We start from the raw sequence: 42,160 nt of genomic DNA on the forward strand, positions 1-42,160 counted from the left end.
CAAGTACATGAACGTGCCCGGGAACGATGCGGTCACGGTGACATTACCGTATCCTCCTGCCAAAGAAACGAGGCCTGAACCGGAGTTGATCGTAGCTACCCCTGAAATGGAAAAGGTGGGTGTAGTGCCGGCATCCGTACTCCACGAGATGGCGAACGGTTGGGAATCCACCGGCTTTGAACCGGGATTCTGGAGCACAACAGTCTGATCCAGTTTCGCCAGGAATAATGCCGTCACGGAACGACTACCTGTCACAAGAAATGTGATACCCGGGGACGGGTTTGCCGCGGTTGCGCCGGGACCGTTCTGATCACCGGAAAAGCCGGCAAAATAGCTATCACTCCCCGCTTGCGGTGTAAGCGTGCAATAAGTGCCTTCGGCATAGGTTCCACCACCGGCTACCGAGCCATTCCCGACGATCGTCACGCTGACCGAATACAAAGTTGGCGGCGGTTCGTTGACAGTGATGGTCGCGGTCGCAGTGTTCGAGACGGCGTAGCCATTGCCTGCGGGACTCATCACCGTCACCTGGTAGGTTCCGGCCGAGTTGAATGTGACTGTCTTCGTCGTTCCGTTCCCCCCTGCCAGACCGCCCCAAGTGTAATCGTTCTTCCCGCCCGATGCGGTAAACGTCACGGAATCGCCCGCCGTAACAGTCCTCGATGCCGGACTGATCGTAACAGTTTGCGCGACAGGAACCGGTACGGTAACGGAGACGATAGCTGTGGCGGTATTCGATGCGGCGTAGCCGTTGCCGGCGGGACTCATCACCGTCACCTGGTAGGTGCCAGCGGAACCGAATGTGACCGATTTTGTGTTCCCGCTCCCGCTCGCCGATCCGCCCCATGTATATCCGTTTTGCCCTCCGGAAGCAGTAAATACTACGGAGGTTCCAACCGCGACAGAATTGGATGCGGGCGAAATTGTGACAGTAGGGTGGACCACCGTTCCGGCATACACTGACACACGGTATCTGTACCATCGCACAGACGGCCGCCCGTTCATGCCCGTGTAAGTGCTACGTGTTATGACATAGTAGAATCTATTATTATATTTAACTAGATGATAACGGTATACATGATCCGACATGCCGCCAGCATCACCTCGGCCTAGTGAGACCGTGAACCCAGCATCGGTGGTTACGGTATAAGTATAGTTGTCTTTCACCGCCCCCGAATCCAAGACTTGGATCTCGGTATATACACCCGAGGCCTCGGGAAACCCCACGCTGGCAAGACTGGTACTGGATCCCTCAACGACAAACCCCGAGGAGGAACGGTATGCCTCACCCTCAACACTGATTGCGTGAACTGCCGTTATGAGCCATGCCCATGCAGCGACAAAACACACAGACCGAATACCTTTATTCATATCACCTCCATTCTTTGTTATTCCTTGTCCATTCTTTGAATTTTCAAGAATTAGAACCCCTGTCTAAACCAATGACAAGTCAATCTCCCGGTAGTCGCAAAGGTCTGCGGCCAGTCGCAAGTGCCTTCTGACCCGAGGGGAGAGGGATGGAATTCCCCGCCTCCCCGTCCACGTCGATCGCTGCGGATTCGACTGAATCGACAGGGGAACTGTCAGGAAGCGAGGCGTCGTTGATAACTTCGAAGTTACCCGGCACCGCCTTCTCCGGCGAAACCGTCCTGTGCCTGCCCAGAACAAAATCCACCGCTGCGAGTATCGACTGCGAAACGGTACCCTGGATTGCCTGCTCCGCCGAGGAAGCTTGCAACGCATCGCCGACCCGCGTGGCAGCAGAAAACTTGCTCCTCCGCCGCGGCGTCCGGATCTTGTCGGCAGCAGCTCGTGCCTCGGCCCATGCGATGTCCGGATCAACAGCCTCGCAGGGTTTCATGCCCTCGATGCTGATCCGCTCCGCAAACTCGCAGGCCTTCTCCTCGATCTCGCGAAGTGCGTCGGCAATAGCTGCGCGAACTTCTGCCCACTCATTTCGGTCTGTGTTGCTTTCCCGGTTTCCATCATTCATTGTAATGTATCTCATTTTCAGTTACGTTTGTCGGCCAGTGTCGGCGGATTGGCTGCGACTCCACGGACACTTCCCAAGGCCAGCATGGTCAGTCCCGATCCTCCGCCGGATACCCCTCCCGCCGCTCCTGCCGCCGGGGTTGCACTACCGCCGGCACTGGCTGCGGGCGCAATCTTGCTGATTGCGGAAAGCGCCGCCGGAGCCGCGGCGACAGTGGCTGCGCCAACCAGCAGCTTGCCGGCGGTGCCAACAGTGGTCTGCACGCCTTTGCCCATGAAGGCGGCAGCGAACTCCGCCCCGGTCGTCAGCGTTTTCGCAATCAGCAGTGGTGCAACAAATGCCACCAGCAAGATCCAGAGAAACAGACCCAGCAAACCCAGCGCCAGGCAGGAGGACTGAAGGAAGGACATCGAGGCATACGTCCCGAGGTTTGCCAGCCCTTCCCCATTCTCGATGGAATTATTGATCACCGCCATCGACGACTCTCCTGTCGCAACACGCAGCCACAGATCGAAAAGCTCGATGGTGATAGCATGCCCGAGAGCCCACCCGATTGGCCACGCGCATATGCCGATCAGGGTCAGGATGTAGTTCCATCCTGCTGACCGCATATGTTCCGTGGAGAGGAACCCGATGAAGAGGGGGAGGAGGCAGGCTCCGACCACGAGCGCCAAATACCTGAATGCCTCCATGCACCAGATGATGAACATCGACGCGATGATTCCGAGCAGCAGGACACCGATAACGAGAACCGCCAGACCCAGACGCGCGATAGCCATGAACAGCCGGGACAGAAACTGGCCGAGCCTGTAAAACCAGTCCGATAGCGACCAGAACGACAGTTCCTCGGCTTCGTCTGCGGTTTCCCTGACGGTATCGCCCGATGTGGCGGCCTTGATCGACCCCTCCAGCGTGCTGGCATCCTTTCCGGCATCCTTGCCCTCCGGTTTCGAAAAGACTTCCATCGGGTCCGGAAACTGCCTGGCGCGCTCCCAGAGCTGAGTGATGAGCGACCCGGAGGAAACCGGCGCGTCGATTTCGGCGGGAACATTGGCAAAAACGCTGGCGAGAATTCCAAGAATCTGACCCCCGGCGAAAATGAGGATACAGAGAACGAGCGTTCTCACGATCTCCCCCGTCGCTTCCATGCCCCTTTTACCGACCTCGGCCATCCTTTGGGAATGCCCGAGGAGAAGGAAAGCTCCGCCGGCAAACTGCATCAGGTGGCGGAATCCCTCAAGCACTCCGGGATGGCGCGTCATCAGGCCATCGAAGAGGGCTTGAGGCTGCATATCGAGGAGAACTCTGTACGTCTCTGTCATGACCTACCTGATACGTGAATAATCGACTCCAAACGGATCACCCTGAACTTTCTGGTTCCAAGTTTCGGTTTTTGCACTGGCTTCTTCGGCGGACTTCCTAGCAGCTTTTTCCAGATTGGCGGCATCAGCCTGCCGCTGCGCATACCGGACCACCGCCGACTCCCTTGCCTTGCGCTCCTCGTCTGCTTTTTCCATCTGGTGCTCAATGATGAGGGCCTGCTGCTGCGCGGCTATGGCTTCGGTCTGGGCCTGCACGGCCGCTATCTGCGCCGCAGCCGCCTGCTTTTCACTTTCTGTTTGAGCATCGAGAAGAGCCTTGTGGGCAGCCGCCAGTTCCTTCGCCGCTTCGGCGCGGGCCTCGTTCTGCTTTTTGATCTCTGTCCGTACCCCCCGCGAGATGCCCTCCGCGGCGTCAAGAGCCCGGTAGAGGTCAACATTCCCGCGATAAGTTTTCCCATAAGAGTCAATCTGTCTCTGCAAACGCTGAGACTCTGTCCACACCCGCTCCCACGCCTTTACCGCATAATCGGCGTCGTCCATCGTTTTGTAGACTTCACCCTTTACCCCGGAATAACTGGCATCGTTGCCGAGAATCCGGTCGATGGATTGAGAAATCCTTTTCAGGTCCGATATGCTTTTGATGGCAACCTTCGGATTGCCGGCAAAGTCGAGAAGTGTCTGCGCATTCCGGACCATTTCGGTGGCCCGGGAAAGCGTGGCGGCGGTACTGGCGGCGGTTTTGGCCGTATCGGCCAGAATCATCGGGTCGGCCACCTTGGTCACCACCACGGAAAATGCAAAGGCGGGATTTGCTAATAAAACAAGAATGCCAAGACAGGCAGGGCATCGCATCGGGAGTCCGGTTTTTGTATACATTTATTGATTACGGTTGGCGAACAGGTTCGTAGATCGGCACGGCAACCGTTTCCGGGGCCAGTTTGCGCCCGTCGGCGGTTGTCCCCTCCTCCTCCCAGGAATAGTATCGAAGTACGCCTTCGCTTTGCCCGGTTGGCTTTTCGAGGGCCTGCTTGGACCAGTAGAGACGTTTAACCGCGTCACTCGATCCAAGGATATAGCCCTCATCCAAGCCTCGCCGGTAAACCTCCCCGTCCTCGCCGAGGACAAGCATGGAACCAAGCGCGCCGGCACCGGCGCCGATCAATGTACCGGCCGCGCGGTGCTTCTCGCCTCCGATCGCATAACCGGCACCGGCACCCGCCAATGTCGACCCTGTGACAATGGCACTTCTTTTGTGGGTGCTTGAACATCCCGCCCCGGCAAGAATGACAAAGACGAGGACAGTCACTGTTTTGAATATGCAGTTCATAGGTGAGCAGGCCGGGTTGCCGGCCGTATTTCAGGCAGAGGTGTAACGTTCGCACATCCGGTTGCGACCGACGCCTCGAATTTTCTGATAGCAGCTAGGAGATCGCTATCACGACTCCTGTCAGCGCAGCTACTCTGAATGAACGAGCGAACGGTTTGCCGAAGGCTCTGCGAGTCGACGAATACATCCAGACCGAACTGTTGGACCAGATCGTCAGCCTGTCGGGCAGCGACATCGGTATCCGGATTGTTTATACAAATTTCGATCAGTCGGCTGTAAAGTTGATTTCCACGGGACTGAATGCCTTCAGCGACGGCTGCCTGGCGTAATTCTTCGGTGAGAAGACGAAGGCCGTCTTGCCGCTCATGTTCATAACCGGCCCTGCGCTCCCAATCCGCTTCACCCACGAGGGCATTGTTGTGATTGTCACGGATACAAACAGACTCACCTGGATACATCGGCAACCAGGCTTCAAGCTCCCGAACCGCCTCCGATGCACTCCGACAAAGGATGCTGTCGTTTTTTTCGACCAATGTCTGGGGAAGGACAGAATATCGGGGTGTTTCGGCGAGATACTGCGTTCTCCACCTGTCCGAGTCTGCGACCAGCTCTACGGGATCGGCCGATGCGAACAACAATTTCGGATCACCGAGGGCATTCCGATGCAGATCAAAACCGGACCATGATTGGTAAACACAATTTCCTTCAAGGTCATACCCGATTCCGTAAGAAATAAATCGATCATCAACGACCCACTTGCATTTGTCCAAATACCGGCGGCCGTCCAACGCCACAACGGAACAAAGAACCGGATCAAGACCTGAATCTATAAAAGACACCGGTTCGATCCGGGACATGGAATCAAATTCTGCCCTCAATCTTGCGACAGTTTCTTGTGACGAAAGATTATTGTTTTCAGGCATGTTTTCGAGTCTTGCTTCTGCGGATACGAGATTACCGGTGATAAGCCGCCCCGTGGGCGTTTGCGGATGCCGTCGGCAGCGGCTTGCGGTTGCCGTCCTCTTCTCCCGGGACGGCAACCCGCCCCGGTAATTCATGACATCCCGCCAGCGCCTTCTCCACTTCTCCGAAACTGTCCACAACTAGCGAAAATGCCTTGTAGTATTTCTCGGCAATTTCGTTATTTTCTTCGGAACCGAAGAGATAATCGTCAGTAACCAGATCTCGCGAGGATTTCGCAAGAGCCTGCATGCTCTCATTGAGCTGTTCCAGCATGAGCGCGTTGCGACGCAACAGCATAAACCTGCCCTCGTCGCCGGAAGTCGTCAGGGTGTGAGTCACGGTCGCTTGGCCATAACCCCTTGCGCCGGCAACGTAGCGGACAACCAGCGATTCGGTTTCAGGCAAAGCTGTCAAGGCCTGGCAGGCACGTTCGGCATCAGGTTGAAAGCTTCTGGCAAATTTCAGCGCCGTTAGGCATTCATCCAACGTAAAAATCCCCTCCCGGCCATCCGGGCCAAGAGGGAACTGCCTGTTCCAGGCATCTTCCTCCCTGCCGTATTTCCTGCCCACGTCGCGGATGGTGTTTATGTGAGTCTGCACGATGGATATTATCGTATTATTCATGACATTATGGATTCCAGTGGGGTGCGCTGCTGCGGGTTTAGTACATAGTAATCAAGGGGCGAATACCGGACGATGCGCCGGCTATCCTTTGCAGGATCAACCTCAACTATGCACAAGGTTCCTCCGGTCTTGCCTTTCACCTTGTCAAAAAGGCGCTGCGCCATTCTGCGCGCCGCTTGGATCGACTTCCGTCGATGGTATACCTTCTGACCGATGCAAACAGTATAATGCAACGATTCCTTCAATGATGCCCGGGACATGTCCTTTGCGGGAGAGAGAAAAACCTGTGACAAACTCATGCGGCCTTCTCCTTTTGCCCAGTCGACTCGACAGCGGCATAAACTCCATCAACCGGGTCCTTGTATCCAGCGAGCTGGTTTTTTTTCTGGTCGAAGATCTCGCCGTTCGACGAGACCACGTACAGCGACGGGGCGTCGACCTCGAAGCGAACGGTTCCGCATGTCGCGTTCCCGTTCCCCTCGTTGGAAAAGAGCGTGCAATAGCTCGCACGTACTCCCCGCTTCTGGTGCTCCAGCAGGGGGTGCGAAAGAACAGCCCGCTGGGCCGCTTCCGGCAGGCCGATTGCCTTCGCAAGTTTCCGGACCTCGTTCAGCTCGTTCTGGCGGAATATAAGATGCTGCTTGCATTGTCCCATCAGGACAGCCGCTAGGGCAGGGTTTATCTCCTCGATCTGGCTGATGGTCTGGAATGCCCCTACAAAACAGGCCCGGTATTTGCGAAGCTGGGCCAGCATCTCCATCATGTGCTCGACCGCGCCGGGGATCAGCGCGAGCCGGCGCAGTTCATCCAGCATCATCACCTTGTAGGCAGCTCGCGGCATCGTCATGATGTGCTTGCGGGCCATTTCCGGGAACAGGAACCCGGCGACCTCTTTCAGCATTCCGTCCGACAGGTAAGACGTATCCAAGTGCAGTCCCTTGCCGAACAGTGGTACGTTGGTAACTCCGTCGATCAGGCCGCCTATCTGGCCCCCGAAGCGAAGCCCCTGCCCGAGTGACGTGGAAAGCATGGTCAGAATCTCAGCCACGTTGCCCCTCTTGTGGACAGAGAGCCGTCCGGATTTCATCATGTCGCAGAGACCGGCCCATTGCGGGTATTCATCCGGCGCAAGCTGCGAAAATACCATTGAAAATACGTGGTCCCTGGACTTGGGCGATGTCTGGTACTCGATCAGTTCCGCCTCGGAAAACGAGGCCAGCAACGCCTTTGCCTCGTCCTGTCCGGATTCCTGCAAGGCACGGAATTTCAAATAACCGTCGATCGCGTCGTCCTGGGGAGCGCGTGACCTTTCGCAAGCCATCGCCAGCCTCGTAATGTTCATCCATCGATCCTCGTCCCTGTCCTTGAAGTCCTCGGCCGTCTCCCGAAACAGCAACGCGGTATATTGTCCGATCAGGTTTTCGCGGTCCTTGTTCTTGTCCTCATCGGAGGACAGGCCGACCAGTTTCATGGCAGTCTTCGACACGGTGGCAATGTTGCCGCTAGTAAGCGGCAGCCCGAATGTGTCGAAGGGGTTGAGCGTATAGTCAGCCGACTCGCGCATCGCGAGGCTCGGAATCCCGCGGATGAGAGCATAGGTGGCGAAAGCCATCCCTTCTTCCTGGATGTAGGTATAATCCAGCATGTGCTCGACCTGCGAAAGGCAGTCGATCATCGCCGCAGTTTTTCCCGCACCGTTCACTCCGGTAACAGTCGTGGATTGGGGAACATGGCCGGTACCGGCAAAGAGTCGCAGCCCGACGACGCCTCCACCCGGCGAGTCATAGAGCGCTTGGGCTTCTTCCAAGTGCCCGGTGAAAGTTGCGGAAACGGGGGTGAAATCGGCAAGATTCAGGTTCTCGCAATATTTGTCCCAGCCCCGGTAATCGCCGGCAAGGTGGCCGGGCAGGGTTTCCAGAAAGAGATGCCGGGCACGAACCGGGTCATTGACTTCGTGATACCCGAGACCGCTCAGCCTCCCCAAGGCTCCCTTCGTAGCCAGCGCCTGGGCTGACAATTTTTCGAGTGAATCCGCCCACACTCTCACGACAGTCAGAACCTTGAAAGGGATGACCGCGGATGAAACGAGGGAGTTGATCCGGGCAAGTAGAAGCCTGCCCTGTTCATCAAGGCCTGCCGACTTCGCCATCGTAAGAGACTTCTGGATCTCATCCAGCTCCTTCCTCAGCCGTTCGATTTCTACATCAACCGGCAACGGGAAGATATTCTGTGTTATTGAACAGTTGCGGTCATTCGCATCGAGGAGGTCCAGCATCATTCCAGGCCGCGTCTGTGAAGGAAGTCGGGTGACGACGAACATGGCATGGTAGTGCCCATCGAACAGCAATCCGGTGCCCCGTGATTCACCGTAACCGTAGGGAAAGGGCATGACATCAGATCGAAGGCAGTTTTCCCGAACAGAGCGGGTCCGGTCCAGTTCACCGAACACGTCCCCGGAGGCGATGGCATGAACTTGGGAGGGATTCAGGAATCTGCGAAGATGCCCCGCATGCCCGGCGTCATCCATCATCGTCCAGCGAGCGATGGGGAACGACATCTCCATTTGTCGCATTCTGGTTTCAAGACCGCGCAAGGCGCTGCGCAGATAGCTTTCGCGCGCGGCGCGCGAGTGCATCGAAACCCCGCGAAGATCCGCGCATCGGTGGGCAAGATAAAGATACACCCTTTCGCGCCGAAGTCCCCCTCGTTTTATCATCTCCCGATAGAAATCCACGCGGTTGTTCCTACGGTCCCTGCACCATCGTGTCATTTTCGCGCTTGTCTCCGTCTCCTTCTCAAAGGCGTCGAAGTCTGCATGATAGTCATCCTCGACCGACCACTGGATCTGCATGGCGCTCTGCGCCGTCAGCCCCGACAGCAGGCCCAGAATCTGGTAACGAAGCGCAAGCAGGGTCCGTGTGTCAGCGGTTCGCATATCCGGAACCTCGATACGGGCCCCCTTGCTGAAAACGGTATTCGCGTTCAGGTCATCGCCCCACCAGAGGGCGTCGCTGTCAATCCAGCCGGAGGGAAAACCGCTAAGGAGTGGCATGGTTATCGGTCTGGTTGTTTTTTCGTTTTGTTCCCGAAGTACCCGCGAGGGCCTCAAGGCGTTCCTGCAACCGCAGCATCGGATGGATACTGCCGGCATATGGCTCCGGGTCCGCCGCAAGGGTCAGTCGCGGGCGAAGGCTCGGCACGAATGGCAACCAACGCACCGGAGGCCGGTCGAAATCCGGCGCAAGGGCAAGCACACGCGCAAAGAAATCCCGCTGCGTATCAGGCAGCGCATTCTCAACGAACATTTTTATGTAGATGTGAGCCGCGACGAGGGGAGCAAGCACGAGGATCAGCGCCGCCGACCAGTGCAGAAAATCCAGCAGACGCATCGAAAACGCTATCCCCATAAGTGCAGTCCCGAAAAGCCCGAACCAGAGAGGCTTCAGATCGTAGAAGGGAACGTTGTAGCCAAAGTTGTTCATCGCCGGCTTCCGGCCCTCGTTTGTAGGAGTCACCGGCAAAGTCGGCTCGCTGTTCTCTTCGGCAGACACCGGCTTCCCTCCTAGAAGTTGTTAAGGCTTGAGGTTATTTCCGTGAAGGAGATGAACCCGAGTCTCTCGAAAAGGATCGTCATACAAACACTGCTACCGAGGACAACCCAGGCCATCTTCAGCTTTTCGTTTCGCTGTTCCGCATCACGATCATTCGCGGCGTCGCGATTGAGGCTGAGGCAGCGCCACAGGCCCAGAATGAGGGCAAGGCCGATCACCCATCCAACGACAGTCTTTGTGCTTACAGAATAGCCACCCACATCAAAGGCGGCAAACATGAGGGGAATGAATGTATTAGGCATGGTAGGTTATGGTTCCGGGAATGTACTGTTACAATGTTATGACTTGTCCATTTTCTGAATTTACGGCAAGTGCAAAGCTCCTCAACGATTCATGGCTCTCGCCCCGACGCGAACCGCCTCCGCTACCTGCGGTTCGACGGCCTTCGGTCCTCCGGTCAAGTCCGGTTGGTAACTCTTCACCGGCATGTCACGATTCTCGCGCCTGCTGCCCCTGACGTAGGGATGCTCGACCATATCTTTCTCCAGAGCTTCCAGTTCCGCTTCCAAGGATTTCAGGCGTTCATCGGAGGGTATCGTCACCTTGGCAAATTCGGCTTTGGTGACTTCCAGGTCGGCTTCCAGGGATTTCAGCTTCATATGGGCAGATGCCAGCCTTTCCTCCACGAGACGGGGAATGTTGGTGACTGTCCGGAGCAACATTCCCGCGCTGGCAAACTGTGTAAGGGAAACCAGCAGATTGCCCTCCCCTCTTACCGGGTTTGCAACGCTCATCAACAGGGATTCGGCCTCCCGTCCGGACGACTTGAAGGTAACGAGCGCATAGGTCAGCCGAACCCTGAATCCGTTCACGGTCAGACTTCCCAATGGATGCTCAACCTGGCCGTCCAGTTTCGTCTGCCGAAGTGCATCCACCAGTCCGGAGAGCTCCTTTTCAACCTCCGTTGACGATCCGGTGATTATCGTCGGTTTTTTCGCTTTGGCCCTTTCGGCAAACCATTCAATTGTCGAACCGCGTTCGACCGTTCGCAGGTCCGAAATATCCACGGTCAACTTGGACTCAAACGGCGTCGTGTTTTGTGCAATCCAGTTCTTCTCTTTCAAGGCGTGAACGATCTCGACTGTCTGGATGGAATCCACCCATTGCTCAAGGCTCCGTATCTGACTCTTGAGCGAACCTTTTCTGGACCGGACCACCTCGATCGCCAGTCTCTCGTCCTTGATGTTCCCCTTGAGTTCAGCGACCTTCAACTGGCGCTTGTCGGCCACAAGCGCCGCCTTGAATTCCTCAAGCTGGATTTCCCCGACATCATCAATTTCGTCCTCGCCTCCGGATTCTGAAAGACCCTGCCGGATAAACCGCCGCTTGGTCTGGATGCGGTTCCAGATCGCTACGGTGCAGGTATCCTGCATCCCGTAAAGAAACACGCGGACCTTCTCATTGGTGTTGCCACTTCGGACAATGCGGCCGTCACGCTGCTCTTGCTGGTCTGGGGTCATGTTCCGGGGAGGGTCAAAATTATGAGCCGCGTAAAGCAGGTCCTGAAAATTCGCGCCTATACCCAGCTTGTCGGACGAACCCAGCACAACGAGTATCTCCCCCCGGCAAACGCGCTCGAATATTTCTGCGCGCTCCCTGGCATCCTTGGCCTCACCGATGATCGCGATCTCCTCTGGTCTGAACTCGCCGGAGGCCACCAGTTTCGACCTGATTTCGATGTAGAGATTGATGCCTGCCGTGCCTATCCTGAAATCGGCTTTCTCGTCCGTAACAGCCTCACCGGCATCCTGCGAGTCCGGATCATCGGATGCAACGGGTTCCGGTGTATCGTCGATCTCGATACTGACGGACTTCATGCCCTTGGCCCTGAGCTGGTCCAAGACCGACGTGTTCATTGTCCGATACCGGTCCAGGAAGATGACCTGAGTTTTCCTGCCGGTCGGGGCTGTCTCCCGCCGGATGTTCACCACATTCCTCACGATCGTGTTCAACAGCGATCCCGGTTCATCCGGGGCAGACGGATTCACAAGCCGGGGATCGATCGAGGCTGCCATTCCCATGCCCATGAGCGTCAACGGAACAAACGACATCTCGCGTTTCTCTTCCCCGGACAATTTCTCGTACTGATCGTAAATCTCGGAGAGCTTTTCCATCTCTTCCAGGACGGAATCGGTGATGGGCACCACGGCATGTTCGACTCCACCGGATTCGTGTTCGGGCAAGGTGAGATTCAGCTTTTCCGGATCAAGCTGTATATCGCAACCGGTCCGGACAAACTGAGCGAGCACCCGTGCGTTTACGAATTTCGACATTCGCTCAATGTAGCGATAACGCCCGTTTGCCTCGTTCATCTCCAGACGGGTCTCCGTCTCACAGAATGATGTCTTGAAATCGTCAAAATAGGGGACCCCGAAATCCTGCAAGGCATTCGGATCGAAAAGCCGGTTCATGTTCCAGAACTCCGCCATCGTGTTGGTGGCAGGAGTACCGGACAGGCCGATCACACCCATGCCCTTTCGCCGACTCTGGATGATATCACCCTTCATCAACAAATCCCGGCCCCGGTTCGACGTGTTTGAGTCGATTCCCTTGATATCCGTGAAGGCGGTCGCGAAGCCTGTCTTCTTGTGCCGGTGGCATTCATCGACAATCAGGAGGTCCACTCCAAGCTGCTCCCAGGTGAGGCCAATATCCGATCGCTTGGCCTGCTCGTTCATGAACGCGTTCAGGGCTTCTGCCTTTTTCTCTATTTTCTTCTCAATCTTCCGTTGGTTTTTTTTGTCGTTTAATCCGGATACAACATCGAGTGAATAACGGAGGTCTGAAAGCTCCTCTGCCATCCACCTTTCCTGCGTCTCGGTTGAAACCGGGATACGCTCGAACTGCGTTCTCGACATGAGAATGCAATGCCAGTCGCCATAGGCGACAAGGGCCTTGAAATTCTCCCGCTCTTTGGGAGAAAAATTGGCGTCATCGGCAACGAGGATGTTGTCCTGTGGATAGACTTGCCGGTATCCAGCGACAAACTGGGCGTAGTTTGCCGAGTCACACACCATAAGCGGCTTCTTTGCGCTGCCGATACGACGGTGCTCGTGGGCAATCAGAATGGCCGTCAATGTTTTCCCGTACCCGGTTCCATGCGCAACCACACCGGCCGGTTTCGCCAAAAAGCGGGCGACGGCATTCCGCTGGTAGAAGCGGGGGACAAGAGCCCCGGGCCCGGTCGCGATTCCGGGAAAGGTCAGGTGTTCCCCTTCATGCCTTGGCGGGACCACGCGATTGAAGCGGGCGTTGAACTCATCGGTCAGGATTTTTTTGGTGTCCTCGCGCCTGCCAACCCATGCGGTCCACTCGCTGTTCAGTGACTCGACACGAGCCCGAAGTATTGCTGTCTCCTTCGGGTTGAAGACCTGCCCACCCCCTTCGATCCGGTCCATTACCTTGCCGGGATCTTGCGAAAGAGCATTCTGCACAACCTTGTCCCAGGAGACTCGCGAAGTACCGAAACGGGATGATGCTGTCTGCGAATAATGACCCGAGAGGCCTGGCCAAAACCAGATATGAGAGCGCGGGTCATAGACGGGAGAACTTTTCAGGTTTACGCCGGCCACCTCGTTTATGAATTCCTGATAGAGATACCCCGGCACCCACGTCGCACCAAATGGAGCACGCACCCGTTCAAACGGAACCGGTTGCGGTGAGACCGCCTCAAGTGCAGCAACGTTCATCCCAAATCTCGGATCGAGAATCGCCGCCTTACGCGCCTTTTCCAGCTCGGTCAGGACATCGCCCGACAGGTAGGCTGTCCGGTGAAGGAACGAATCCGGGTCTCCGATAACGCGAAATGCCTGCCCGCTCTCTGCAATCTCGTTCGCCAGTGCTTCGGTGTCGTCGCGCCCCAAAAGATCAGCGATGTAGGCCACATCAACCGTTCCCGTCTGGTTCAGGCTCGCGAGGATGCCTTCCTCCAGCGTCCCGACGCTAAGGAGCGCAGCCTGCTCCGGCGGGTAAAGGGTTCGCACCGACAGGATGCCGGCTGGAATAACCTGCTTTCGCTTGCGGCCGTCATCTCCTGCGACCTCGCGCACCTGTTCGAGAGCAAAAACGCTGGTCAACGTGGTGTCTTGCGGAGCCAGTCCGCGCAGTTTCCGGAACACGTCATTGAGCCTGCCGTGATCCTTCACGAAGGATTCATAGGCTCGATTCAGTGTGCCCCGGTGGGCCGCACTCACTTCGTCCGTCGTGAGGATGTTTAGATCCATCGCGATCTGCTCCATGAGCAGTTCGCGAATGTTGACATAATCCCGGGCCATTTTTTCCGCACTCTCCAGCTTGCGAAACCCGGCGGGAAGGTCGCCCGAGAGTTTCCATTCGGGTGCAACCAGCTCGCGGTCGGATCGGACAACATACACGTCATGTCCCCGGACAACGAGGCTTCCAGGCCGTTCGTCCATAGTCGCCATCAGGCTGGCGGGATCACTGACGACGGATATTTTTCCCCCGATTCTTTCCGAGCTGTTCGGAACATGAGGTATCTTTTCAGTAACTACGGAAAGACGGTCGACCAGTGGCGGCGCGCCTTCCGGGGATGTTACCGTATATTGCCCGCGCTGTTTGTCTTTCCCGTACATCTTCCCTCGAAGGCTATGGTAGCCCAGGACCATTTCCGGGTGGCGAATATAATATTCGTTCACCGAAGCAACGCCGACCTCGAATTCCTCACCATGCTGGATGCCGGTAAATTTCCCTTCGTCCGGTAGTTCAACGGGCATCAGTTGTGTCCAGTTCTCCGCCTCGGGATAATACTGGCCATCGGGCTTACGCAATAACAGTACATCCGTCACAACCTCCGTGCCGGCATTATGGACAAAGGCATCACCGGGAAGCCGAACCGATCCCCACAACTCAGCCACCTTGGCCAGTTCGGCCCGCTGGTCGTCATTATTCTGCAAGGTGGATGCGGAGGTAATGATAACGGCAATACCGGATGGCTTCAGCTTGCGCATGGCTTCCGCGATAAAATAATTATGCAGGTTGAAAGGCACGGGCCCCAACCCTTCCTGCACGCCTGGCCCAATCTCGCTGAATGGCACGTTTGCGATGACAAGATCGGCGCTTCCCATCGGAATCATCGCCTCCTCGAAACCGCAGGCATGAACTTTCGCCTGGGGGAAGAGTTTGGCTGTAATCCGGGCGGCAACGGAATCGACCTCGACCGCCTCGACCGCGCTCCTTGCCCGTAAATCGGGCGGCATCGCGCCCAGAATTCGCCCGCTCCCCGCCGCCGGCTCGATTACGCGGCCGCCCGCAAAACCGGCCTTCCGTGCGATCTTCCAGAGCCAGTGACAAACCGATTCCTCGGTATAGTGGGAGTTGAGAATGCTGGCGCTCGCGGCATTCCACTCGGCCTCCGTCATCAGCTCCCTCAACTCCTTTTGCAGATCACCATATTCCGCCTCCCAATTCAGGTAACTCAGCTCCGGCGAATACCGCCCCGTCTCCGCACCCCAAAGCTCTTTGTCACGTTCAGCCTTCGCGCGAACCTCGGCCATGAAGTCGCCGCCCCCATACCCGTAGCCTCGCTGGAAAGTTTCCACGATCGCATCGTTGTTCTGGAACAACTCCTTCGTTCCTCCCCACCCGTTGAACTTCGCAAGGATGGACTTTTCAGCGTCCGTTGCCAGCCTGTCCTCGGCCTCCAGCTTCTTCATGGTGCGGATTGCCTCGATGTTCGCCCGGATTCTGGTCTTCTTTCCCGCCGGTGTGACTGTTTCATGCTCCTCGTAATGGAAATCCCTCTCCTCCTGAGAAAGCACGGCACCGGGGGCTTCCTCCTGTATCACTTTCTCGCTGTTCCGCGAGACACGCTCGCGCAGGAAGCTAATCCAAGCGTCCTCATTTACCCATTTGCGCAAGGTGTCACGCAACATCCTCCCCTCGGGAAGTACCGACTGCAACGACTCCCCGCGGTTCAGTGCATGTTTCTCAAAATAATGCCATCCTTCCTCGGCAATGGCGAGACCGATGGCCGGCGAAAGACCGTTCACTTCCACCCGTTCCAGAACCGCCATGATTACCCCCACCCTTTGCATTCGCACGAGTTGTGACCATCGGCGTGCAAAGAAGGGGGCGATTCTGGTCACCGTGCTGTATTCGTCAGGTGAAACCCTCCCGGAAAACCGCCCCAGAATCCGTCTGGCAAGATCGCTCTCCGCTTCCTCCATCGCTATTTCCCTCTGAGATCCGGCAGGAGGCGTGACAATATCGACAATATCCTCGGCCCATGCCGATGCGAAGGCCTCGGCCGGTTTCCGGTCTCCTCCTTCTGTATCCGATATTAAATGACTTTCAGTCATCGCCCCGCCGGCTCCTCCCGACTCCGGCCGGCCGGTATCCCTGCTGACTGCCGGGCGGGGAACCTTCGGCCGCCCGGTGACGTTCCTTTCACCCGGAACGCGTCCCCCGGTCGGGTCCGGTTCTGTGGGCCTCTGTACAGGCTGACGTTGTAGGGGAGGAGGCTTTATCGCGGTAGGAGGCCGCTGCCGCTGCGACGACTCAACGGACGGGCCTTCCGCGAAGGCCTCGGGCCTTTTCGATGAACCGAATATTTCGGCGTGCCTGCGCCTCACATAGGAAATTTCGATTGCGGATTGTACCTCGTAAAACTGTGGCTGCTTCCGTCTGTTCAGTCGGTTCGGCGCAATTATCCGGAGGCGGGCGGGAGCGCGGCCCCACTTCATGGTCTGAAGCTCCGTGAATCCTCGCGACAGCAAATCCTCGATCCACTGCTGCCGGGTCACCATGCGGGGCTTCATCGTCCCCTTTCTGGTATATTCCATCAACCGACCCAGCGCAGCCTTTTCTGCCGGAGTCAGGTCAATCCCGTCCGGAACCGCGGCGAGGGGGTTTTCGGCATCGTCCTCGACGATGACAGTTGGAGTTGTGGTCGCGATAGAGACCTGCTCGAAGTCCAGCTCATCTTGGTGCATGGTAAATTCAGGACCACGGCCGGCACCTGAATTCCGGCACCAGCCCGGATTATCCGATCAGGAAGTTGATCGACAGAAGTGCGATCAACCCTCCGCAAAGATGCGGAATAATCCTGACAGGTTCCCGATACCACACGTATTCGGTTATCCCATACACCAGTACTGCGACGCCTGCTATCGTAGCCAGCAGGAGAATAACTCCCAAGGGTGAGAACCTGTCCGTAGATTCGATGACAAGCCGCAGGTACCCGGAGCAGACCTCCGTAAAGGCTTCCAGCCATATTCCTGCATTTATTGTCATATACCATCTACCTCACTTTCGATCGGCCCACCCAGGCATCCGGTAAAGGGACATTTGTCCCACTTTTTCTGCCTGACAGCATGGCAAATACCCGTGCAGGTGCGCGGCGCAGCTCCCTCGGACAGAACCGGGCTCTCATTGCTGCATCCGCCGGCACGGAAACAAACTGCCGCCCTGCACCGGGATCTCCCTGCACCGGCCTGATCAGCCCGAGCGTCTCGACCCGGGCAATGAATGTTGCAGCCGAGTTCCAAGCCACGCCGGCCTTGTCCGCCAACTCTCCAACATTCATCGGTCCGCGGACCTGTGCGAATACAGGAACGAGGTCTAACGTAGCCTTGGAGGAGCCAAGCCGGGCGAACATTGCCCTTTCCTGCTCCATCGACTCGCCCACCACCTCGATTGCTGCTGCACCGCTGTTTTCCATGAGCGATGCCATGTTGCCAAACAACGTCCCTGATGTGGCTCCAAGACCGGGCACAAGCGATGAACCGGCTGGCAGAACCCCGTACAGGTGCAACTCGCCGGCAGAGACCACAGCCTCCGCCACTCTGATCGTTTCCGGCCCGAACCCGGCACCCCCGAGGGTCTCATCGACCGAACGACCGATCTCGCCTACGCTGGCAAACACCCTGTCGCTGTGGATGTCACGGTTGAATCCCTCCAGTGGGCCAGTCCCGCCCGGAAGGTTCAGGGCCTGTGAAATGCTGTTCGCCAGTTTTCCAACCACGTCGGCCTGAACGAAACGAAGCCCATCGAGGTACTCTGAAACCCAATCGTGGTAATGCTCCGACACGACGCCCAATTTTTCCGCACCGTCCTTTCCGAGAAGATCCCGGACTCCCTCCTCAAATATGGATGAGCGCAGATTCTCGGTAAGGGCTGGTTCCAGCATCGCCCATTGAGCCATAACGGCCGTTGCCGAATTCTCGGACGACTTGGGGCGAACGGATATTTCAGGTTCATGGACCATTTCATTTCAAAAATGGGATGTTTTTGAAACAGTCAATTCTTTTACCTTGGAATAAGAATAAATTTTTGCGCCTATCCATCCCCAAAAAATATGCCCGCCAGAACGGGCATGCCGTTGCCTGGCCCAAGAGGAGGAATCGTGTGCGGAGCGCGCGGCCTTCGAAGACTGGATCAGCGTTTGCGGTTTCGCGTGCGGATCACCTTCTTCTCCACCATGTATAGAACTGCCATCCGGGTCGCTTGTACCTATCAGCGCGCACCCGTCAGCCTTCCGGTTGGCCTTATCGTGTTCGCCTCCAGAAAATCGTCATTCTGTAGCCGATCGGTGAATACAACAATATTTATTCCTGAATCCGTCCGCTGCGAAGGGTACCTGATCGCGACGAAATCCCCAACCCCCTCTGCCACCAGTTTCCCCAAGGTCTGTAGCCGCGTCATCGATGCCGTGAAGCGCCAGTCCTCACTGATTGCAGCAAGATCAATTCCGATTACGTTTCTTGTCTGTTCGTCGCAGATATCCAGAATCCTTCCGAGTTTTACCCGGACAGCAAACTCGTGGGCCTCCACAAGGTCAGGATCTGTATCGGGATCGAGACTCTTCTGAACATGTTCGAACTCTGCCCTCGCTGTTTTTTTCTCCAGGGCAAGGTAAATCCGGCGAATGCCTCCGGGATTACAGCGCCCCGCACCGATTTGTGCCTGCAAGTGCTTGAATTCGGAGTCTCTCACAAGAATTCCTCCAAACATCACCCTGAAAGCCGTGCCTTCAAAAGGCACGGCCGTTACCTGACCAAGGGCATTTCTCAGCTTTGCTGGCATGAGGGACTTCAGCCGCTAAAGTCTCCCGTAAGGAATTGGTCAACCTTTTCCGCAACTTCATCAATCTTGCCAGCCCTGAAATACGCTTCTGCGCTTTCATTGCCAAAGAGTGGCAGCCGCTTCCGAAACCAGATTCGGAGAGCGCCATCTTTTTCAAATTGTTTGATTTTTCTCAAACGGGCTATCCGTTCGAAATGCTCCAGTAAACCTTGGGCGTGCAAACTGGTGGGGTTTTTCCCGAGCCCTTGTTTGCTCATCCCGCATGCAGTTGCGAGTTCACTGTTCGTCAATCCGAACAATTCACCAACCTTGTTGGCATCCAGTCGGCCGTTCTTCCTATCGCGAAGATCCTCCGCACTCATTCCTTCAAGTGCGTCCAGTGCGAACCGTCCTTCATTAACCGCGGCCGGAGCGGTTGCTTTCTGTTTTTCCTGAAGCATTCTCGTTATGGAATCGGCAATGTTGCTCGATATTGACACATCGCCAAGATCAACGGTCCTGACAGAGAGAATCCTCACAAAATCCTTTTCTTTCACCGGCAGGCAGAAATAAACATCCCGGTCCCTGTATCTGGAACGAGTGCGTTCAATATCATCAATCAATCTAGCGGCAACCACCTCTACATCAGTTTCCTGCTTACGCCTGTTCACTTTTCCCCTGCACCATCCGGGCAATTCAAGCTGATGCAGAATCATGCCGGCCAAGAGCGGTGTATCTACCAACTTGATACTTGCGAGTGCAAACAGTTCCTTCGCGGTTTCTTTAAAGGTACTGCTCCTGGTTTCCACGAAGGTTTCGATGGTCATAACACACCAACATCGTCCATATCGTCGTGTCTTGTCAACTCATGGTAAGCTTTCAGGAAACGAAAAGTAAACGTTTTGTAAACCACACATCTACCCTAGTCTCGCCAAGAAAACCGGCCACAATTACGACCTTGAGCGGCCGGAACGGCTGTTCGGGACAGGCAGGGGGCCAATGCTGGCGGTCGGGACAGAATCCCCGCGGACGGCCACCCTCGCCCCTGCCAGATCCAGTCCGAAATCCTTCTGCATTCTTTCGACAACCTCATCCCATGTCCTGCGCTGCACATCGGAGCTGGGCCCGAGTTCATCGAAAATCGTCCCCTGCCATTCCCCCGGCCGCTTCGCACTCGGGGACACAATGAGATACGCTCCCTTTCTAAGCTGCGGTAAATCGCAACGGAATGTGCAACGTCCATACTGTTCCAAAAAGGCTGCGGCCGCAGCCTTCCTCTCATCTTCCTTCCGCCTCACATCGCCCACCAGATCATCCCAAGTTTTCATCGTTAAATAGCTCCGGTCCATATGCAGGGATAAGGCGGTCCTTCCACAGATTGACGAGAAAGGAGTGCAGTCCCCGTCGTCATCTGCCCCGCGTCCTCCGTGTGCCCTCCGCAGGTAACAGGGGAGACCCCATACACGCCTCCCCCTGGACCTTTACCCTGGAAAGCCGGGTAATCCTTACCCCCCTGAACTCCTCGTGCTCGGCCACCGTCCCTGCCAGACAAAAAGTCTTACCCACTGGTTCATACCCAAGACCTCTTTTGCCCGTCATCCACGAAAAAAGGTTCCCGGCCTGGTCTCTGAGGCGAAAGGCGACTCCTGGGAAGGGACCTCCGTATGGAGTTGCGGAAAGCAATTCCAGCGTGAATTCCTCCCTTTTCCCTTTTGTGCCCACCCATTGGCTCGTTGCTCTGGCTTTTTCCATCACCTCCTTTTTCTCCGCATTCTCCCGGGCCTTCACGATCGACACCGCGTGTCTCAACCGGCTTTCGCTGACCCATCCGGGTGAGTAGACGGCTTTCAATGTATCCAGATACGTGTTACCTTCCTTTTCTTCCGCACCGGCAAGCCACTCGACCAGCCGCCGGCCCTTTTCACGGTCCGCTTCCGTTACCGAATAGAGCGCCGTATCCAGCAGGAACTTTCTGTGCTCTTCCAGCGAGGCCAGCTTTGCTTTTATTTTCGAGAGAGCAATGTCCAGATTTCTCGCGGTTGTCGGATCAAGACCGGCGGGGATAGGCTCAGCCTCGCATTCCTTTACCTGCTTCTCCAGCTTCACGATCTCAACTGCGGCCAGTGCCGCATCCCGCTCGTTTTTGGGGTACAGGAGCAACATGAACTCAACGGATCGCCAAGTGGCCTCGGGGTTGGGTCTGAAAGACGGGAACGCCTCGATGCTCGATGATTGCCATCCGTGTTGTCTCACACAGGCCACGGCGTGGGCGGCGACAACCTCCGCATCCCAAGCTGACAGGGCACCGCCCCCCGATCCCCGACCGGCATGCAATCCCTCGCTTTCCGCGTCCACGTCATCTGCAAACGCAGTGAGCAGTGCCCGGAACTCCATCTCCTGCACCGCCGTCTCGGCCCTTTCGCCTACGTAAAGCGTGGCGCACTCCGTTCCCAACTGCCTTGTCTCGCCATCCCGATTCCCTACCACCAGCGTTCCCGACCTGATTCGTTTCAATCGGCAGTGTTCGCAAACCAGCTCACCGTGACGGTATTTCTCAACTTTCGGCAAGTCCTCCGGGTCGGCAAAGATTTCGTTGGTGAGGGATTCCGGTACTGCTCCCTCGTCGGTCATCTGAAGCAGTACCCGCTTCAGGGAGGCGACAACCCGCCAGTTACCTTCAAGGCGAAACCCACCGGAGGGAACGGTCACACGGCAATCCACGACAGGAACAACGCGCTTTGCCTCTTCCTGCCCCTCCGGACGGCCGCTGTCCAAGAAAACCACCGTGGTTGTCTGAACTTCCTCCCGTTCGGATTCCCACAAAACCTCCAGCTCCGGCTCTGGGATGATTCCCGCGCGGCGGGCGGCACGGACAAGCCCTCTCACCGCCTCCTCGATCCGGTATACCGACCATTTACCGATCGTGAAGCGCAGGTCCGTAACTTCACGGGTTTCTCCCGTCGCCGTTACAATCTTTCGCGTGATCTTTTCCATGTCGCGCGGAAATTTGCCAGAAATCCCCTACCTGTTTCGGATCGGGGGTGTTATCCCTTGATTCGGAGGCAATGGTGAGCTGTTCCCGGGAAGCTGTATCTGGTCATTCTCGAATTTCAGTCCGATTTTCTTATGCCAGGCCAGCATGTGCCGGAAGAGCGGAGTAGCGTTTCGGGTATCATACAGGGCGAGGCAGGTTTCATTGTAGTCCCTCTGGCCCTTGGCCGGTATGCTCAACCCGTCCAGTCCATTCGACAACAACACACCGTTCATCAACAGTCGGCCCGTCCGCTTGTTTCCATCATAAAAAAACTGGTTAAACGGTATCCACGCGGATGCTACATACGCACGTTCCAGAGGCGACCGGATCGAATTCAGGTACACCGAACCGGCCTGGAACAATTCTCCAAGCCTCTCATGCGGTGGAGGCGTGTAGCTGGTTCCGGCCACACCGACTCCACCATCCCGGAAATTTCCAATTTTTAACGCCTCGCCCTTGGCGACGCGCGCGTTGAGGGCAATCGCGATGCTTTCGTTGATGGTGAAAGTTCCGGCCCGGACCAGCTCGATCAGTAGCACATGTGCATCGCGCTGGTTCAGCACCTGCTCCTGATCCTCAAGTTTGTGGCCGCCCACAGTAACGCCATCCAGCACCGTCTGCACCTCCGGAAACGTGAAGGGGTTGCCCTCGAGCGCCACGGAATCGAAGACGAATTGGGATAGCATTTTTTTCAGCCGGAAAATTGCTGCCTCCTGTCCAACAGGAAGTGGTGTCCCGATAAACAGAGACGGGTCATAGGAGAAACCGAGAGCTTCGTTCATGGTCAAATGGTGTTGGTGTGTTACTTGCACCGGTCCGGAGGTTGGCGGCAACCTCATAACCGGAAGGGCATTCCCTTGTTCTCGTCCACCCGGCCCTCCCTCCAGATCGAAATGAACGAGCGGGAATACGTGACTGACCGTGCGGGCCCGCTCTTTTGTCGCGGCTGGGGGCCCGACGGTCGCGGAGCACCTTCAGGAGTGGCATTCCGCCCCATCAGTGCACTGCCCCGCCTCTCAGGGACTATCATCCCCATAATCTTCACTCTCGTCATCCTCCCGGGTTTCGGGACTGTCATCCCCGGCGCTACCGGGCCGGGCTCCGAGGAACTGGAAATTCTCCAGAATCACTTTCATGCGGCTCCGCTTTTGCTTGCTCGCCTTGTCTTCCCACTGGTCGAGTTTCAACCGGCCTTCCAGATAGAGGAGCTGTCCCGAACCTGTGTGTTTGGCGATCGTCTCCCCCCTTTTACCCCATGCCTCGAGTTCAACAAAGGTGGTGTCCTCACGGGTATTTCCGGCCTCGTCCTTGAACTTTCGGCTGACCGCGATCCCGAATTTGCACACAGATTTCCCGGTGGGGGTAACGCGCAATTCGGGGTCACGAGTCAGATTTCCAATCAACTGAACCTTGTTCAGAGCAGCCATTTCATTTCCTTTCTTTGTATTTGTTATTAACCTACACAAGTTTCAGAAAAACAATTTCCCGACCAGCAGCCCGAGGCCCATTGTCACCGCTCCCATTACAATGAGCTGGGCCTTGCTCTTCCAGGTATGCGACTCGGTCAGCTCGTGGTTCACCTTCATGGCATCAATCAGGCCGGGTAACTCCTTCCCGTATTCGCCCAGAGACTTCGTCAGATTCTCCAGCAGGGTATGGCTTCGGGCGAGGTCGGACGAATACCGGGCTGTCTCCTTCCGCGTGCTGGCGACCTCTTCCGTCGCATTTCTCATGCGCGCGGCGTAGATCTGCGTCATCCGGACAAAGGCGTGAACCACGTTCGTCATCTGTTGCAGAGCCAGTTGAGACCGGGCGTCGGACATACACAGCGACTCATGCACCAGAAAGGCCGGATCATCGTCGGACAGTTTGCGCTCTTTCCAGCGGGTTCGCATGTTCACCACGGCGGGCAGCTTCGTAAAAGCAATTCCGTAGATGCGCACCGCCTGGGCAAAAAAATGCTCCATCTCGTCGGCCAGTTTCGCAAGCGCCTCCCGATCCTCTACCGGCAGGTCTTCGGGGATGTCGATCAATCCGCGCGCGAATTCACGCGTCTGCTCCTCCTCTTCCGGCGTCGCCGTGAACATCGTCTGTTCGTCGCTCATTGTCCGATCGATCCTTCTTGTATCTACTTCCCGGTTACGAGAAGGTTATCCGGCAGCAAGACCGGCGAAAGCCGTTCCATCTCCGTGCAGAACGCTTCCCAATGGGTTACAGCCCGGTCGGCAGTGAACGTGTCGAATTTCTGCGACATCAAAGCATACAGGCTGTGCGGAATACCTGCGGAAGTGCCCTGCAAATGCCCCACCATGTCGGCTGACATTCCGCGAAACGTCGTCTGGTACAGTCTCGGGATCTCCACGCCGGAAGAACGGAGGGCTCCATCCCAAGGGAGCAAGCGGCGTTCCTTCTCGTTTCTGACAATCACCACGTCCGCCCGCCCCCCGATCTCATTTATCGAGGCTATCGCCGCCTTCGTCGTGTCGTCAGTCGCGTCCACCGGAATCGCAAAAGTAATGTCAAACCCGTACCGGCTGGCATTCGTGTAAAGCCGGATGTCTTTCGCCCATTCAAACACATCCTGATCCTGGTTGGCTACTCCGTCCATCACGGCAACGTCCGCGCGGGCATCGCCGGCAATCAATGTCCGGCACACATTGTCCAGCACGATGTTCCCGTCATCCCCACGCCAGTCGATGCTTTGGAAGAGATGCGGAGGCGTCAGCGGCGTTGATCCCTCCGGCCCGAAAATCCGGCTGAGTGTGCGCATTCGTGCATCCGGATCGAATGCCGCCACTGTCGGCTTTGAGGGGTGATGCACAAACCAGTCTATGAGCGCCGCAAGCCAGGTCGTTTTCCCGGCCGAACCTTTCGGCTGGATGCAAATGATCAACCGGCGTTTCCCGGTCTTCGGTGTGGTGGTCGCTGATTTTTTCATGACTTGAAATTGCTAAACATTTTTCACCCTGAAACCCCTCAGCCCCTCGGCCAGGTTCTCGCGGGAGCGGGCAAGGATTGCATTTTCGTGCGTTGCCGGCGCCGCCGATACCGATTCGCTGTTTACTGATTCTGGCACGACCGGAATCATCCGCCGCCGCTCCCGCGCCCTCCTCCGGGCTTCGAACAGGGGGCGCACTGGTCCCTTCAACAGCTCGTTCACCGCCCGGACAAAGTTCGGGTATGATACCCGGTAGCCGGCTTCCCCGACCGCCCGCCATATCTCCATGACCGTCCTCCCCTCCCCTCTCAGCTCCTCAATATCTTCCCGCAGCGGCACGAGTACATCCACAACACGGGCATGAGGAGGCCGCGCCCTAATCCGGGCAATCTCGGCGCGGAATCGCTCCACATCAATTGGTCCCGTTGTCGCTTGTGTCATGGCAGCAGGCACTCCTTCGGGTTTGTTTCAATTTAATGACTTGTCCATACTTAAAACTTTCGGCATTTATTCCCAATATCGAAAAGACGCATAAATGACACGTTATCAATATGCTCTATATCTCGTCAGGCGAACCGTCGAAGCCCTGGCTATCGTCGCCCTGGCTGTCGTCATCGTCCATCTCTTGCAGCGAAACGGAACCGTGTCGCCGGCATCACATGATTGGGCACTGAAAAGCTGGAACGCCGTGGCGTTCTGGCAGAACCGCCAGGCCCGGAAAGCGAGGGTGTTCCGGGTTATCGAATGGTGGACGATTCCTGCCCTCGCCGGCCTGGTCGCCCATCTGATCATCGGTCCCAAGCAGAAACGCCCGATCTACCTCAAAACCCCGAACACGATGTTTGCCTATGGCGGCGTCCGGGTGGACCGGAATGCCGGATGCCGCGGGGGACAGATCTATGGGGCCACCGGCACCGGGAAGACGCAGATCGTGATCAACCCGCGAAACCATTCCATCGCAATAAACGAGTGTGGTGTCGAAAAACCCTCATGGGCGAAATCCCGGGCCCGCGCGCAGTTCGAGGCTATCCGGCAAACTTTCAGGGAGCAGACAGCCGAGGCCCAGGCAGAAATCAACCGGCTGGTCAGGGAACGGGAGCGCCTGGCCGCAAGGATCGAACCTGTCCAGGACAGGCTTCTGGACGAGCTTTTCGACGCCATCAACAGTTACCAGCGAAAAAACCCGACCAAGCCGTTCACGGCATGCGTGTTCGGCGACGATGCAGAGGACACCCCGCCCGAGGTTCGACTGCACACCAGGAATAGCGAGAACGAGCTGGAAAAGGACTGGACCAAGGTCTGGCTCCGGTCGGGGGCAGGCGTCACCCCCGAAGATGCCTTGCGCCTGCTGTCGTGGGCAAGGGCTGCCAACCGCTTCGGCGTCATCTCCAGAATTCCCGCTTGCGGCAGTCAGGCATTCCAGACTCTTCTCCAAGAATACGCCGGCATGGTCGCCGAGGACAACCGGCTGAACGAGAAGGTCAACGAACTCGGTTTCCTCATCCAGGTGAAGCGAAACGACCTCCAGCGTTTTGCCGACGGCATCAAGGACCTGCGCTATAGGGTCCCCCCCTACGGCGCTCTGGTACTCGGAGCCAAGGGAAACGAGTGGCAGGCCACTGTCCCCATGCTCAGGCACTACAACCGCGACGAGGATATCTGCCTGTTGCAAACGCGCCCTAGCAACGCGCCCGACACATGGACCCCGCCGGCACAGTTCAACCTGATTTCCTATCACGACCTGCCCGCGCCGACCTACGCACAGTTGCTGATCAACACCTACGCGACCATATCACACAAGGACAAGATGGACTACTTCGACAACAGCGCACGCGACCAGATCGGCTACGGGATCGAGCTGTTGCGCGCAATCACCCAAGACCAAGGGAGAATCGGCGTCCCGGAAGACCAGCGAGTTATCCCCAACCTGAAGCTCGTCTGCGAAATCTTCACCAGCCTGAACAATTACAACACGTTCCTGCTCGATCTCGGAGCCGCCCCCCGCGAAATCCCCGAGACCTACATCGACAACGAGAAGCAGCCGGACGGCACCTACAAACGCGTCGAAAAAACCCGCGTGAAGAAGATCAACCCCGTTCTCACCTCCTCGCGCATCGCCGCAGCTCGCAAGGAAATTGAAGGGGGTTATTGGGGTCTGGCACCAGAGACGCAGCAATCCGTGATGGGCACCATTCGCAATGTCCTCGTCCCCTTCACCGAGGCCGACGTCGCCGAGGTGTTCTGCGAGACCAACACTTTCGACCTGCGCGAAATCGAATCCGGAAAGGTGATATGCGTGGCGATGCCCCCGAAGTATTCCGTCCAGCGCCAGTATGTTGGCACAATCCTGAAAAACCTTGTCTTCACAATCATCAACAACCGCTTCGACCTTAGTGAGGGCGGCGACGGCCGACCGCCCGATCCGCGATGGAAATACCGCAACCTCGTCATCGTAGATAGCGACGAGCACCAGATCAGCGCCGGGAAGGAAGACGAGCGCGTGGATATCATCCGGCAGGCAAACGGAACCCTCTACGGGGCCTCGCAGACCAGGAACGCGCTGTGGAAAACATACGGCGGGAAGGAAGCGGCCTCCCCCATTCTCGCCAATCTCCGGAATGTCTGGGCATGCCAGGCAGGTTCGGACGAGTGCGCCGAGGAAACCAGCAAGCTCATCGGAGAGGCGATCATTGCCGAGCATTCCTATTCGTCGGGGCGGGGCGGCACCAACACCAGCTACCGCGAAAAACCCCTGATCTCCAAGGCACAGATCAAATCGCTTTCCCCTTTTCACGTTTTCTGGATACCCGCGGAAGGCAAATGGCTCTACAAGTTGCTGATTGCGATGCCTGTCACACCTGATGCCAGGATTCCGTCGTGGTGGTTCGGAGACTGGAATCTGTTGCACTGGTTTTTTTACTATGCGTCCCTCCCCCCTGCCCTCTTCGGCATCCGCCTTCATCCCGGCCACGACTTCATCCCCCCGTGGCACGCACGCGCTCCCTGGCGCGCCCAGCTTCGCTATCTGTGCGGCCTCGACGGAACCTTCATCATCATCAGGAAGATGAAGCGGCGAAAGGCCGAAAAAATGGCGACACCAAAGCATCAACGCTGATACTCCGGTTTGTTCGTGACTTACACAGCGTGACATGTCACGCTTCCGGGTGCCTTTGAGTATGAAATCTCCACAGGATCACGACCATGGAAACGGTAACACAGATTGAGCAGGGAATCCTCGATAATTCCCAGCAAACCAAAGCTTTATCGGATAGACTCCGCAAAAGGGCACTCGCAAGGGTGCGCAAGGCCAGGCAGCGCCAGAAACAACGTTCCCGGCAAAACAAGACCATCACAATTATCCTCTCTCCAATAAGTTCCGGAGCACTGCAACAATCCGCCTTGCTGGTTGGAGATTCGGTCAAAGGTCAGGCCGAACTGTTGCTCCGCATCACCGCCCAGAGAAATTTCCGGGATCTGGTGCAACTCGCCAAACATGCAGCCGAACTCTGGCCCCGGGTGGAACCGTATGTCAGGTATGCCGCTTTCCTCAAGTCCCCCGGGACGCATTTCCGAATCCGTGATCAAACCCTCACCTTTGAGGAAGGCGGTCCCCTGCTCGACCAACTCTCCGAATTGCAGGCCACGCTGTCCCGACGCGGCTACTCAGCACGAAAAGCCGAGTCCTTTATCCGGAACGCGGGAAACCGCCTGAGTCGGCTTCGTGAATTCCCCTCCCCTGCCCCGCACCGGCAAACCGTTCCCTGATTGTCACCCAAGCAAGTCCCCCGCTCCCCCTTCCCCCTCTCCCCCAGGGGAGAGAGGAACCTCCCGCTGACCCGACCGGCGGGGCTCCCGCTACGCTCATCACCGCCCCGTCCCGGTTCAGCTACGCCGGCCCCAAGCCCGCCAGTTTGCTAGTTTAGCAATATGCCAGTTTGCCGGGCAACAAGCCCTACATGACCGAATCCATTCCGCTGGACACCGCCGGCTCCCTGCCAGTTTGCCAGAATAGCAGATCCTGCATATTACGGCCGGCTCCTCACCCGGACAGGGATGTGCCCATTCCTGCCAGTCTGCCACATTGCCAGTAAATCAGACACACAAAACGCACCTCGCCCCGACCTTCGCTCCCTGCCCTATCAACACCCTGCCAGTTTATCAGGTTGCCAGTTTGCCAGCCTGATCAGTCCGACATCCCGGAGTACTCAACCTCACATCGCCGTCGCGCTGCCATGGTGACATGGTCGACATGACCCTCCCCCGCTTGTAGCCTCTGCTATTCTCACATATTGCCAAGCTGGCAGGATCAACCGGCCATCCGGCCCTGCTTTGCAGCCCCAACCAGAACTATCAGGATGGCAGAATAGCAATACAGCAGGACTCCAGCCTCACCGCAGTGTCCCCCTACCTGCCTCCCTGCCAGTTTGCCACTTTATCAGAATAGCAGTATGCCAGCCCGCTGGCTCCGGTCATCCCAAACACCCGAACGCTACGCAAGACCGTATCCCCCGGGGGATACTTGCGAGAGATGGGGCGGATTGCCCAGAAGGCCCACTAACGACATTCGGATCATGAAACCGAGACAGGAGAGGCCGACTGGTTGTTCTGCCCCTAGGTCATGAATCCGGTCGCATATGCTGATCTAATGCCCCGTTTTCTGTCAATCTGCCAAACTGGCAGACTAGCAGGAATCAATCGTTTCCCCCAAAACCCACCTGCACGCGTTGATACCCTTACCCTTAAATCATCCTGCCATTCTGCCAGCTTAACAGGTTAGCAATGTGGCAGAATACTAGGCCCGGATTGCCCGGGCCACACAAGGACACTGCGCGGGCCCCAGCAGTCCTGATGACTGCGGAAGCATGACCTGCCAGCGAGGAAGACCACACCACCACCCCGAATCACTAAACCGGGGCAGGGGAGGGGGGATGCGGCAGTCTGCCAGACTGGCAAGCTGGCAGGCAATCCCGCGCTCCAGAGGCGAGCACCTGGGCTGCAGGGCAGGGTTCCAAAACCAACATTTGCCTCTGCTATTCTGGCAGAATAGCAGATTGCCAGTTACGGACCACTATCCTAACGTTCTATCCGATCGAATCTTAATAACTCTCCTTGGTTCCGCAAAGCTGATATACTGGTAGGTTGTCAACCTGCCAGTTTGGCAAATTACCAGTTTGACATGCTATCAAACTGGCAGCTTAATTCATAGAACACCCATGAATATCGCGCTCATTTCCAAAAAGGGGGGACCGGGGAAAACGACGCTCTCCATTCTTCTCAATGAAGCCCTTCTCCAAACCAACCAATCGGTTTCCATCCGTGACTACGATGAGCAAGGTTCGGCAAGCAAAGTGCTGCGAATTCTGTGCCAAAATAATGACACGCAAAACATACCCCTTGAAAGCCTGGGGAGCAGGGGAGCTATTCGAATATTTGACACGCCTCCCGACCTGACAAGCGCCGCCACCCGTGCAGCCGCGCTGGAGTCGGACGTGATCCTGATTCCGACAAGTCCTGACCCCCTGGACATGCAGGAGGTGGAAGAGGCCTACAAATTCGCAACCCGCACAAATCCCAATGCGGTTGTCAGAATCGTGCTCAACAAGGTTCGCGCGAATACCATTCTTGGCGAAGCAGCAGCCAGTTTTTTGAAACAGATCGGAGAATTGCTCCCGGCAACGCTCAACCTGCGCGAATCCTACAAGCACGCTTCCCTCAAAGGCTGGAACTCCCTCGACTCCGCCGCCCAGAAAGAACTGCTGAAATTCACCACGGCCGTCACGCTACTTCTGCCGATTGCAGGGGCTGCAACCCAAACGAACCGAAGGTAGCACTTCTGGAAACTGGTGGAACTTCCGGCATACAATTATCTTACTTCCAATGAGTCTGAAAAAATCGAAATCCAAAAAAGAAGATCTCCTCGCTACACTCCGGCAGTCTGTGGCTCAACGCACCCAACCTGCTCCAGAAGCCTCAATCCCTCCGGATACACGCACTCCACCGCAACACCATCAGCCGGAACCGGCACCGGCGTCTTCTGCCGTTCCGCCGTCACCGGCTGCACCAGCCAAATTTAAAAAACAGACCTACACGTCCGCGGTTGGCGGCCTGTACCTCCGCGAAGACGACAAGCGTATAATCATGGAAAGGAGCACGATTCTGTACTCCAAAAACATCAAACCCTCCAATACACTGATTGTCCGGGCGGCCCTAAGACTGCTTCCGCGTGACCATACTTTCATTGAGGCTGTCGAGCAACTTATCCAGGAAGGCAAGCGTCGGGCCAACGACTGACGATCCCGCATTTCCCCCGGACACCCTCAACCGGCCACGGGCAGCCGCAAAACCCAGGCGGCAAGCTTGTCGAATTCAGGATTCAGGGGCACCGGGCAGGGGAGGGGGGAGGCGCTTTCGGGATATCAGGAAGCTTCTACGCGATCAGGGGAGCCAACTGTCTGCGGCCGGATTTCAAGTACCCCGCCTCTGATCAGATCCATCTCGATACAGCGACGGACATGCCCGGACCAGCTCAAGCCGAGTGATTTCGCGCGCGCTTCCACCCTCGCTTCGAGTTCCGGGTGAAGGGAAAATCCCTTGGTCTTGGATACGCGTCCGTCTTTCACCGATCTTCCCATGCCCGCATAGCAAAGAAGCAAGCCGTCGAAGCAACCCGGTTTTTCTGCCCACGTAAGACTGTTCACCCGGGTAAGGTGAATGCCTGGCCGGACAAGCAGTTTCCTGCTTAACGGCGGCACCTGGGCTTCGCACCCCGTTTTCCTTTCTTGGCTTTGACCTGGTCCAGGAGATGGGCGGAAGCATGAATTAATTTTGTCATTGCCTTAAGACATTGGGCGAGGCAGAAGAGAAAGATAATGATGGTTTCCATCCCCTAACTACATTGGTCATTTGGAGGAAATAAGGGTGTTTGCGGTTTCACACAAACACCCTTGTTAATAATCATTTGCGACGCCTTATCCTCCGGTTTCCTCTTTTCGGGGAAGCCCGACGGGTTCGGCGAATCTGGTAAGTAAGGGACACCAGATTGCATATTAATTGCAATATTTTACAATGATATCGATAGTAAACATACGCCCCTTAAGGGCCTGCAACGTCCGTAAACCCCGATTTATATAACCTTTTGTTTTACAAAATTTTATAACAAGAAACCGGTTGCCCACACCGAAACCACCCGGGATAGATGAGGGCCTACGATAAAAGGCCTTTTACCGTGCACCCGGACAACACTGGTAGCTTGCGAACAGGGCAGGGGGGTCGGCCGTTTTTTTATTGAATTATTCGTCTGGCAATCAGCTACACTGATTCCTATCTACTGGTATTTATGCTCACCCAGAAAATTGAGGAACTCACAAATCTTCGGCTGCGTATTGCCCAACTCGGTGCAAGTATCGAGAAGGAACGCACCGCCGAACTGTCTGCGCTGCCCGGCCAATATGGTTACGCAAACGTCAACGATTTCATCAAGGCCTTGACTCAGGTTGCCGGCGGCAACCGTGGCAAACGCGCCAAGAAAACCTTTCCCGCAAATTCGCCCCAAAGTTCCGATGCCAAGAGAACCCGCGCAACGATAACCCCGGAAATCAGGGAGCAGGTAAAGGCTGCCGTCCTCGAGGGTAAAACCGGCACCGCCATTGCCACCGCGCTCGGCATTTCGGTTCAGAGCGTGCAGAAAATCAAAAAGGCTTTCGGCCTCGTGAATGCTCCGGCCCCTGGGCCGGCTACCTCCTGATCGCAGACCAGTCTAGCCCGAAGGCTCTTATGATTTTTCCCCGCCCCACAGGATTACTTACCGAATCCTGTGGCCAGTGCTGATCTTCCTGTTTGGCAGAAAGGAAAACCAAATGACACGAAAACTCAAAGTCGGAGATACCGTTTACACTCCTTGCACATGCTTCAATTCTGGCGAGACGTGGGTGGAAGAGAAGAAAGTCAAAGAGATTGGCGAAGATTTCATTGTGCTTACTCATGTGGCTACATTGCGCGAGCGCGGCGAGAATCTGGACAGGGAAGAAGTTACCCACACTGAGCATCGCGGAGACAAGAAACAGCTAGACTATTACTCACGGACCACCGATGAAATCATGAAGGAGGACCGAGAACAGAAGGAATGGTTGGTGAACCGTTTTCTGGACGACGCGAAGAAATACGGATAAACCGAACAAGGCGCTGCACCCCACGGCTACCCGCGGCTTCGACTCGTGCCGGGAGCGAAGCGACCAAGCACGAGGCGTGACGCATCTCGCCGTGGGCGAGCCTGGACGTTAGTCCGACTTGGCCTTTTTCAAGGCAGCCATGCTTTCCCTGGTTTTGCCCATCTCTTCGATAATTGCCTCCGCGTGGACCAGAAGCTGGCCTCCGGCCTCCGTGATCGTGACGGTCCGGCCAAGGCGATTGAACAACGTTACTCCGAGATCCCTTTCGAGCCCGGCGATCGCGTGGCTGATGGCCGATTGCGTGAGATGAAGTTCTCTGGCGGTTACCGTAAAACTGAGAACCCGGCAGAGAGTGTGGAAGGCGAGGAGCTTTTTGCTATCGATAATCTGCTGCATAACTATAGATTGTAACAGGTATTTCAGGACAACTCAAGAGTGTGGCGGGGCTGGCTGATCCCCGAAAGTGCAAGCTCTCTGGCTTGAGATGAATTTCGGGGAATATGAACTCCCGCATTTGTCGCCAGCCAGACAAATCGCCGGCTTTCCGGACTGCGTCGGGTAAGGCGGTCAAGGTCTCTGCCATCGCTGGCAAGCCAACTTCTGAGAGCCGCCAGCTTCCCGAGCATCTCGCCGACGTTGCTGGTTGCTGCAGGATGGACCTCAACCCATATAGCCTGCTCGTTGTTTCCGCGTTCATCGGAAGGTTTGAAACCGATGCCATAATCCCACAGCTTTTTGTCCCGAAATCGGGGGTGACCGGAAAATGTAGTGTCAAAGTTGATACTGCCGGTAATTCTCCCCCTGCCTTTGCGAACAGTGATCAGCGAGGTGTGTTTGCTTTCCAGTGCTTTCAATCCTTCGCGGTATGCTGAGCGAATAGGTTCGGCCGAGGCCTCGACGGCATTTTTAAATGTCATGGATCAGGGGTGCGATGAACGGTTGACGACAGACGCGACGACGTCGCCCACATGGCTGGAAAATCCGGTAAGTCCACCCCACCCGGATTCCTCTGGCGAGTTGGCACCGGGGTCGAGGCTGGAAATATCGCGCACGGTTCCTTCCCGGTTGAAAAAGAAGACCCGATAGTCCTTTGCCAGAGCCGCCTTGGCGATTGCCTTCGTGGGATTGTTCGAGGGGAGATGGAACAGCTTCAAAACGTCCGAAGGCTTCCCGCTGTTCTTCTGGATGACCTTGATCGCCCACACCAGATCCAGGATGTGCGGTGAATGGGTGGAGAGGCAGACACGATAACCGCGCCTCAACAGGTCAAGCACGACAGCAAAAGTGGCGGAGATGGCATCGGGATGAAGTCCCATCTCGGGTTCCTCGATGACGACCCACTCCAGCGAATCGCGACGCGAAACCCGGGTTGGCGGCATCAACCAGTAAAATCCCAGCAGGAGCGGAACGAATTCACGCTGGCCGGCGGACCAGACGAGGTAGGGCAATGGCTTCTTCCCTTGCGCCGAATCCAGGACAATGCGACGCAGGGAACTGCTGTTGTCACTTCTCAATTTGAAACCGCCAAAGATATTATCAATTATGCCCCTCCGCAGGGAAGCGTTCAGCCTTTTGGCCTGCGGGAACAACTGTGGATTGAGGCCGAATTCCCCTTGCACAAGCTGGTTGATACGCTCGGAAAATTCACGCAGGCAGAACGGGTCGCCTGCCTTGAAATCCATGAACGGCCGCGTCTGGCCGTCTCGCAGGCTCATCACGCGCTGGGCGGGAATAAAAAACATCCGCTCTCTTTGAGGTTCCCCGCGAGGAGGGGCGGCTCCTCCGCTGATTATAAGCTGGAAGGGTATTGCCCGGCGGTTAACGTACACCTTGCCTTGTGGATGCAATATCCCGGACATGCCTTCTCCGAGGTAGAGGTCCAAAAACCTCGCCGCGAAAGGAAGGTATAAAGTCCCAAAGCGGGCAAACTCTTGCCGAATGACAGGGGCATCAACCGTCAGTTTGAGCAGTTGCAAAAAAATGCTTTTCCCGGTGGCTTGGGGGCCGACGAGCACCGTAAGATCTCCAAAGTCAACCGCTGCATCCTTAAGCTGGCCGAAATTTCTGAGGCGAAGGCGTCTGATAATGGGATGGTTTGGCATTGCTGGGCAGGTTCAGCCGCATCCGGGCAGGATGCCAGTCGCAAGTTGAGGCCGGCGTTGGTGTTTTGTCGATAGCCATCCCATATCGGCGCATGGCGCACGCCGGGCCAAGAAAGTGGGGAGTATCCCTCTCAGGAGAAGGGAAGCGCGACAGAAGAGCGGGCCTGCAATTCGTTAGAATTGCACTTAGGCGTAAGGTGCGATATGTCAGCCGGCGATGCTCAAAATCCGTGTCATACGGGATGTCGCTTCGCGGGTGGCCTACCACACCACCGGCAAGGGCCTGACCGACGCCGAGAAGCGGGGCATATGGGCTGGCGACGGCTCCCGCCTCGCCGGCTACACCGACGTTACGGCCGAATCGCTGGCCGCTGCCCTGACCGGCTACGACATGCAAGGGAGCTACCTTGGCCAACGGCGCAAGCCGAACCGACGCGCCGGCTGGGACGTGGTGCTCTCTCCACACAAAAGCATCTCGGTTGCCATCCTCTGCCTGCCCCCGCGCATCGCTCAAAAAGTACGCCGGGCATGGGATTCCGCCGTCGCGGCCACAATCTCCTCGATGGAGTCGCTTGCCTGCCGCACGGACGGGAACTCAGTCGCCGCAACCGGAAACCTGATCGTCGCCTGCTACACGCATGAACGCAGCCGACGCGACGACCCGCATGTCCACACCCACTGCATTGTCATGAATGCCACGCTCGATGCCGGGGCAGGTTGGCGCGGCCTCGAACCCGCACCCATTTTTCGAAATAACATGAACCTCGATGGCGTCCTTCAGCACGAGCTGCGCCGGCAACTCGAGATCGAGGGCATTCCCGTCTCGCTCGATCCGAAAGGGCGTGCCCGGCTCCCGATGCCGGAGTACATCATTTCCAGGCTGTCCGCCTCGAAACGCGCGATCGATGACGCTATCGGAAATCAGGAGGAGCGAACTCCCGATTCCCTGTCTTCCATTCACAGCGTTCCGACGCTGCGAAATCTGCTCAACGACCGGTTGCGACCGCCCAAACGCATGCCGGCAAGACGACCGGCGCAGATGCTTCGCCCCGATGAACGCAAGGCCCTGACACGCTCGCTTTCCCCCGGAAAGCCTCCCTCTCCCCCACTTTCTCCTTCCAGCAGGGACATCGCCAAGGCGGCGACCTCACTCTACCATCGCGTCACCCTCTGGCCCGTCGCCAAGCGCCTTTTCGCCTGTCTTGTCACCGTTGCCCGCAGCCTTCCGCGCGTTCCTTTCGCGTCAGTGTTGCGCGCCCTGCCTTTCATTCCGCATCCCCCCAGCCTGTCCGGCACGTTCGCTCCCCCGTTGCTGCTCGCGGAGATCCATTCAAGGCGCAGGGTGGCGCGGCCGGTACCCTCGCAGGTCCTCTCCGTCATTGCTGCCAAAAGGAAGAGGGTGAAAAAAACCTCCATCCGCCAAACCGCACGGCACCAGTGGCAAAGATCCCGTGCTGCCGGCCAGACCACCGTCGCAGCTCCCGGAGCACAACCGGCAGCCACGCCCGCAGCTCGCCCGCCGTCAGGCCGGAAAAGTTCAATGTTATGACTTGTGAACTTTTCTGTTGCTATCCGGAAGAGACTCCACAGCCCTCGGAGCATGGTCGCCAAACCGCCCACCGATCCTGCACCGGGCAGGGAGACATCAGGCCCGGAGCGAAAAAAAAAACCGCCTGCCAGCATCCGAACATCTTTACTCAATCTGGCAGCGGCTGATTCCACAGCCGACAGCCAACTCCCCTTTTCCCTCACCCTGAACAAAACTCCCTCTGTTTCGATCGGCTTTTTCACCGATACAGGCAAGGAGATAATCATGCCATACATTCATTTCTCCGCGGGCGTGCGGATGGGCGAAGAAATGGCCCTCGCTTGCGGCAAGTACGAGATTACCGTCAGGTTCGACGCCGCCAAGGCCTCGGAGCACAAGTGGCAGATCCAGCAGGTCGTCGATGCCCTGCACAGCCAAACCCTCACCTGGCTGCGACACGATCCGGAGACAGGGCTGACAGTCCATGCTGCGCCGCTGGCAGATGGCGAAGAGGGATGAAAGGGCAGGGGAATCTTTTGGCCGACGGGAAGGGCGGACGACTTCCGTACTATTTTTCTGATACATGAAACTCCAGGCTTACATTGACGGTATCCGCCGAAAGGATGTTGAGCGACTCACTCCCGCCATGCGTCAAATGCTCTTCGACACGCGAGACCACGGCGACATGACGCACTCATTGCGAGGGAGGAGTGCTTTTGGTGGAGCGAGCAGGACTCACGCCACCCTGAAACGGCTCGGCCTGATGGACGGTGACAAACTGACCGACGCGGGCCGCGTCGCCTGTTCGGCCGAGTGGCGGGAAGAGCAACCATCACCTTCAATGAACTCGCATACCAAAAATGAACAGCGGCTGCTTGACGCAGCCAGGGAAGTCCTCGCTTCCTGGGAAGCAGGAAACTTGGCCCCCGCAGTCCGCAACCTGGATTCTGCGGTCAAGGCGTTCCCGGGTGCAAAAACCGCATCACGGCAGACGGCTATCAACGATGTCCTTCTTCCGAAAATCCGTTCGCCGCAACCTTCCCGCCGGCCGACAGGATAATGATCCGGCCAAATCGTTGATATTTCGCGCCCGGCTTTGGAACCGGCAGTTCTCCGGTTGCTGGCCGTCCGGTCCCGGGCATGGTGCGCGGCATGCGCGTCATTTCGATTCACAAGGCCGATACCGGGAAAAGCATTCCCCTCCCGCTCATGCTTTCAGGGGTCAAGGCAGGCTTCCCCTCTCCGGCAGAGGACTACACTGATCGCACCCTCGACCTGAACGAGCATCTGATCCCGCGGCCGTCGGCAACATTTCTGGTCCGTGCCTCGGGCGAGTCGATGGTCGCCGCCGGCATCCTGGATGGAGCCATTCTCGTGGTTGACCGTTCACTGGAGGCGCGTGACGGCAGCATCGTCGTTGCCCTCGTGGACGGTTGTTTCACAGTCAAGCGGCTGCGAACTCGCGGGAACAGTCACACACTGGAGGCAGCCAATCCGGCATATCCCGACATCATGCCCCTTGATGACGAATCCCGTATCTGGGGTGTGGTCACATACTCGATCAACAGGATGGGGTGAGCGATGTTGGCGCTGGTGGACTGCAACAATTTCTACGCCTCGTGCGAGCGCGTATTCCGGCCATCGCTGGAGGGTCGGCCGGTCGTGGTCTTGTCGAACAATGACGGTTGCGTGATTGCCCGCAGCCAGGAAGCGAAGGAGCTCGGCTACCGGATGGGTGATGCCTGGCATCTGATCCGCGCCAAGCTCGGCAGGGACGGGGTGGAAGTTTGCAGCAGCAACTACACCCTTTACGGGGACATGAGCCGGCGGGTGGCCGAGACGCTGTGGGGTTTCGCTGTTCGTATGGAAAATTACTCCATCGACGAGAGCTTTCTGGAACTGCCGGACGACTGTAATCTGCGCGCGGTCGGGACCGCAATCCGGCGCACCGTGTACAAGCATACCGGGATTCCGGTCTCCGTCGGCATCGCACCGACGAAAGTGCTCGCGAAGGCATCGAACCGTCATGCCAAACGGACTACGAGCACCGGAGGCGTGTTTGTCTGGCCGGCGGTTGCCGGCGAACAGGACACCCTGCTCGCCTCGATGGGGACCTCGGAGGTATGGGGAATCGGCCGACGGCTGGCTGCACGTCTCGACGCGATCGGAGTCCACTCCGCGATGGATCTCCGCAACTTGTCCGCCGAGGTCGCCCGCCGGATGCTCACTGTGACCGGACATCGCATCGTGCTCGAACTGCGAGGAACGCCGTGCATCGCTCTGGAGGACGTGGCTCCTGACAACAAGACCGTGTGCTCGGCGAAAGGTTTTGGCAGACACCTGGGCGAATTTGGGGAGATTCGCGAAGCCCTCTGCACCTACGTGAGCACGCTGGCCGCAAAGCTCCGGGCCCAGCGGAGCACGGCCGGGCACGTGCAGGTCTGGCTGGAAGTGGCGTCGGGAAGGCCGGGGACAGGACCTGCACCGATGGCGGGCAGGGATATTATTCACCCTACTGCCGATACGGGTATCCTCTGTTCGGCTGCCTGTGAACTGCTGGGGCAGGTCTTCCGCAATGGGAACCGTTACCGCAGAGTCGGCGTTTTGTTTGGCGAGCTTGGTCATGCCGGAGCCATCCAGTGCGCGTTTGCCGATGCGTCTCCGGAGGTGTCGGCCCGCCGACGAGCCCTGATGGAAACAATGGACCGGCTCAACGCGTCAATGGGCCGCGCTGTCGTGCATGTCGGGTCGGCCGCCGGTGAAAAGCCGGCCTGGCGAATGCGCCAGAAGTTTCTCAGCCGGCGTTATACCACACGCTGGGATGAACTGTTGACCGCCACAGCCTGACCCGGTCAATTATTGCGTTAAGTAAAACCAATAGTATCTATGGAAATAACAAAGCAGGTTGTTGCAATTCATGAAGCAGGGCATCTGTTAATCATCCTGGCCACCCCCCTTCGAGATATTATACAGCATGCAAAACTTTTCGAGAATGAAGGTACATGGGAAGGGGAAGTTGCGGTAGATTACACTGGCAACAATAAAATCCCCAATGAATCAGTCTATGACGTTGCCAAAGGGATGGGTGGCCCACTGACCCAGATCCACTTTCATCCGGAGTCAATTCCCGAACCGCTTTTGGAACTGATTAACAAGCATCAAGGGTTGCTCGCGGCTACTCAGCACATAGTTAAGGAGAAAATGAATATCTCCACCAACTGGTGGCCGGATCTGCAAAGATGGATCGATTATTGTAAGACGAATTTTCGCAATGACAGTCCGGGCTATTATGCAATCGAGAAGGATATTTGCGATTCTTTATCTGTCCCACTCGTTTCGGACACCGTCCATTTTCTAGCGGAAAAACTGGTTCTAAAAGGGAAATTAACGCGAGAGGAATTATTGTCTTATCCACAAGATATGTTTCCGGTTTATCAGTTTCCTGAACGTCTCAGAATATTCTAGGAGCACGTCATGGCGCTGCCTCACCCCATGGTCCGGCAACCCCACAGTGAGGGCATTCCGGTCCTTCCGTGGTTGAGGCGTGGCAGTGCCAGCAATCGCGAACGCACACAATACCATCAAACCCTGCGCCAAGGCTAACGTCCGCAAGGCTTCCCGATTGTCCGGCCTAACAAAAGCCGCTGGCGGGCTTCTGTGGTCCCTGGTCATCATTTCTGGATAGCATCGCCACCTCATCATAATCAAGATTTTCTAACCAAGTCTCAATATACAAGAGGCTGTGCCTTTGCCGTAGTTTTGGTTGTGCTATCCATTTTTAGGTGCAGGTGGCCTGTATTGCACCGCAAACCAGTAATCTGTTTTCAACCACTCCGGACCGGTATATTCAGGCGCGCCTTCGCCGGGAAACACCAGCACCGACTGAAATTCGACATTTTTCCCGCCCCACTGGAACTCCCGTTTGCCTGCATCGTAGGTGTGATTTGTATCGGTCAAAAAAGGATGGGTCATTCTTACCGCCCTATAAGCAGCATCCGCAATGGTCGTGACCCCCGGAATGGTGTACTGGCACCACCCGTAATGTTGCTTTAACTCAACTTGCATGCTTGCCTCCTCATCCTGAACAGCAGTATTCATATTTTGGGACTCTGATTGAAGGGTAATGTTTATTTCTCGATCTGCAACGGGCTTGGTTTCAATAGCAGGCCGGTTTCATCCAGTTCATAATTAAGCCCACCTCGCCAATGCGGAGCAATCACCCGGATAATGTCACCAAGTCGGGCGCGAAAGTCGCGTTCGCGTCTGTAGGTAGAGCCGAACTGCTCAAACAGCTTGTCTGTCGGTATGTGCAATTCGGAAGCACCGTGAGTATTCATCAGAAAATTCCGGTAACAGAGCCACCCGTAAACATCCAGACCCAACGAACTTCTCCGGAGAATTCTTATTACCCCCTGATCTATCGGAAAGGAATTCTGCATCATATTCTGGAAGAACTCTTCATGCAGGATAATATAAGATTCGAAGTCCAGTTGGGGTCCCGTTCCGAGACCGGAACTGAACCACCATTCAGTTTCCTTCGCGAGCGGAGGAAAATATTTTGTGTTAATCCCCTCGATGTAGCCATCCAGATTCGTGCGTCGTTTGGTCTCGACCAGCGACATACGCGACGCAAACAGACGTTTGCATTGCTCGGACACAGCGATGTAGTTTTTCTTGTTATCGCTCACCCCGAGGGCTTTCAGGAAAGCATAGATGCTACGGCCAAGGCTGATTCTGGGGTTCCCTGTCAGCTTCACCTGGGTTGCGATGTGGTACAAGGCCAGCCGGGGAAAGCTGCCATAAGGCAAACCCAAGGGTTTGCCGGTGATCGAATCGATGCCGGTTTGTACGACCAGCATTTTCCGGCCATTGGTCCGCTGCCACACCGTGGCATTGCCAGGATCAAGGTGTGGGAGACTCGCTTGGACAAGGCTGACCGAGGAGTACGTTATTTCGCCCCTTTCCTTTGCAGTCTTCTCCTGGATCAACTTGGTCTGGGTCATCGCACGCTCTATACGACGGCGCAGCCTTTCATCCTGCTCTTTGGTGTAGATCGGCGTCTCGATCAGGCTAAGCTGGATTGGCTGCTTTTCCTTTTCCCTAGTCGCCGGGTGTGGGGTCTTTGGAGCAACCGCCAGCACTTCCTCCCTGGAAGCATGGAACCTCGGCGTCAGGCCGGCGATCCGGTGCAGGAGCAGCCCGATTATCATGCCGGTAGGATTCCGCGGCTTGGCCCCGCCGTACTCGTTGCCGCGCATATCGCGCACCTGCTCCCTGTCGGCTACATCCGCGCAAAAATCCTCAAACTTGTCTTCCCCTACAAGTCCGCGTGCTTTCTCGAAAAAGGTTCTCGATGTTTTGAGGATGACGCCGGCAGCATGAAGTTTCTCCTCTTCGTAGGGGCTGATGGCCTGGGGAAGGGTGGCGTCGTATGAGGCTTTGGTACCGCCGGAAGCTAACCATGCCTTGAGTAGGGGTCTTTCCGAAGCAGGCGACTTTCTGGGTTTTTTTGGTTCCATCGTCGCCGGA

Annotated in this window: 39 protein-coding genes; 15 read left to right on the plus strand and 24 right to left on the minus strand. The window is 56.7% G+C overall.

Features of this window, described 5'->3' with window-relative positions; genetic code table 11:
* Positions 1–1,450: 1,450 nt before the first annotated feature.
* From OPIT5_00270 to OPIT5_00285, 4 genes are all read right to left on the minus strand, one after another.
* Positions 1,451–2,008 carry a hypothetical protein gene (locus tag OPIT5_00270; GenBank protein AHF95003.1) on the minus strand — a complete coding sequence of 186 codons (558 nt, stop codon included), beginning with the start codon at positions 2,006–2,008 and terminating at the stop codon, positions 1,451–1,453.
* Between the two features lie 2 nt (positions 2,009–2,010).
* Positions 2,011–3,315 carry a hypothetical protein gene (locus OPIT5_00275; GenBank protein ID AHF95004.1) on the minus strand — a complete coding sequence of 435 codons (1,305 nt, stop codon included), beginning with the start codon at positions 3,313–3,315 and terminating at the stop codon, positions 2,011–2,013.
* 3 nt (positions 3,316–3,318) lie between these two features.
* A complete protein-coding gene (locus tag OPIT5_00280; GenBank protein AHF95005.1) occupies positions 3,319–4,104 on the minus strand; it encodes a hypothetical protein in 786 nt (261 codons plus the stop codon).
* Positions 4,105–4,198: 94 nt separating this feature from the next.
* Positions 4,199–4,642 carry a hypothetical protein gene (locus tag OPIT5_00285; protein ID AHF95006.1) on the minus strand — a complete coding sequence of 148 codons (444 nt, stop codon included), beginning with the start codon at positions 4,640–4,642 and terminating at the stop codon, positions 4,199–4,201.
* 155 nt (positions 4,643–4,797) lie between these two features.
* Between OPIT5_00285 and OPIT5_00290 the strand changes: the two genes are divergently transcribed.
* On the plus strand, positions 4,798–4,971 hold the full coding sequence (locus OPIT5_00290) for a hypothetical protein (protein AHF95007.1): 174 nt from the start codon (positions 4,798–4,800) through the stop codon (positions 4,969–4,971).
* 36 nt (positions 4,972–5,007) lie between these two features.
* Positions 5,008–5,328: a hypothetical protein gene (locus OPIT5_00295; protein AHF95008.1), complete on the plus strand. Its 321-nt coding sequence runs from the start codon at positions 5,008–5,010 to the stop codon at positions 5,326–5,328.
* Positions 5,329–5,596: 268 nt separating this feature from the next.
* On the opposite strand, the gene OPIT5_00300 is transcribed toward OPIT5_00295, so the two are convergent.
* From OPIT5_00300 to OPIT5_00370, 15 genes are all read right to left on the minus strand, one after another.
* A complete protein-coding gene (locus tag OPIT5_00300) occupies positions 5,597–6,229 on the minus strand; it encodes a hypothetical protein (GenBank protein AHF95009.1) in 633 nt (210 codons plus the stop codon).
* Positions 6,230–6,524: 295 nt separating this feature from the next.
* Positions 6,525–9,281, minus strand: a complete 2,757-nt coding sequence (locus OPIT5_00305) for a hypothetical protein (protein AHF95010.1) — start codon at positions 9,279–9,281, stop codon at positions 6,525–6,527.
* Positions 9,268–9,711, minus strand: a complete 444-nt coding sequence (locus tag OPIT5_00310; protein ID AHF95011.1) for a hypothetical protein — start codon at positions 9,709–9,711, stop codon at positions 9,268–9,270. The genes OPIT5_00305 and OPIT5_00310 overlap by 14 nt, the downstream gene beginning before the upstream one ends.
* 80 nt (positions 9,712–9,791) lie before the next feature.
* On the minus strand, positions 9,792–10,082 hold the full coding sequence (locus OPIT5_00315) for a hypothetical protein (GenBank protein ID AHF95012.1): 291 nt from the start codon (positions 10,080–10,082) through the stop codon (positions 9,792–9,794).
* An 81-nt stretch (positions 10,083–10,163) separates the two neighbouring features.
* Positions 10,164–16,790 (minus strand): hypothetical protein, encoded by a 6,627-nt coding sequence (locus tag OPIT5_00320; protein AHF95013.1) that lies wholly within the window; start codon positions 16,788–16,790, stop codon positions 10,164–10,166.
* 49 nt (positions 16,791–16,839) lie between these two features.
* Entirely contained in the window at positions 16,840–17,091 is a 252-nt protein-coding gene (locus OPIT5_00325) for a hypothetical protein (GenBank protein AHF95014.1), read from the minus strand.
* Positions 17,092–17,098: 7 nt separating this feature from the next.
* A complete protein-coding gene (locus tag OPIT5_00330; GenBank protein AHF95015.1) occupies positions 17,099–18,001 on the minus strand; it encodes a hypothetical protein in 903 nt (300 codons plus the stop codon).
* Positions 18,002–18,312: 311 nt separating this feature from the next.
* The gene (locus tag OPIT5_00335) at positions 18,313–18,882 is read right to left on the minus strand and encodes a hypothetical protein (GenBank protein ID AHF95016.1); all 570 of its coding nucleotides are present in this window, start codon (positions 18,880–18,882) and stop codon (positions 18,313–18,315) included.
* 8 nt (positions 18,883–18,890) lie between these two features.
* Entirely contained in the window at positions 18,891–19,688 is a 798-nt protein-coding gene (locus tag OPIT5_00340; protein AHF95017.1) for a hypothetical protein, read from the minus strand.
* 123 nt (positions 19,689–19,811) lie between these two features.
* Positions 19,812–20,210 (minus strand): hypothetical protein, encoded by a 399-nt coding sequence (locus OPIT5_00345; GenBank protein AHF95018.1) that lies wholly within the window; start codon positions 20,208–20,210, stop codon positions 19,812–19,814.
* A 58-nt stretch (positions 20,211–20,268) separates the two neighbouring features.
* On the minus strand, positions 20,269–21,855 hold the full coding sequence (locus OPIT5_00350; GenBank protein ID AHF95019.1) for a hypothetical protein: 1,587 nt from the start codon (positions 21,853–21,855) through the stop codon (positions 20,269–20,271).
* 27 nt (positions 21,856–21,882) lie between these two features.
* Positions 21,883–22,581, minus strand: a complete 699-nt coding sequence (locus OPIT5_00355) for a hypothetical protein (protein ID AHF95020.1) — start codon at positions 22,579–22,581, stop codon at positions 21,883–21,885.
* Positions 22,582–22,911: 330 nt separating this feature from the next.
* Positions 22,912–23,322 carry a single-stranded DNA-binding protein gene (locus OPIT5_00360; protein ID AHF95021.1) on the minus strand — a complete coding sequence of 137 codons (411 nt, stop codon included), beginning with the start codon at positions 23,320–23,322 and terminating at the stop codon, positions 22,912–22,914.
* A 42-nt stretch (positions 23,323–23,364) separates the two neighbouring features.
* Positions 23,365–24,000 (minus strand): hypothetical protein, encoded by a 636-nt coding sequence (locus tag OPIT5_00365; GenBank protein ID AHF95022.1) that lies wholly within the window; start codon positions 23,998–24,000, stop codon positions 23,365–23,367.
* A 23-nt stretch (positions 24,001–24,023) separates the two neighbouring features.
* The gene (locus OPIT5_00370; protein AHF95023.1) at positions 24,024–24,665 is read right to left on the minus strand and encodes a hypothetical protein; all 642 of its coding nucleotides are present in this window, start codon (positions 24,663–24,665) and stop codon (positions 24,024–24,026) included.
* A gap of 61 nt (positions 24,666–24,726) precedes the next feature.
* Between OPIT5_00370 and OPIT5_00375 the strand changes: the two genes are divergently transcribed.
* Positions 24,727–24,840 (plus strand): hypothetical protein, encoded by a 114-nt coding sequence (locus OPIT5_00375; GenBank protein ID AHF95024.1) that lies wholly within the window; start codon positions 24,727–24,729, stop codon positions 24,838–24,840.
* Positions 24,841–24,845: 5 nt separating this feature from the next.
* Here OPIT5_00375 and OPIT5_00380 read toward each other — a convergent pair whose 3' ends face one another.
* Complete coding sequence (locus OPIT5_00380; protein AHF95025.1) at positions 24,846–25,274, minus strand: hypothetical protein; 429 nt, start codon at positions 25,272–25,274, stop codon at positions 24,846–24,848.
* Positions 25,275–25,368: 94 nt separating this feature from the next.
* Between OPIT5_00380 and OPIT5_00385 the strand changes: the two genes are divergently transcribed.
* The 6 genes from OPIT5_00385 to OPIT5_00410 all read left to right on the plus strand — a co-directional run bounded on the left by OPIT5_00385 (position 25,369) and on the right by OPIT5_00410 (position 33,001).
* A complete protein-coding gene (locus OPIT5_00385) occupies positions 25,369–27,948 on the plus strand; it encodes a hypothetical protein (protein ID AHF95026.1) in 2,580 nt (859 codons plus the stop codon).
* Between the two features lie 284 nt (positions 27,949–28,232).
* The gene (locus OPIT5_00390; protein ID AHF95027.1) at positions 28,233–28,598 is read left to right on the plus strand and encodes a hypothetical protein; all 366 of its coding nucleotides are present in this window, start codon (positions 28,233–28,235) and stop codon (positions 28,596–28,598) included.
* 1,448 nt (positions 28,599–30,046) lie between these two features.
* Entirely contained in the window at positions 30,047–30,661 is a 615-nt protein-coding gene (locus OPIT5_00395; GenBank protein AHF95028.1) for a hypothetical protein, read from the plus strand.
* A gap of 310 nt (positions 30,662–30,971) precedes the next feature.
* Complete coding sequence (locus tag OPIT5_00400) at positions 30,972–31,124, plus strand: hypothetical protein (protein ID AHF95029.1); 153 nt, start codon at positions 30,972–30,974, stop codon at positions 31,122–31,124.
* Between the two features lie 1,045 nt (positions 31,125–32,169).
* Complete coding sequence (locus tag OPIT5_00405) at positions 32,170–32,577, plus strand: mucin (GenBank protein ID AHF95030.1); 408 nt, start codon at positions 32,170–32,172, stop codon at positions 32,575–32,577.
* 76 nt (positions 32,578–32,653) lie between these two features.
* Complete coding sequence (locus tag OPIT5_00410) at positions 32,654–33,001, plus strand: hypothetical protein (GenBank protein ID AHF95031.1); 348 nt, start codon at positions 32,654–32,656, stop codon at positions 32,999–33,001.
* Between the two features lie 108 nt (positions 33,002–33,109).
* On the opposite strand, the gene OPIT5_00415 is transcribed toward OPIT5_00410, so the two are convergent.
* Entirely contained in the window at positions 33,110–33,397 is a 288-nt protein-coding gene (locus tag OPIT5_00415) for a LysR family transcriptional regulator (GenBank protein AHF95032.1), read from the minus strand.
* Positions 33,398–33,921: 524 nt separating this feature from the next.
* Positions 33,922–35,103 (minus strand): hypothetical protein, encoded by a 1,182-nt coding sequence (locus OPIT5_00420; GenBank protein AHF95033.1) that lies wholly within the window; start codon positions 35,101–35,103, stop codon positions 33,922–33,924.
* A 217-nt stretch (positions 35,104–35,320) separates the two neighbouring features.
* Between OPIT5_00420 and OPIT5_00425 the strand changes: the two genes are divergently transcribed.
* The 6 genes from OPIT5_00425 (at position 35,321) to OPIT5_00450 (ending at position 40,096) form a co-directional block, all read left to right on the plus strand.
* A complete protein-coding gene (locus OPIT5_00425; GenBank protein AHF95034.1) occupies positions 35,321–36,652 on the plus strand; it encodes a hypothetical protein in 1,332 nt (443 codons plus the stop codon).
* A gap of 51 nt (positions 36,653–36,703) precedes the next feature.
* Positions 36,704–37,150: a hypothetical protein gene (locus OPIT5_00430; GenBank protein ID AHF95035.1), complete on the plus strand. Its 447-nt coding sequence runs from the start codon at positions 36,704–36,706 to the stop codon at positions 37,148–37,150.
* A 64-nt stretch (positions 37,151–37,214) separates the two neighbouring features.
* Positions 37,215–37,691, plus strand: coding sequence for a hypothetical protein (locus OPIT5_00435; GenBank protein AHF95036.1), 477 nt, complete (start codon positions 37,215–37,217; stop codon positions 37,689–37,691).
* Positions 37,692–37,771: 80 nt separating this feature from the next.
* The gene (locus tag OPIT5_00440; GenBank protein ID AHF95037.1) at positions 37,772–38,209 is read left to right on the plus strand and encodes a family S24 peptidase; all 438 of its coding nucleotides are present in this window, start codon (positions 37,772–37,774) and stop codon (positions 38,207–38,209) included.
* 3 nt (positions 38,210–38,212) lie between these two features.
* On the plus strand, positions 38,213–39,478 hold the full coding sequence (locus tag OPIT5_00445; protein ID AHF95038.1) for a hypothetical protein: 1,266 nt from the start codon (positions 38,213–38,215) through the stop codon (positions 39,476–39,478).
* A 39-nt stretch (positions 39,479–39,517) separates the two neighbouring features.
* Positions 39,518–40,096, plus strand: coding sequence for a hypothetical protein (locus OPIT5_00450; GenBank protein ID AHF95039.1), 579 nt, complete (start codon positions 39,518–39,520; stop codon positions 40,094–40,096).
* 303 nt (positions 40,097–40,399) lie between these two features.
* Here the strand turns inward: OPIT5_00450 and OPIT5_00455 are convergent, their stop codons facing one another.
* Positions 40,400–40,729 (minus strand): hypothetical protein, encoded by a 330-nt coding sequence (locus tag OPIT5_00455; GenBank protein ID AHF95040.1) that lies wholly within the window; start codon positions 40,727–40,729, stop codon positions 40,400–40,402.
* Positions 40,730–40,758: 29 nt separating this feature from the next.
* The gene (locus tag OPIT5_00460) at positions 40,759–42,150 is read right to left on the minus strand and encodes a hypothetical protein (protein ID AHF95041.1); all 1,392 of its coding nucleotides are present in this window, start codon (positions 42,148–42,150) and stop codon (positions 40,759–40,761) included.
* Positions 42,151–42,160: the final 10 nt, after the last annotated feature.

The organism is Opitutaceae bacterium TAV5 (assembly GCA_000242935.3).
In the GTDB taxonomy this organism is placed as follows: Bacteria; Verrucomicrobiota; Verrucomicrobiia; order Opitutales; family Opitutaceae; genus Geminisphaera.

Coding starts and splice junctions, on each gene's coding strand:
- OPIT5_00285 (AHF95006.1), bottom strand. CDS start 4,642: ATGAACTGCATATTCAAAACAGTGACTGTCCTCGTCTTTGTCATTCTT.
- OPIT5_00445 (AHF95038.1), top strand. CDS start 38,213: ATGTTGGCGCTGGTGGACTGCAACAATTTCTACGCCTCGTGCGAGCGC.
- OPIT5_00295 (AHF95008.1), top strand. CDS start 5,008: ATGTTCATAACCGGCCCTGCGCTCCCAATCCGCTTCACCCACGAGGGC.
- OPIT5_00450 (AHF95039.1), top strand. CDS start 39,518: ATGGAAATAACAAAGCAGGTTGTTGCAATTCATGAAGCAGGGCATCTG.
- OPIT5_00405 (AHF95030.1), top strand. CDS start 32,170: ATGCTCACCCAGAAAATTGAGGAACTCACAAATCTTCGGCTGCGTATT.
- OPIT5_00340 (AHF95017.1), bottom strand. CDS start 19,688: ATGACCATCGAAACCTTCGTGGAAACCAGGAGCAGTACCTTTAAAGAA.
- OPIT5_00415 (AHF95032.1), bottom strand. CDS start 33,397: ATGCAGCAGATTATCGATAGCAAAAAGCTCCTCGCCTTCCACACTCTC.
- OPIT5_00310 (AHF95011.1), bottom strand. CDS start 9,711: ATGAACAACTTTGGCTACAACGTTCCCTTCTACGATCTGAAGCCTCTC.
- OPIT5_00270 (AHF95003.1), bottom strand. CDS start 2,008: ATGAGATACATTACAATGAATGATGGAAACCGGGAAAGCAACACAGAC.
- OPIT5_00400 (AHF95029.1), top strand. CDS start 30,972: ATGGAAAGGAGCACGATTCTGTACTCCAAAAACATCAAACCCTCCAAT.
- OPIT5_00420 (AHF95033.1), bottom strand. CDS start 35,103: ATGCCAAACCATCCCATTATCAGACGCCTTCGCCTCAGAAATTTCGGC.
- OPIT5_00440 (AHF95037.1), top strand. CDS start 37,772: ATGGTGCGCGGCATGCGCGTCATTTCGATTCACAAGGCCGATACCGGG.
- OPIT5_00350 (AHF95019.1), bottom strand. CDS start 21,855: ATGGAAAAGATCACGCGAAAGATTGTAACGGCGACGGGAGAAACCCGT.
- OPIT5_00320 (AHF95013.1), bottom strand. CDS start 16,790: ATGCACCAAGATGAGCTGGACTTCGAGCAGGTCTCTATCGCGACCACA.
- OPIT5_00375 (AHF95024.1), top strand. CDS start 24,727: ATGAGCGCCGCAAGCCAGGTCGTTTTCCCGGCCGAACCTTTCGGCTGG.
- OPIT5_00385 (AHF95026.1), top strand. CDS start 25,369: ATGACACGTTATCAATATGCTCTATATCTCGTCAGGCGAACCGTCGAA.
- OPIT5_00370 (AHF95023.1), bottom strand. CDS start 24,665: ATGCGCACACTCAGCCGGATTTTCGGGCCGGAGGGATCAACGCCGCTG.
- OPIT5_00365 (AHF95022.1), bottom strand. CDS start 24,000: ATGAGCGACGAACAGACGATGTTCACGGCGACGCCGGAAGAGGAGGAG.
- OPIT5_00435 (AHF95036.1), top strand. CDS start 37,215: ATGAAACTCCAGGCTTACATTGACGGTATCCGCCGAAAGGATGTTGAG.
- OPIT5_00305 (AHF95010.1), bottom strand. CDS start 9,281: ATGCCACTCCTTAGCGGTTTTCCCTCCGGCTGGATTGACAGCGACGCC.
- OPIT5_00335 (AHF95016.1), bottom strand. CDS start 18,882: ATGCCAGCAAAGCTGAGAAATGCCCTTGGTCAGGTAACGGCCGTGCCT.
- OPIT5_00300 (AHF95009.1), bottom strand. CDS start 6,229: ATGAATAATACGATAATATCCATCGTGCAGACTCACATAAACACCATC.
- OPIT5_00395 (AHF95028.1), top strand. CDS start 30,047: ATGAATATCGCGCTCATTTCCAAAAAGGGGGGACCGGGGAAAACGACG.
- OPIT5_00360 (AHF95021.1), bottom strand. CDS start 23,322: ATGGCTGCTCTGAACAAGGTTCAGTTGATTGGAAATCTGACTCGTGAC.
- OPIT5_00455 (AHF95040.1), bottom strand. CDS start 40,729: ATGAATACTGCTGTTCAGGATGAGGAGGCAAGCATGCAAGTTGAGTTA.
- OPIT5_00325 (AHF95014.1), bottom strand. CDS start 17,091: ATGACAATAAATGCAGGAATATGGCTGGAAGCCTTTACGGAGGTCTGC.
- OPIT5_00330 (AHF95015.1), bottom strand. CDS start 18,001: ATGGCTCAATGGGCGATGCTGGAACCAGCCCTTACCGAGAATCTGCGC.
- OPIT5_00430 (AHF95035.1), top strand. CDS start 36,704: ATGGTCGCCAAACCGCCCACCGATCCTGCACCGGGCAGGGAGACATCA.
- OPIT5_00355 (AHF95020.1), bottom strand. CDS start 22,581: ATGCTATCCCAATTCGTCTTCGATTCCGTGGCGCTCGAGGGCAACCCC.
- OPIT5_00315 (AHF95012.1), bottom strand. CDS start 10,082: ATGCCTAATACATTCATTCCCCTCATGTTTGCCGCCTTTGATGTGGGT.
- OPIT5_00460 (AHF95041.1), bottom strand. CDS start 42,150: ATGGAACCAAAAAAACCCAGAAAGTCGCCTGCTTCGGAAAGACCCCTA.
- OPIT5_00345 (AHF95018.1), bottom strand. CDS start 20,210: ATGGACCGGAGCTATTTAACGATGAAAACTTGGGATGATCTGGTGGGC.
- OPIT5_00380 (AHF95025.1), bottom strand. CDS start 25,274: ATGACACAAGCGACAACGGGACCAATTGATGTGGAGCGATTCCGCGCC.
- OPIT5_00275 (AHF95004.1), bottom strand. CDS start 3,315: ATGACAGAGACGTACAGAGTTCTCCTCGATATGCAGCCTCAAGCCCTC.
- OPIT5_00425 (AHF95034.1), top strand. CDS start 35,321: ATGCTCAAAATCCGTGTCATACGGGATGTCGCTTCGCGGGTGGCCTAC.